General features: G+C 70.1%; 57 protein-coding genes (2 of these 57 running past the window's edge). 35 read left to right on the forward strand and 22 right to left on the reverse strand.

From position 1 onward, the window contains the following. Positions 1–422, reverse strand: the 5' portion of a protein-coding gene (locus tag AC07RM_RS06910) for a M20 aminoacylase family protein (protein ID WP_398497878.1). 760 nt of this gene lie to the left of the window's left edge; only the first 422 of its 1182 coding nucleotides appear in the window; it begins with the start codon at positions 420–422; the stop codon falls past the left edge of the window. Positions 423–519: 97 nt separating this feature from the next. On the opposite strand from AC07RM_RS06910, the gene AC07RM_RS06915 reads away from it, so the two are divergent. From AC07RM_RS06915 to AC07RM_RS06930, 4 genes are all read left to right on the forward strand, one after another. Beyond that, entirely contained in the window at positions 520–1011 is a 492-nt protein-coding gene (locus AC07RM_RS06915; RefSeq protein ID WP_093341484.1) for an Lrp/AsnC family transcriptional regulator, read from the forward strand. Further along, on the forward strand, positions 1008–1535 hold the full coding sequence (locus tag AC07RM_RS06920) for a demethoxyubiquinone hydroxylase family protein (protein ID WP_495333950.1): 528 nt from the start codon (positions 1008–1010) through the stop codon (positions 1533–1535). Before AC07RM_RS06915 ends, AC07RM_RS06920 begins: the two co-directional genes overlap by 4 nt. A 137-nt stretch (positions 1536–1672) precedes the next feature. Further along, positions 1673–2542, forward strand: coding sequence for an alpha/beta hydrolase (locus AC07RM_RS06925; protein ID WP_495333952.1), 870 nt, complete (start codon positions 1673–1675; stop codon positions 2540–2542). A 104-nt stretch (positions 2543–2646) separates the two neighbouring features. Beyond that, complete coding sequence (locus AC07RM_RS06930; RefSeq protein ID WP_495333954.1) at positions 2647–3675, forward strand: aldo/keto reductase; 1029 nt, start codon at positions 2647–2649, stop codon at positions 3673–3675. Positions 3676–3681: 6 nt separating this feature from the next. Here AC07RM_RS06930 and AC07RM_RS06935 read toward each other — a convergent pair whose 3' ends face one another. Further along, a complete protein-coding gene (locus AC07RM_RS06935) occupies positions 3682–4581 on the reverse strand; it encodes a LysR substrate-binding domain-containing protein (protein WP_057596715.1) in 900 nt (299 codons plus the stop codon). Between the two features lie 206 nt (positions 4582–4787). On the opposite strand from AC07RM_RS06935, the gene AC07RM_RS06940 reads away from it, so the two are divergent. The 5 genes from AC07RM_RS06940 to AC07RM_RS06960 are packed head-to-tail and all read left to right on the forward strand — an operon-like array spanning position 4788 to position 10478. Then, positions 4788–5951, forward strand: a complete 1164-nt coding sequence (locus AC07RM_RS06940; protein WP_495333956.1) for a branched-chain amino acid ABC transporter substrate-binding protein — start codon at positions 4788–4790, stop codon at positions 5949–5951. A gap of 10 nt (positions 5952–5961) precedes the next feature. Beyond that, positions 5962–6861 carry a delta(1)-pyrroline-2-carboxylate reductase family protein gene (locus AC07RM_RS06945; protein ID WP_495333958.1) on the forward strand — a complete coding sequence of 300 codons (900 nt, stop codon included), beginning with the start codon at positions 5962–5964 and terminating at the stop codon, positions 6859–6861. Positions 6862–6889: 28 nt separating this feature from the next. Beyond that, positions 6890–8062, forward strand: coding sequence for an NAD(P)/FAD-dependent oxidoreductase (locus tag AC07RM_RS06950; protein ID WP_495333960.1), 1173 nt, complete (start codon positions 6890–6892; stop codon positions 8060–8062). A gap of 46 nt (positions 8063–8108) precedes the next feature. Beyond that, positions 8109–9134 (forward strand): class I fructose-bisphosphate aldolase, encoded by a 1026-nt coding sequence (locus AC07RM_RS06955; RefSeq protein ID WP_495333962.1) that lies wholly within the window; start codon positions 8109–8111, stop codon positions 9132–9134. Positions 9135–9182: 48 nt separating this feature from the next. Further along, positions 9183–10478 carry an acetyl-CoA hydrolase/transferase family protein gene (locus tag AC07RM_RS06960; protein ID WP_495333964.1) on the forward strand — a complete coding sequence of 432 codons (1296 nt, stop codon included), beginning with the start codon at positions 9183–9185 and terminating at the stop codon, positions 10476–10478. A gap of 28 nt (positions 10479–10506) precedes the next feature. Here the strand turns inward: AC07RM_RS06960 and msrA are convergent, their stop codons facing one another. From msrA to AC07RM_RS06980, 4 genes are all read right to left on the reverse strand, one after another. Continuing rightward, positions 10507–11208 (reverse strand): peptide-methionine (S)-S-oxide reductase MsrA, encoded by a 702-nt coding sequence (msrA, locus tag AC07RM_RS06965; RefSeq protein WP_495333966.1) that lies wholly within the window; start codon positions 11206–11208, stop codon positions 10507–10509. A 106-nt stretch (positions 11209–11314) separates the two neighbouring features. Continuing rightward, positions 11315–11566: a pentapeptide MXKDX repeat protein gene (locus AC07RM_RS06970; protein WP_093341501.1), complete on the reverse strand. Its 252-nt coding sequence runs from the start codon at positions 11564–11566 to the stop codon at positions 11315–11317. Between the two features lie 106 nt (positions 11567–11672). Next, positions 11673–12464: a molybdopterin-binding protein gene (locus tag AC07RM_RS06975; RefSeq protein ID WP_495333968.1), complete on the reverse strand. Its 792-nt coding sequence runs from the start codon at positions 12462–12464 to the stop codon at positions 11673–11675. A gap of 301 nt (positions 12465–12765) precedes the next feature. Then, positions 12766–13398, reverse strand: a complete 633-nt coding sequence (locus AC07RM_RS06980) for a cytochrome b/b6 domain-containing protein (RefSeq protein WP_495333970.1) — start codon at positions 13396–13398, stop codon at positions 12766–12768. A 97-nt stretch (positions 13399–13495) separates the two neighbouring features. Here AC07RM_RS06980 and AC07RM_RS06985 point away from each other — a divergent pair, with 97 nt between their 5' ends. The 4 genes from AC07RM_RS06985 to AC07RM_RS07000 all read left to right on the forward strand — a co-directional run bounded on the left by AC07RM_RS06985 (position 13496) and on the right by AC07RM_RS07000 (position 18098). Then, entirely contained in the window at positions 13496–14227 is a 732-nt protein-coding gene (locus AC07RM_RS06985) for a response regulator transcription factor (protein WP_495333972.1), read from the forward strand. Next, complete coding sequence (locus tag AC07RM_RS06990; RefSeq protein WP_495333974.1) at positions 14224–15717, forward strand: sensor histidine kinase; 1494 nt, start codon at positions 14224–14226, stop codon at positions 15715–15717. Before AC07RM_RS06985 ends, AC07RM_RS06990 begins: the two co-directional genes overlap by 4 nt. Positions 15718–15833: 116 nt before the next feature. Then, positions 15834–16757 carry a crotonase/enoyl-CoA hydratase family protein gene (locus tag AC07RM_RS06995; protein WP_490877716.1) on the forward strand — a complete coding sequence of 308 codons (924 nt, stop codon included), beginning with the start codon at positions 15834–15836 and terminating at the stop codon, positions 16755–16757. 138 nt (positions 16758–16895) lie between these two features. After that, positions 16896–18098, forward strand: coding sequence for a glycerophosphodiester phosphodiesterase (locus AC07RM_RS07000; RefSeq protein ID WP_495333976.1), 1203 nt, complete (start codon positions 16896–16898; stop codon positions 18096–18098). A gap of 45 nt (positions 18099–18143) precedes the next feature. Here the strand turns inward: AC07RM_RS07000 and AC07RM_RS07005 are convergent, their stop codons facing one another. Continuing rightward, entirely contained in the window at positions 18144–19640 is a 1497-nt protein-coding gene (locus AC07RM_RS07005) for an alpha/beta hydrolase family protein (protein WP_495333978.1), read from the reverse strand. 181 nt (positions 19641–19821) lie between these two features. Continuing rightward, a complete protein-coding gene (locus AC07RM_RS07010) occupies positions 19822–20724 on the reverse strand; it encodes a transglutaminase family protein (RefSeq protein WP_093341516.1) in 903 nt (300 codons plus the stop codon). Positions 20725–20845: 121 nt separating this feature from the next. Between AC07RM_RS07010 and AC07RM_RS07015 the strand changes: the two genes are divergently transcribed. Continuing rightward, entirely contained in the window at positions 20846–21175 is a 330-nt protein-coding gene (locus AC07RM_RS07015; protein ID WP_093341517.1) for an antibiotic biosynthesis monooxygenase family protein, read from the forward strand. A gap of 6 nt (positions 21176–21181) precedes the next feature. Here the strand turns inward: AC07RM_RS07015 and mnmC are convergent, their stop codons facing one another. Together mnmC and AC07RM_RS07025 are read right to left on the reverse strand one after the other, a co-directional pair. Continuing rightward, positions 21182–23044, reverse strand: coding sequence for a bifunctional tRNA (5-methylaminomethyl-2-thiouridine)(34)-methyltransferase MnmC2/FAD-dependent 5-carboxymethylaminomethyl-2-thiouridine(34) oxidoreductase MnmC1 (mnmC, locus tag AC07RM_RS07020; protein ID WP_495333980.1), 1863 nt, complete (start codon positions 23042–23044; stop codon positions 21182–21184). Positions 23045–23063: 19 nt separating this feature from the next. Continuing rightward, positions 23064–23336 (reverse strand): oxidative damage protection protein, encoded by a 273-nt coding sequence (locus AC07RM_RS07025; protein WP_093341520.1) that lies wholly within the window; start codon positions 23334–23336, stop codon positions 23064–23066. A gap of 144 nt (positions 23337–23480) precedes the next feature. On the opposite strand from AC07RM_RS07025, the gene AC07RM_RS07030 reads away from it, so the two are divergent. From AC07RM_RS07030 to AC07RM_RS07080, 11 genes are all read left to right on the forward strand, one after another. Continuing rightward, entirely contained in the window at positions 23481–24524 is a 1044-nt protein-coding gene (locus AC07RM_RS07030) for a sulfate ABC transporter substrate-binding protein (RefSeq protein WP_495333982.1), read from the forward strand. Positions 24525–24630: 106 nt separating this feature from the next. Further along, complete coding sequence (gene ssuE, locus AC07RM_RS07035; RefSeq protein WP_208513968.1) at positions 24631–25215, forward strand: NADPH-dependent FMN reductase; 585 nt, start codon at positions 24631–24633, stop codon at positions 25213–25215. Positions 25216–25344: 129 nt separating this feature from the next. Further along, the gene (locus AC07RM_RS07040) at positions 25345–26382 is read left to right on the forward strand and encodes a sulfonate ABC transporter substrate-binding protein (RefSeq protein ID WP_495333984.1); all 1038 of its coding nucleotides are present in this window, start codon (positions 25345–25347) and stop codon (positions 26380–26382) included. Positions 26383–26420: 38 nt separating this feature from the next. Beyond that, positions 26421–27377: a sulfonate ABC transporter substrate-binding protein gene (locus tag AC07RM_RS07045; RefSeq protein ID WP_495333986.1), complete on the forward strand. Its 957-nt coding sequence runs from the start codon at positions 26421–26423 to the stop codon at positions 27375–27377. Continuing rightward, positions 27377–28546 (forward strand): FMNH2-dependent alkanesulfonate monooxygenase, encoded by a 1170-nt coding sequence (gene ssuD / locus AC07RM_RS07050; protein ID WP_495333988.1) that lies wholly within the window; start codon positions 27377–27379, stop codon positions 28544–28546. Before AC07RM_RS07045 ends, ssuD begins: the two co-directional genes overlap by 1 nt. A gap of 10 nt (positions 28547–28556) precedes the next feature. Continuing rightward, the gene (ssuC, locus tag AC07RM_RS07055; RefSeq protein WP_495333990.1) at positions 28557–29405 is read left to right on the forward strand and encodes an aliphatic sulfonate ABC transporter permease SsuC; all 849 of its coding nucleotides are present in this window, start codon (positions 28557–28559) and stop codon (positions 29403–29405) included. A gap of 10 nt (positions 29406–29415) precedes the next feature. Then, a complete protein-coding gene (locus AC07RM_RS07060) occupies positions 29416–30402 on the forward strand; it encodes an aliphatic sulfonate ABC transporter substrate-binding protein (protein ID WP_495333992.1) in 987 nt (328 codons plus the stop codon). Between the two features lies 1 nt (position 30403). After that, complete coding sequence (locus AC07RM_RS07065) at positions 30404–31249, forward strand: ATP-binding cassette domain-containing protein (RefSeq protein ID WP_296787648.1); 846 nt, start codon at positions 30404–30406, stop codon at positions 31247–31249. Positions 31250–31280: 31 nt separating this feature from the next. After that, on the forward strand, positions 31281–32570 hold the full coding sequence (locus AC07RM_RS07070; RefSeq protein WP_495333994.1) for an O-acetylhomoserine aminocarboxypropyltransferase/cysteine synthase family protein: 1290 nt from the start codon (positions 31281–31283) through the stop codon (positions 32568–32570). 20 nt (positions 32571–32590) lie between these two features. Next, positions 32591–33187 (forward strand): malonic semialdehyde reductase, encoded by a 597-nt coding sequence (locus AC07RM_RS07075; RefSeq protein WP_093341537.1) that lies wholly within the window; start codon positions 32591–32593, stop codon positions 33185–33187. A gap of 60 nt (positions 33188–33247) precedes the next feature. Beyond that, a complete protein-coding gene (locus tag AC07RM_RS07080) occupies positions 33248–33463 on the forward strand; it encodes a TOBE domain-containing protein (RefSeq protein WP_042579699.1) in 216 nt (71 codons plus the stop codon). Positions 33464–33538: 75 nt separating this feature from the next. On the opposite strand, the gene AC07RM_RS07085 is transcribed toward AC07RM_RS07080, so the two are convergent. The 3 genes from AC07RM_RS07085 to AC07RM_RS07095 are packed head-to-tail and all read right to left on the reverse strand — an operon-like array spanning position 33539 to position 35271. Beyond that, positions 33539–34270: a DUF4261 domain-containing protein gene (locus AC07RM_RS07085; RefSeq protein ID WP_495333997.1), complete on the reverse strand. Its 732-nt coding sequence runs from the start codon at positions 34268–34270 to the stop codon at positions 33539–33541. Positions 34271–34324: 54 nt separating this feature from the next. Then, positions 34325–34672, reverse strand: a complete 348-nt coding sequence (locus AC07RM_RS07090; protein ID WP_431512681.1) for a hypothetical protein — start codon at positions 34670–34672, stop codon at positions 34325–34327. Between the two features lie 26 nt (positions 34673–34698). Further along, positions 34699–35271 carry a hypothetical protein gene (locus AC07RM_RS07095; protein ID WP_495333999.1) on the reverse strand — a complete coding sequence of 191 codons (573 nt, stop codon included), beginning with the start codon at positions 35269–35271 and terminating at the stop codon, positions 34699–34701. A 222-nt stretch (positions 35272–35493) separates the two neighbouring features. Here AC07RM_RS07095 and AC07RM_RS07100 point away from each other — a divergent pair, with 222 nt between their 5' ends. The 5 genes from AC07RM_RS07100 (at position 35494) to AC07RM_RS07120 (ending at position 40204) form a co-directional block, all read left to right on the forward strand. Then, positions 35494–35973 (forward strand): rhodanese-like domain-containing protein, encoded by a 480-nt coding sequence (locus tag AC07RM_RS07100; protein WP_495334001.1) that lies wholly within the window; start codon positions 35494–35496, stop codon positions 35971–35973. A 32-nt stretch (positions 35974–36005) separates the two neighbouring features. After that, positions 36006–36917 carry a serine O-acetyltransferase EpsC gene (gene epsC, locus AC07RM_RS07105; RefSeq protein ID WP_495334002.1) on the forward strand — a complete coding sequence of 304 codons (912 nt, stop codon included), beginning with the start codon at positions 36006–36008 and terminating at the stop codon, positions 36915–36917. 7 nt (positions 36918–36924) lie between these two features. Next, positions 36925–37194: a helix-turn-helix domain-containing protein gene (locus AC07RM_RS07110; RefSeq protein WP_057593379.1), complete on the forward strand. Its 270-nt coding sequence runs from the start codon at positions 36925–36927 to the stop codon at positions 37192–37194. Between the two features lie 133 nt (positions 37195–37327). Next, entirely contained in the window at positions 37328–38260 is a 933-nt protein-coding gene (locus AC07RM_RS07115; RefSeq protein WP_490876913.1) for a family 2A encapsulin nanocompartment shell protein, read from the forward strand. A 63-nt stretch (positions 38261–38323) separates the two neighbouring features. Continuing rightward, positions 38324–40204 carry a family 2A encapsulin nanocompartment cargo protein cysteine desulfurase gene (locus AC07RM_RS07120; protein WP_495334170.1) on the forward strand — a complete coding sequence of 627 codons (1881 nt, stop codon included), beginning with the start codon at positions 38324–38326 and terminating at the stop codon, positions 40202–40204. On the opposite strand, the gene AC07RM_RS07125 is transcribed toward AC07RM_RS07120, so the two are convergent. Together AC07RM_RS07125 and AC07RM_RS07130 are read right to left on the reverse strand one after the other, a co-directional pair. Further along, on the reverse strand, positions 40201–41196 hold the full coding sequence (locus AC07RM_RS07125; protein WP_495334004.1) for an alpha/beta hydrolase family protein: 996 nt from the start codon (positions 41194–41196) through the stop codon (positions 40201–40203). The two genes, AC07RM_RS07120 and AC07RM_RS07125, sit on opposite strands and share 4 nt — an antisense overlap. Before the next feature lie 20 nt (positions 41197–41216). Further along, positions 41217–42071 (reverse strand): AraC family transcriptional regulator, encoded by an 855-nt coding sequence (locus AC07RM_RS07130; protein WP_495334006.1) that lies wholly within the window; start codon positions 42069–42071, stop codon positions 41217–41219. A gap of 107 nt (positions 42072–42178) precedes the next feature. Here AC07RM_RS07130 and AC07RM_RS07135 point away from each other — a divergent pair, with 107 nt between their 5' ends. Then, positions 42179–43537, forward strand: a complete 1359-nt coding sequence (locus AC07RM_RS07135; RefSeq protein ID WP_495334008.1) for an NAD(P)/FAD-dependent oxidoreductase — start codon at positions 42179–42181, stop codon at positions 43535–43537. Positions 43538–43694: 157 nt separating this feature from the next. Here the strand turns inward: AC07RM_RS07135 and AC07RM_RS07140 are convergent, their stop codons facing one another. The 3 genes from AC07RM_RS07140 to AC07RM_RS07150 all read right to left on the reverse strand — a co-directional run bounded on the left by AC07RM_RS07140 (position 43695) and on the right by AC07RM_RS07150 (position 46913). Then, on the reverse strand, positions 43695–44636 hold the full coding sequence (locus tag AC07RM_RS07140) for a ketopantoate reductase family protein (protein ID WP_495334010.1): 942 nt from the start codon (positions 44634–44636) through the stop codon (positions 43695–43697). 65 nt (positions 44637–44701) lie between these two features. Next, the gene (solA, locus tag AC07RM_RS07145; RefSeq protein WP_495334012.1) at positions 44702–45916 is read right to left on the reverse strand and encodes an N-methyl-L-tryptophan oxidase; all 1215 of its coding nucleotides are present in this window, start codon (positions 45914–45916) and stop codon (positions 44702–44704) included. A 13-nt stretch (positions 45917–45929) separates the two neighbouring features. Continuing rightward, positions 45930–46913, reverse strand: a complete 984-nt coding sequence (locus AC07RM_RS07150) for an aliphatic sulfonate ABC transporter substrate-binding protein (protein ID WP_495334014.1) — start codon at positions 46911–46913, stop codon at positions 45930–45932. Positions 46914–47110: 197 nt separating this feature from the next. Between AC07RM_RS07150 and AC07RM_RS07155 the strand changes: the two genes are divergently transcribed. The 4 genes from AC07RM_RS07155 (at position 47111) to AC07RM_RS07170 (ending at position 50006) form a co-directional block, all read left to right on the forward strand. Then, the gene (locus AC07RM_RS07155) at positions 47111–47944 is read left to right on the forward strand and encodes an ABC transporter substrate-binding protein (protein WP_208513939.1); all 834 of its coding nucleotides are present in this window, start codon (positions 47111–47113) and stop codon (positions 47942–47944) included. 13 nt (positions 47945–47957) lie between these two features. Then, positions 47958–48659 (forward strand): amino acid ABC transporter permease, encoded by a 702-nt coding sequence (locus AC07RM_RS07160; protein ID WP_395347598.1) that lies wholly within the window; start codon positions 47958–47960, stop codon positions 48657–48659. Beyond that, complete coding sequence (locus tag AC07RM_RS07165) at positions 48656–49387, forward strand: amino acid ABC transporter permease (RefSeq protein WP_495334017.1); 732 nt, start codon at positions 48656–48658, stop codon at positions 49385–49387. Before AC07RM_RS07160 ends, AC07RM_RS07165 begins: the two co-directional genes overlap by 4 nt. Before the next feature lie 61 nt (positions 49388–49448). After that, positions 49449–50006: an NADPH-dependent FMN reductase gene (locus tag AC07RM_RS07170; protein WP_431512691.1), complete on the forward strand. Its 558-nt coding sequence runs from the start codon at positions 49449–49451 to the stop codon at positions 50004–50006. A 19-nt stretch (positions 50007–50025) separates the two neighbouring features. Here the strand turns inward: AC07RM_RS07170 and AC07RM_RS07175 are convergent, their stop codons facing one another. The 4 genes from AC07RM_RS07175 to AC07RM_RS07190 all read right to left on the reverse strand — a co-directional run. After that, on the reverse strand, positions 50026–51012 hold the full coding sequence (locus tag AC07RM_RS07175) for a hypothetical protein (RefSeq protein ID WP_495334019.1): 987 nt from the start codon (positions 51010–51012) through the stop codon (positions 50026–50028). 22 nt (positions 51013–51034) lie between these two features. Further along, positions 51035–51772: a hypothetical protein gene (locus tag AC07RM_RS07180; RefSeq protein WP_495334021.1), complete on the reverse strand. Its 738-nt coding sequence runs from the start codon at positions 51770–51772 to the stop codon at positions 51035–51037. Further along, positions 51769–53178, reverse strand: a complete 1410-nt coding sequence (locus AC07RM_RS07185; protein WP_495334023.1) for a hypothetical protein — start codon at positions 53176–53178, stop codon at positions 51769–51771. Before AC07RM_RS07185 ends, AC07RM_RS07180 begins: the two co-directional genes overlap by 4 nt. A 134-nt stretch (positions 53179–53312) precedes the next feature. Next, positions 53313–53880: the 3' portion of an FMN-dependent NADH-azoreductase gene (locus AC07RM_RS07190; protein WP_093342420.1), read on the reverse strand. The gene runs 80 nt beyond the window's last position; 568 of the gene's 648 nt are visible here — the last part of the coding sequence; its start codon lies off the right edge, out of view; its stop codon occupies positions 53313–53315.

Raw genomic sequence — 53880 nt, forward strand, 5'->3', positions numbered from 1 at the left:
CCGTGTTCCTCGGCGGGCTGGAAGATGAAGCGCACGGTGCCGTCGAAGTCCTGGCGCTCGCGCAGCAGCCGCGCCGCGCCGAGCACGATCGACATGTGGCCGTCGTGGCCGCAGGCGTGCATCTTGCCCGGCGTGGCCGAGGCATGGGCGCGGCCCGGCGCCGATTCGGCGATGTCGAGCGCATCCATCTCGGCGCGGATGCCGATCGTGCCGCGGCCTTCGCCCACGCGCAGGTTCGCCACCAGCCCGGTGCCGCCGATGCCCTCGTGCACCTCGAGGCCCAGCGCGCGCAGCGTGCGCGCGACGAAGGCCGAGGTGCGGTGCTCGGCGAAGCCGGTCTCGGGAATGGTGTGCAGGTAGCGGCGCCAGCCCGAGAGTTCGGCATCGAGCGGCGCGTCGGGGGCGAGGGTGGCGGTGGTCATGGGCAACAATGCTATTTCGCCGACCCCTGAATTTGCGCGCATTGAAGGGGCTGTCGGCGCAATTTCATTCCACCCGCCACGCCTGCCGGTCCCGCCCATGCCCACGCCCCTCGATGCCTACGACCTCAAGCTGCTGGCGCTGGTGCAGCAGGACGCGCGCCTGCCGCAGGGCGAGCTGGGCCAGCAGGTGCATCTCTCGGCCGCGGCGGTCAACCGGCGCCTGAAGCGCATGGCCGACGAGGGCGTGATCGAGCGCCATGCGGCGATCGTCAACCCCGATGCGGTGGGCTGCGAGCTCACGGTGATCGTCGAGGTCGAGGTGGAGAGCGAGCGCGTCGACCTGCTCGATGCGATGAAGCGCAGCTTCCAGGCCTGCCCGCAGGTGCAGCAGTGCTACTACGTGGCGGGCGAGTGCGACTTCGTGCTGATCTTCGCGGTGCGCAGCATGGCCGACTACACGCGGCTCACGCGCGAACTGTTCTTCGAGAACAACAACGTGAAGCGCTTCAAGACGCTGGTGGCCATGAGCCGGGTGAAGGTGGGGCTGACGGTGCCGGTGGACGAGGCCCTGAAGGAGATCGCCCCTTGAGCTCGCGCGACACCGCGCTCGGCGGCCGCATCCTCAAGGTCGACCATGCGGGCGAGCAGGGCGCGGTGAACATCTACCGTGCGCAGATCCTGGCCGCGCGCTTCACCGCGCCGGCGCTGGTGTCGCAGCTGCGCGAATTCAGGTCGCACGAGGAGCGGCACCGCGCCGTGTTCGCCACCGAGTTGCAACGGCGCGGCGTGCGCCGCTGCCGCAGCTACTGGCTGTGCGGCATCGGCGGCTGGGTGCTGGGCCTGGTCACCGGGCTGCTCGGCCGCCACGCGATCGCGGCCACCACCGTGGCGGTGGAGCGCGTGGTGCTGCGTCATCTCGAAGCCCAGCTGCGCGAGCTGGCGGGCAAGGACGAGGCGGCGGTGGCGGCCATCGCGCAGATCGTCGACGAGGAGCGGCAGCACCACGACCAGTCGGCCGCGCACCTCGAGCCCGGCCGCTTCTGGTCGCGGCTGCTGAGCCCGGTCGTCGCGGCCTCGACCGAATCGGTGATCTGGCTCGGCATGCGGCTGTAGACGCCATCGTGCCGTCGCGAGGCGTGTGGACATGGCGCCACAGCCTGGCCGATCCGACCGGCGAGGTTGACGCTGCCCGGTCCCCGGCGCAGCATCCCGCCCCGGCACGACGTGTGCCGGGGTCGAAGAGGAACCACATGGAACAAGAAAAATGGCGCCGCGCACTCGCGGCTGTGTGCGCTTGCGTGCTCGTCGCGGCGATGGCCGCCTGCGGTGGAGGTGGCGGCGGAGGAGGCGGTGGCCTCCCGATCCTGCCGCCGGGCCCGGCACCCGAGCAGCCCGCGCCGCCGCCGCCATCCACCAGCGGCCGCGTGGTCAGCGAGACCGTCAGCGCCAAGGCCTATGGCGTGGACTACCGCATCGACATCTACATCCCGGCCGGCTATGACGCCAGCACCGATGCCTACGCCACCATCTATGCGCTCGACGGCGATGCCACCAACGGCCTGCCCGACACGCGCTTCACGAACCTCAAGAACATCCTGCAACGGCGTGGCACCAAGGCCATCCTGGTGGGCATCGGCGGCAGCGCGCGGCGGCAGGAGGACTACAACTTTCCGGGCGCCACCGGCTACCACGGCTTCCTCGTGAAGGAGCTGGTTCCCTACCTCGAATCGAAGTACCGCATGGACCCGAAGCGCCGCATGCTCTCGGGCCTGTCGACCAGCGGCAACCTGGCCGCGACCGCGATGTTCCTCGAGGCGCCCGACCAGCTGGTGTTCTCGTACTTCCTGTCGACCGAGGCCGCCTTCTGGCAGCAGAAGGACCTCAACTACGACCTCGAGCAGAAGATGTTCACCGCGCTGGCCGGCAAGTCGCTGCCCGCGACCATGGTGCTGGCGCGCTGCGACGCCAACTGCAACGGGCCGCTGGTGAAGGAGATGTACGACCGGCTCGCGGCCCGCAACTACAAGGACTTCAAGCTGACGCAGACGGTGTTCAACTCGACCCACGTCGGTTCGGACGTGCTGGCGTTCGAAGACGCGATCTCGAAGCTGCTGCCCTAGAAGCCCGACTGCCGGCCGGGGTTCAGTCCCGCGGCCAACAATGGCGGCCATCCGCGGGCCGCCGGCCCGCACCACCCTGGCCCGCGGGCCGAAGGAGCAGCATCTTGGAATACCGTCATCTGGGCCGATCGGGCCTCAAGGTCCCCGTCCTGAGCTTCGGCACCGGCACCTTCGGGGGCAAGGGCGAATTCTTCCAGGCCTGGGGCAGCACCGACGTCGCCGAGGCCCGCAAGCTGATCGACATCTGCCTCGAGGCCGGCGTCAACATGTTCGACAGCGCCGACATCTACTCGGGCGGCGCGGCCGAGTCGGTGCTCGGCGAAGCGATCAAGGGCCGGCCGCGCGACAAGCTGCTGATCTCGACCAAGGCCACCTTCCGCAGCGGCGAGGGCGCCAACGAGGTCGGCTCCTCGCGCTACCACCTGGTCGCCGCGGTCGACGCCGCGCTCCAGCGCCTGGGCACCGACTACATCGACCTGTTCCAGCTGCACGGCTTCGACGCCGCCACGCCGGTGGAAGAGACGCTCTCGACGCTCGACGACCTGGTGCGCGCCGGCAAGCTGCGCTACGTGGGCGCCTCCAACTTCTCGGGCTGGCACCTGATGAAGTCGCTGGGCGTGGCCGATCGCTACGGCTATCCGCGCTACGTGGCGCACCAGGCCTACTACTCGCTGGTGGGCCGCGACTACGAATGGGAGCTGATGCCGCTGGCGCAGGACCAGGGCGTGGGCGCGGTGGTGTGGAGCCCGCTGGGCTGGGGCCGCCTCACGGGCAAGATCCGCCGCGGCCAGCCGCTGCCGGCCAACAGTCGCCTGCATGTCACGGCCGACATGGGCCCGCCGGTGCCCGACGAGCTGCTCTACCGCGTCGTCGATGCGCTCGAGAAGATCGCCGGCGAGACCGGCAAGACGGTGCCGCAGGTGGCGCTGAACTGGCTGCTGCAGCGCCCGACGGTGTCGAGCGTGGTGATCGGCGCGCGCGACGAGCAGCAACTGCGCCAGAACCTCGGCGCGGTGGGCTGGAACCTCACGAAGGAGCAGGTGGCCGAGCTCGACGTGGCCAGCACGACGACGCTGGCCTATCCGTACTGGCACCAGCGCGGCTTCGCGGAGCGCAACCCGGCGCCGGTCTGATCGGGCTCAGCCCTTCTCGGGCGTCAGGCTCAGCACCCAGCGCTTGAAGTGCTCGAGCGCCCCCGAGGCCGGCCGGCCCTCGGGATAGGCGAAGTAGTAGCCCTGGCTCACGTCGAGGCTGCGGTCGATCGGGATCACGAGCTCGCCGGTGCGCAGCTCGTGCTGGATCAGCAGGCGCGGCGCCAGGCCCACGCCCATGCCGGCCGCGGTGGCGGCCGTCACCATGGTGAAGAGCTCGTAGCGCGGCCCGCGCGAGGCATGCACCGTGTAGTCCCAGCCCTGCTGCGCATACCAGTCGCGCCAGGCATGGGCGCGCGTGCTCAGGTGCACGTGGCGGCAGCGCGCGAACGCGGCCTCGTCCCAGGGGCCGTTGGCATCGCGGAAGGCCGGGCTGCACACCGGCACCATCTCGCCCTCGGAGAAGATGCGCCCGCCGCGCGTGTCGGGCCAGAACTGGTCGCCGAAGTAGATCGCGGCGTCGTAGGCGTTCTCCTGGAACGAGAAGGGCTGCGAGCGCGCCGACAGGTTGACCGTGATGTTGGGATGCAGCCGGCTGAAATCGGGCAGGCGCGGAATCAGCCACTGGGTGGCGAAGGTGGGCACCACCGCCACCTCGAGCACGAAGCCCATGTCGTGGCCGGCGGCGATCTCCAGCGTGTCGCGCCGGATCTGGTCGAGGTGGCGGCGGATGCGCGCCGCGTACTCGCGGCCCACGTCGGTCAGGGTGAGCCGGCGCCGCACGCGCGAGAACAGCGCCACGCCGAGCCGCTGCTCGAGCATCGCCACCTGGCGGCCGACCGCGCTCTGCGTGAGCGCCAGTTCGCTCGCGGCGCGCGTGAAGCTGCCCAGCCGCGCCGAGGCCTCGAAGGCCTGCAGCGCGCCGAGGTTGGGTATGTCTTTTCTCATCTCGCCTGCTTGTCCTGGTGGGCCGATTCTGGCGCGGCCCGCTTTCCGTCAACCAAAGCATTCATCGCGTCGCCGATCCGGCGGTCTTCCTTCCGGGATCGCACAACGTCGTGCGCATTGAGCGTTTGTTGCGCCCGCCAGCGCGACTCTATTCTGCGTTCGGGCCTCCAGCGCGGCCCGCACGCACAAACACAAGGAGACTTTCGATGACCGCTTCGCGCGTACCGCCACGGCGCCATGCCGCCGTCTCGGCTTGCTTGCTGACCGGCGTCCTGGCCGGCGCCCTGGCGCTGCCGGCCCGGGCCCAGTCCGAGCAGACGGTGCTGATCGGCCATGCCGGCCCGCTCACGGGCGGCGCCGCCCACTGGGGCAAGGACAACGACAACGGCGCGCGGCTCGCGGTGGAGGATCTCAACAAACAGAACCTGCTGATCGGCGGCAGGAAGATCAAGTTCGTGCTGCAGTCGGAGGACGACCAGGCCGATCCCAAGCAGGCCATGGTGGTCGCCAACAAGCTGGCCGACATGGGCGTGAAGGGCATCCTCGGCCACTTCAATTCGGGCGCCGCCATCCCCGCCTCGGCGGTCTACAGCCGCGCCGGCCTGCCCGACGTGTCGACCGCCACCAACCCGAGCTTCACGAAGCAGGGCTACGACAACGTGTTCCGCATTCTCGCGAGCGACGACGACGTGGGCATGGCGATCGCGAACTACACGGTGAAGGAGCTCAAGGCCACGAAGATCGCCGTGATCGACGACCGCACCGCCTACGGGCAGGGCGCGGCCGAGGTGTTCGCGCGCGGCGTCAAGGCGCTGGGCGGCACCATCGTCGCGCAGGAGTACGGCAGCGACAAGGCGACCGACTTCATGGCGATCCTCACCAGCATCAAGGCGAAGCAGCCCGAGGTCGTGTTCTACGGCGGCATGGACGCGCAGGGCGGGCTGATCGCGCGCCAGATGAAACAGCTCGGCATCACGGCCAAGCTGCTGGGCACCGACGGGCTGTGCACCAACGAGGTCGCCAGGATCAGCGGCGGCGCGGTCGACGGGCTGCTCTACTGCACGCGCGGCGGCAAGGAGGTCGAGAAGACCACCAGGGGCGCCGAGTTCGAGCAGCGCTACAAGGCGCGCTTCGGCGTCGACGTGCTGACCTACGCGCCCTACCTCTACGACGCGATGATGGCGCTGGCCGCCGGCATGCGCGAGGCCAACTCGGTCGAGCCCGCGGCCTACCTGCCGGCGATGCGCAAGGTGAAGTTCGACGGCGTGACCGGCGCCATCGCCTTCGATGCCAAGGGCAACCTGCAGAAGCCCGACTTCACCGTCTTCACCTACAAGGACGGCAAGCGCGTGCGCGTCGCCGGTTCCTGAGGCGGCCCCGGTGCGCACGCTCGATGCGGCCGAGACGGCCGCGGCCTTGCCCTGGGGACCGCTGGTCGAGGCCATGCTGCGGATGTTCGAGCGCGAACGCCGCGGCGAAGCACGGGCCGCGCCGCGCACCGCGGTGCCGCTTGCGGCCGGCGGCACGATGCTGCTGATGCCCGCGGCCGACGCCGAGTTCGCCGCGCTCAAGACCGTGACCGTGCATGCGGGCAATGCGGCGCACGGCCTGCCGGTGGTGCAGGGCGAAGTGGTGCTGCTCGATGCGGCCACCGGCACGCGGCTGCTCGCGCTCGACGGCAATGTGCTGACCGCGCGGCGCACGGCGGCCCTGTCGCTGGCCGGCGCGATGCGGGCCGGGCGCACGGGGGCGGAACGCGTGCTGCTGATCGGCGCGGGCGTGCAGGCGCGCGCGCATGCCGAGGCGCTGGCCGAGCTGTGGGGTGTGCGGCGGCTCGCGATCCATGCGCGCACTGCCGCCCATGCCGAGGAGCTCGCGCGGCACATGCGCTCGCTTGGTGTCGATGCCCAGGCGATCGCCGATCCGGACGCCGCCGCGCGCGAGGCCGACCTCATCGTCGCCGCGACCAATGCGCTCGACCCCGTGGTGCCGCCCGATCTGCGCCCCGATGCCTGCGTGATCGCGATCGGCGCCTACCGCGCCGACATGGCCGAGGTGCCCGCCGCGCTGGTGCGCCGCGGCAGCGTGTTTGTGGATACGCTGGAGGGCGCGCGCCGCGAGGCCGGCGACCTGATCCGCGCCGACGTCGATTGGCGCGCCGTGCAGGACTTTGCGCGTGCGGTGCCCGCGGCAGCCGGCGCGCCGGTGCTGGTCAAGACCGTGGGCCATGCGCTGTGGGATCTGGCGGCGGCGCGGCTGGCGCATGACGAAGGACAGTGACGATGACGAGCGGAGCGAAAGGCATTCCATGCGGCGTGTGGTGATCATCGGCGGCGGGGCCATCGGCTCGGCCATCGCCTATTTCCTGACCCGCGATCCGGCGCAGGAGCCCTTCGAGGTCACGGTGGTCGAGCGCGACTTCTCGTACAGCCAGGCCTCCTCGGCGCTGTCGGCCAGTTCGATCCGCCAGCAGTTCTCGACAGCCATCAACATCGAGATGTCGCGCTACGGCATCGACTTCTTCCGCGGCCTGGGCCAGACGCTGCGCGTGGGCGACGACGAACCCGACATCGGCCTGGTCGAGCCCGGCTACCTCTACCTGGCCTCGGCGGCGGGCGAGGGCGTGCTGCGCGAGAACCATGCGCTGCAGAAGGCACATGCGGTCGACGTGGCGCTGCTCGAGCCCGAGGAGTTGAGGGCGCGCTTTCCGTGGCTCGACACCGAGGGCGTCGCGCTGGGATCGCTGGGCCTGTCGGGCGAGGGCTGGTACGACGGCTACAGCCTGCTGCAGGCCTTTCGCAGGAAGGCCGTGTCGCAGGGCGTGCGCTATGTGCAGGCGCAGGCGACCGGGCTGCAATGCGAAGGGCGCCTCGTTCGCGGCGTGGTGCTCGCCGACGGCCAGGCCCTGCCGGCCGACGTGGTCGTCAATGCCGCGGGCGCCTGGGCCGCGACGGTGGCACGCTGGGCCGGCATCGAGCTGCCGGTGCGCGGCCGTCGGCGCAGCGTGTTCAGCTTCTCGTGTCCCGAGGCCTTGCCCGGCTGCCCGCTGGTGATCGACACCTCGGGCATCTGGCTGCGCCCCGAGGGCCGCCAGTTCATCTGCGGCTTCGCGCCGTCCGAGGACCAGGACCCCGATGACGCCGCGCTCGAGGTCGAGTATGAAGCCTTCGACAGCTTCATCTGGCCCGCGCTGGCCGAACGCGTGCCGGCCTTCGAGGCCATCCGCATGACCGGTGCCTGGGCCGGCTACTACGAGATGAACCTGTTCGACCACAACGCCATCCTCGGCCTGCACCCGGACTGCGACAACCTCTACTTCGCCAACGGCTTCTCGGGCCATGGCCTGCAGCAATGCCCGGCGGCGGGGCGCGGCGTGGCCGAGCTGATCCGCTTCGGCGGCTACCGCAGCCTCGACCTGTCGCCGGTGGGCTTCGAGCGCATCCTGCGCAACGCGCCGCTGCTGGAGCGCAACGTCATCTAGGGGCAAGCCTCGCGGGCGTAGGATGGCCCCCGAAAGGTGTCCCGACATGACCGCCAAGACATTGACCGACACGGCCGCCGCGCTGCTGGCCGCCGACAAGGGCCTGCTCGCGATGGACGAGAGCAACGCCACCTGCAACAAGCGCTTCGCCGCGCTCGGCATCCCGCAGACCGAGGCGGCGCGGCGTGACTGGCGCGAGCTGATCGTCACGGCGCCCGGGCTGTCCGACAGCATCGGCGGCGCGATCCTGTTCGACGAGACGCTGCGCCAGGCCACCAACGACGGCGTGCCCTTCGCGCAGGCCCTGGCCGCCGCGGGCATCGTGCCGGGCATCAAGGTCGACACCGGCGCCAAGCCGCTCGCGGGCCATCCGGGCGAGACCGTGACCGAGGGCCTCGACGGCCTGCGCGAACGGCTGGCCGAGTACGCGGGCCTCGGCGCGCGCTTCGCCAAGTGGCGCGGCGTGATCGCGATCGGCGCGGGCCTGCCGAGCCGCGCCTGCATCCGCGTCAACGCCCATGCGCTCGCACGCTATGCGGCGCTGTGCCAGGAAGCCGGGCTGGTGCCGATCGTCGAACCCGAGGTGCTGATGGACGGCGACCATTCGCTCGCGCGCTGCGCCGAGGTCACGGAAGAAGTGCTGCACCGCACCTTCGCCGAGCTGCGCGCGCAGGGCGTGCTGCTCGAGGGCATGCTGCTCAAGCCGAACATGGTGTTGCCGGCGCAGAACGCCGCCGTGCAGGACGACGTGGCCGCGGTGGCCGATGCCACGGTGCATTGCCTGCTGCGCAGCGTGCCCGCCGCGGTGCCGGGCGTGGCCTTCCTTTCGGGCGGGCAGTCGGCGCAGCTCGCCTCGGCACGGCTCAATGCGATGAATGCCCGCTTCGGCGCGCGGCTGCCGTGGGCGCTGAGCTTCTCGTTCTCGCGTGCGGTGCAGCAGCCCGCGCTCGAGCTCTGGAAGGGCGACCCGGCCCGCGTGGCCGAGGCGCAGAAGGCCTTGGTGTTCCGCGCGCGCTGCAACCGGGCCGCGCGGCGCGGTACCTACGATGCGCGCAACGACGCGCCGCTGTAGGCCGCCCCCTCATTTCCCATCCCTTCAGAAAAAGAGACGAGACGCTTCATGGACTTCCAGGACCAGTACCGCCGCAAGCGCGCCAGCGCCGCCGATGCCGTGCGCCAGGTGCGCAACGGCGACATGATCATCGTGCCCACCGGCGTGGGCGAGCCGCCCGCGCTGCTCGAGGCACTGTCGGAACAGCGGCGCGATTTCCGCGACGTCAAGGTCGCGCAGATCCTCGCGATGCGCAAGTACGCCTACATCGATCCCGAGACGGTGGCGCACGTGCGCCACGTCGCGCTGTTCTTCGGCGGCGCCACGCGCGCGGGCGGGCAGGAGGGCTGGATCGATTTCCTGCCCAACTACTTCTCGGAGATCCCGGCGCAGATCGAGCGCGGCCAGATTCCGGCCGACGTGGTCTTCAGCATGGCCTCGCCGATGGACGCGCACGGCTACTTCGCGCTGAGCCTGGGCGCGGACTACACGATGGCCGCCGTGGCCAAGGCGCGCGCGGTGGTGCTCGAGGTCAACCCGAACGTGCCCTTCGCGCATGGCGCCTGCCATGTGCACGTGTCGCAGGTGGCGGCGCTGGTCGAGAGCGAGGCGCCAGTGCTCGAGGTGGGCCTGCCCAAGATCGGCCCGGTGCAGCAGGCCATCGGCAAGTACGTGGCCGAGCGCATCGACGACGGCTCGACCTTGCAGATCGGCTATGGCGGCATTCCCGACGCGGTGGTGATGCAGCTCACGGCCAAGCGCGACCTCGGCATCCACACCGAGATGATCGGCGACGGCATCCTCACGCTGGTGGAGAGCGGTGCCGTGACCAACCGGCGCAAGAACCACCTGCCGGGCAAGTCGATCGCGACCTTCGCGCTCGGTTCGAGCAAGCTCTACCGCTTCATGGACCGCAACCCGGCGCTCGAGATGCATCCGGTGAACTTCACCAACGACCCCGCGCTCGCCGGCCTCAACGACAACCTGGTCGCGATCAACGCCACCATGCAGATCGACCTGCTGGGCCAGTGCGGCTCCGAGAGCCTGGGCCATGCGCCGTATTCGGGCACGGGCGGGCAGTCGGACTTCGTGCGCGCGGCCAACCGCTCGCGCGGTGGCAAGGCCTTCATCGTGCTGCCCTCGACCGCCAAGGGCGACACCATCTCGCGCATCGTGCCCTCGCTGTCGCCCGGCACGCACGTGAGCACGAGCAAGAACGACATCGACTACGTGGTGACCGAGCATGGCGTGGCGCAACTGCGCGGCAAGTCGGCCAAGCAGCGTGCGCGCGAGCTGATCGCGATCGCGCATCCGGCGTTCCGGGCGGAGCTGGAAGAGCAGGCGGGGCGGCTGAGGCTGCTCTAACGCTGTTGAGGCGCGTGGCCGACTGCCGTCAGCTCGCCTTCGCCGCGCTCACCAGCGCCGGCGCCGAGCGATAGCTCTCGGGAAAGAGCTTCTTCAGGTCGTCGATCTTGGGCCAGTCGTTGACGACGATGTAGCCGTGGTCCGGGTGCTTGGTGAGGAAGTCCTGGTGGTAGTCCTCGGCGGCGTAGAAGGGCTTGCCCGTCTCGATGGTGGTGGCGAGCGGCTTGCCGAAGGTCTTGGCCTGGTTCAGCTGCGCGATGTAGGCCTTAGCGATGCGCGCCTGCTCGGCGTTCTCGGCGAACACGGTGGAGCGGTACTGGGTGCCGGTGTCGGGGCCCTGGCGGTTGAGCTCGGTCGGGTCGTGCGCGACCGAGAAATAGATCTGCAGCAGCTTGCCGTAGCTGATCTGCTTGGGGTCGTAGGTGATGCGCACTGACTCGGCATGGCCGGTGCGGCCCGAGCCGACCTCGTCGTATTTGGCGGTCTTCGCATCGCCGCCCGCATAGCCCGAGACGGCATTGCTCACGCCCTGCACGCGCTGGAACACGCCCTGCACGCCCCAGAAGCAGCCGCCCGCGAAGACGGCGGTTTCGGTCCTGGCGGCGGGTGGCGCCACGAGGTCGGCGGTGGGGGCGGGCACGCGGCGCGCCGGCTCGGCCGAGGAGGGCACGGCATGCCAGACCAGGGCCGCGGCGGCGAGGGTGGCGGCGGTGAATGCGAGGGATTTCATGGGTGGTCCTTGAGGGGAGGTTGCCGCGCGGGCGCGGCCGCCGGAGGCGACATTGCCGCCGATTCCGGCGGCCGTCAATGCCGCGTCCGGTTCGGGCGTCCTTTTCTTACTTCTTCATCTCGTCCTTGCCCATGGCATCCTTCTTCATGCCATCCTTGGACATGGAGTCTTTGGCCATCGAGTCCTTCTTCATGCCGTCTTTCGACATGGAGTCCTTCGCCATCGAATCCTTCTTCATGGCGTCCTTGGACATCGAGTCCTTGGCCATGCCATCCTTGGCCATCTCGTCGGCGGCAAAGGCGGAGGCGCCGGCAAAGGCCAGGCAGGTGGCGAGCAGGGTTGCGCTGAGCTTGTTCATTGGGAAGTCTTTCGGGTTGAGGTTTCACTTTTTCAAGAGAGGCGCGGTTCATCGAGGAACACGGCCTCGCGCTTTCATCGGCAGTCGGGTCGTCGCGGGCGACGACTCAGCTCCCTCCGAACCAGTTGTAGCCCTGGTCTTCCCAGTAGCCACCTGAATAGGTATTGCTGACGAACATCGCCTGGATATGCTTGGGGTTCTTGTAGCCAAGCTTGGTCGGCATCCGCAGCTTCATCGGAAAGCCATACTTCGGCGGCAGCACCTCGCCGTCGTAGGTCAGCGCGAGCAGGGTCTGCGGATGCAGCGCGGTGGCCATGTCGATGCTGGTGTAGTAGTCGTCGGCGCACTTGAAGCCGACGTAGCGCGCGGTGGTGTCGGCGCCGACATGGCGCAGAAAATCGGCGAAGCGCACGCCGCCCCAGCGGCCGATGGCGCTCCAGCCTTCCACGCAGATATGGCGCGTGATCTGTTCGTGCTGCGGCATGGCGCGCAGCTCGGGCAGGCTCCAGCGGCGCTTGTCGGCGACCAGGCCGGTCACCTCGAGCCGGTAGCTCGCTTCGTCGACCTCGCGGACCTCGTCCTCGCCGTAGTAGGCATTGAACGGAAACGGCCGCGTGATCATCGAGGCGGGATAGGTCTCGGCGAGCTGCGTGGGGCTGAAGATCAGGCCCTGCACCTTGTCGTTGATGCGCGAGATCTTCGAGAGCGCGGCTTCGACGTGGCTGTCGTCGCTGATGCTGCAGCCTGTGAGCAGCGACAGGCCACCCAGGGTCAATGAGCGTTGCAGGAAGGCGCGGCGTGCAGGGTGCTCTACCTTCTTCGCGATCAATGCTCGGGCTTCCTGGACCACGGCCTCGCTGTCGACGGTGGTCATCTTTGGGGCTTTGAAGATTCTCATGTCTGGCTTGGGTTGTTTGAGGTCGGGGCGCGTGCACAGGACAGCGGGTACTTCCCTCCGCGAATGTCCCCCGCCTTCGGCTCCTCCTTTATTTCGCTGCGGGAAGCACCCACTGCCCTGTGCACGGGAGGCGCTGCGGTGGTGCCGGCGGCACGACGACCGTCGCGTCCAGGCGCGCGCCGATGGGGTACTCCCCGCAGCGAAATAAAGGAGGAGGCCGCAGGCCGGGGGACATTCGCGGAGGGGAGTACCCCGTCGGCGTGAGCCCACCCCGAACGCAGCACATCAAGAGCCAGGGCGTTCATTTCAGACCCCGAGAAGAACGGCCCCAAACCATGGCGAGCAAGGTCCGAGGAACCAGCGCCACCATCACCAGGTGAAGCACGACAAAGGCAACCAAAGAAGCCATGCCGAAGAAGTGAATGCGCCTTGCGAACTCGTAGCCACCCAGCAGATCACGCAACACAGCGAACTGCACCGACTTCCAGAGCACCAGCCCCGACAGCACGATCAGGACGATGTCGAGCATCACGAACAGGTAGGCCAGCCGCTGCACGTTGTTGTAGCGGCGCGGGTCGGCATGCGAGAGCCGCCCCTTGAGCGCCGACAGCGCGTCGTGCCACACACCGCCCGGCGTGACCGGAAAGAACTTGGTGGCAAGCCGTCCGCTCGCGATGTTGAGCGCCAGGTAGACGAAGCCGTTGAATACCAGCAGCCACATTGCCGCGAAGTGCCATTGCAGCGCGCCGCCGAGCCAGCCGCCGAGCGTGATCCCGGTCGGGATTCGAAACGGCAGGAAGGGCGCCGCGTCGTAGATGCGCCAGCCGCTCGTCACCAGCACCAGCACCGCCAGCGCGTTGAGCCAATGCGTGATGCGCATCCACAGCGGATGGATGGGACGGGTGTCCGGGACGGCGAGGGCGGTGCTGTTCATGGAGCGGATTCTTGAGCCCACCCCCTGGCCGATTCATCACGCAAAGTTCAAAGAATCGTGATAACTCGGGAATCCGTATCGCGGGACAATCGGCGCCATGGACACCCCCAAGCGCGTGCTGCTGGTCGAAGACGACGCCCATATCGCCGAATTGCTGCGCATGCACCTGCGCGACGAAGGCTATGCGGTGGTGCATGCGGCCGATGGGCACGCGGGCCTGCGCGAACTGGAGCGCGGCCAGTGGGACGCGCTGGTGCTCGACCTCATGCTGCCCGGCATCGACGGGCTCGAGATCTGCCGCCGCGCACGCGCCATGGCGCGCTACACCCCGATCATCATCATCAGCGCGCGCTCGAGCGAGGTGCACCGCATCCTCGGCCTCGAGCTCGGCGCCGACGACTACCTCGCCAAGCCCTTCTCGGTGCTCGAGCTGGTGGCGCGCGTGAAGGCGCTGATCCGCCGCACCGATGCGCTGGCGCGCAATGCGCGGCTGGAGTCGGGCAGCCTCGCGCTCGGCAACCTCGAGATCGAGCCGCTCGCACGCGAGGTGCGCGTGGACGGCAAGCCCATCGAGCTCACGCCGCGCGAGTTCGACCTGCTGTATTTCTTCGCGCGCCACCCGGGCAAGGTGTTCTCGCGGCTCGACCTGCTCAACCAGGTCTGGGGCTACCAGCATGATGGCTACGAGCACACCGTCAACACCCACATCAACCGGCTGCGCACCAAGGTCGAGGCCGACCCGGCCGCGCCGCGGCGCATCCTCACCGTGTGGGGCCGCGGCTACAAGCTCTCGGCCACGGCTGACGGCAAGGAAGAGGGCGCTTCATGATGGGCTGGGCCACGCTCTCGCGCCGGCTGTCGCTGGTGTTCGCGCTGCTGCTGCTGGTGTGCTGCGGCGCTTCGGCCTGGCTGCAGGTGCGCGCGAACGGGCGCCACGAGCAGGAGGTGATCCAGCGCCTGTCGGGCGGCCTGGCCGCGCACATCGCCGAGAACGCCGAGCTGATGCGCCCGGGCGGTCTCGACCCGGCTGCGGTCAAGCGGCTGTTCGACCAGCTGATGGCCGTCAACCCCAGCGTCGAGGTCTACCTGCTCGCGCTCGACGGCCGCATCGAGGCCCAGGCCGCGCCCGAGGGGCACCTCAAGCGCGACCGCGTCGACCTCGCGCCCGTGCGGCGCCTGCTGGCCGGCGCGCCGATGCCGATCCTTGGCGACGATCCGCGCAACCTGCAGACGGCCAAGGTCTTCAGCGCCGCGCCGCTGCGCATGGATGGCCGCGACGCGGGCTATGTCTATGTCGTGCTGCAGGGCGAGGACCACGATGCGCTCGCCGCGCACGTGGCGGCCGACAACGCGCTGCGCACCACGCTGTGGTCGATGGGGCTGGTGGCGCTGCTCGGGCTGGTCGCGGGCACGGCCGCGTTCTGGCTCATCACGCGGCCGCTGCGCGAGCTCACGGCCGCGGTGCGGCGCTTCGAGACCGAGGGCATCGATGCGATCGAGGGCCAGGCGCCGACGCTGGAGCGCATCGCGCGCGGCGGCGGCGAGATCGCCTTGCTGGCGCAGGCCTTCGCGCAGATGACGCGGCGCATCGCCGAGCAGTGGCGCGAGCTCACCTTGCAGGACCAGCAGCGGCGCGAGCTGTTCGCCAACGTCTCGCACGACCTGCGCACGCCGCTGACCTCGCTGCACGGCTACCTCGAGACCCTGCGCCTGAAGGCCGGCACGCTCGACGAGGAGGAGCGCCGCCGCTACCTCGACATCGCGCTCGACCAGAGCCGCAAGGTGGGACGGCTCGCGCAGGAGCTGTTCGAGCTGGCGCGGCTCGAGTACGGCGTGGTCAAGCCCGAGAAGGAGAGCTTCGCGCTGGCCGACCTGGTGCAGGACGTGTTCCAGAAGTTCGAGCTCGCGGCCGAGTCGCGGCAGCAGAAGCTGCGTCCCGACATCGCGCCGGGCCTGCCGGTGGTGTCGGCCGACCTCGGGATGATCGAGCGCGTGCTGACCAACCTGCTCGACAACGCGATCCGCCACACGCCGGCCGGCGGCGAGATCGTGGTGCAGCTGCGGGCGGCCACCGGCGACGAGGGCACGGGCGTGGCGGTGCAGGTCAGCGACACCGGGCCCGGCATTCCGCGCGAACTGCAGCCCGGCCTGTTCAAGCGCCCGGCCTTCACAGGCAGCGTGCGCAGCGACGGCTCGGGCGGCGGCGGGCTGGGGCTGGTGTTCGTGCAGCGCATCCTGCAACTGCATGGCAGCGATATCCGGCTGGTGCCGCAGGCGGGGCGCGGCGCGGTGTTCCGCTTCCGGCTCTCGGGCGGCTGAGCACCGGGCGCATCGGTGCAAGCGCCGGTTGCGCGCGCGGCGGCCGATGCTACAAGCGGATGCGGGATGCAGGCACGTCGACCTGCGACCGACGATCCACCCAGGAGACACCGCCCATGCCCGACTTCCGCACCGTCGTCATCGACCAGGACCCGCAGCATCCGCGCATCGCGCGCCTCGTGCTCAACCGCCCCGAGAAGCTCAACGCCATCGCCGAGACCACGCCGACCGACATCCGCCATGCGGTGGAGTGGGCGCAGGCCGAGGACGCGGTGCACGTGATCGTGGTCGAGGGCGCGGGCCGCGCCTTCTGCGCCGGCTACGACCTCGGCGACTATGCCGAGGGCCATGGGCGCGAGGGGCAGGGCGAGCATCCGTGCCGGCAGGAGAAGACGCCCTGGGACCCGATGCTCGACTACGCCGCGATGAAGCGCAACACCGACGACTTCATGGCGCTGTGGCGCTGCACCAAGCCGACCATCGCCAAGGTGCATGGCTACGCGGTGGCCGGCGGCAGCGACATCGCGCTGTGCTGTGACCTGCTGGCCATGGCCGACGATGCGCGCATCGGCTACATGCCGACGCGCGTGTGGGGCTGCCCGACCACGGCCATGTGGACCTACCGGCTCGGCGCGCTGCGCGCCAAGCAGCTGATGTTCACCGGCGACACCATCGACGGCGCGCAGGCGGCCGACTGGGGCCTCGCCAACTTCGCGGTGCCGGCCGATGAGCTCGACGCGGCTACGCTGAAGCTGGCGCTGCGCATCGCGGGCGTGCCGCGCTCGCACCTGATGATGCACAAGCTGGTGGTCAATCAGGTCTGGCACTCGATGGGCCTCGAGCAGAGCCAGATGTTCGCCACCGTGTTCGACGGCATCACGCGCCACAACCCCGAAGGCATGTGGTTCCGCCGCCAGGCCGAGGCCGAGGGCTTCAAGAGCGCGGTGCAGTGGCGCGACAGCGGGCGCGACATCCCCGAAGGCGACGAGGCGAGGGCGCTGATCGCCGCGCTCGAGGCGAAGCTGGCCGCGCGCTCCTGAGCGAGGCGCGGGGTCCGTGCATGTCACGGCGCAGACACATGGCCTCGCAATGATCCGACGCCCGCCAAGAACCCATAACAACGCGCGGCGGGTGGCGACGAATCCGTACCAGCCACACAGCGAGAGAGAGGGTCTCCCATGCAGTCATTTTCCCTGGCCAGGATCGCCCTGGCGGTCAGCGCCTGCGCGCTCATGAGCGCTTGCGGCGGAGGCGGCGGCAACGCCGTCTTTCCGATCCTGCCGCCCGCACCGGCCCCCGCGCCGCCGGCACCGCCGCCGCCCGCGCCGGCCCCCGTGCCCGCCGCGCTCGTGATCGGGCACCGCGGCGAACCGGCCAAGCGGCCCGAACACACGCTGGCCTCGTACCAGCAGGCCATCGACGACGGCGCCGACTTCATCGAACCCGACCTCGTGCCCACCAGGGACGGCGAGCTGGTGGCGCGCCACGAGAACGCGATCGCCATCGTCGACGCCAGCGGCAATGTGCTCGAAGCCACCACCAACGTGATGGACGTGCCGAAGTTCGCGAGCCGCAAGACCACCAAGACCATCGACGGCCGCCAGGTCATCGGCTGGTTCACCGAGGACTTCACGCTGGCCGAGCTCAAGGAGCTGCGCGCGCGCGAGCGCATTCCGGCGCAGCGCCCGGCCAACATCTCGTACAACGACCTGTTCCAGGTGCCCACGCTCGACGAGGTGATCGAACTCGCGAAGGCGCAGTCGCAGGCCAAGGGCCGCACCATCGGCATCTATCCCGAGACCAAGCACCCGACCTACTTCCGCTCGATCGGCCTGCCGCTCGAGAACAAGCTGCTCGACACGCTGCAGAAGCACGGCCTGAACAAGGCCGATGCGCCGGTGTTCGTGCAGTCCTTCGAAACCGGCAACCTCAAGGACGTGCGCCTGCGCAGCACGGTGAGGATCGTCCAGCTGATCGGCGGCTCGGGCGCGCCCTACGACCTGGTGGCGCTCGGCGACAAGCGCACCTATGCCGACCTCGTGAAGCCCGAGGGTCTGGCCGAGATCGCGACCTATGCGCAGGGCATCGGTCCCGACAAGTCGCGCGTGATCCCGGTGGTGGCCGGCAAGCTGGGCACGCCCACCACGCTGGTGAAGGATGCGCACGACAAAAAGCTGTTCGTCCACATCTACACGGTCCGGCCCGAGAACGCCTTCCTGCCCGACAGCCTCAAGAAGGAGCCGAAGACCGACGGCACCGTGCACGGCGACACGGCGGCGGAGATCACCGCTTTCCTCGATGCCGGGATCGATGGGCTGTTCGTCGACAGCGCCGCGACCGCGGTGCCGGTGGTGAAGGCCTACAGCGCGCAGAAGCGCTGAAGGCGGGCGGGAACCGCCGCGCGGGCGGTTCCCGTTCGATGCACGTCAGCAGGGACGCGCGGCGGCGGCGCCGGGCCGCGTCAGCTGGCTGGTGCCGCTTTCGTCGACCGTGCCCAGCGGCCGCGTGAAGGTGCAGCCGTACTTCGGATCGGCCACCGTCGCCGCGGTCACCACGTCATCGCCCGCGGGCTTCACGCCGTCGCGCTCCCACTTGATCATCGCGTCGAAGGCCTCGACCTGCTCGGCCAGCGTGAAGTCGCAGTGCGAGATGCCGCGCACCGCGCGCTGCACCAGCCAGCTGGCGTTGCCCTTGGCCGCGACGCGCTTGTTGTAGATCTGCTCCATGCTGAAGGGCACGTAGAGATCGCCGAGCGTGTGCAGGCTCACCACCGGGATCTTGAACTCGCCGTTGGCCTTGGGGATCCAGCGCAGGCCGTCGCGGCGCAGCCGGTTGGCATCGGCCACGGCGGTGAGCTTGATGACCGAGGCATTGAGCGCGGTCGAACCCGCGGTGTCGCCCTCGATGGTGTAGGTGAAGCGGTTGGTGTCGAGCGTGTTCTTGTTGAGGATGCCGTTGACCGTGCCGTCGCTGCCGAACACGCCCCACACCGCGGCGAAGGAGCCGCCGGCGGTGAAGCCGAGGTCGAACATCGGACGCTTGCCGCCCGTGAGGTTCTCGACCACCGAGGCGAACTTCAGGCCGGTGGCCGTGGGCGCGCCCGGGAAGCTGGTGTAGAGCGTGCCGGTCACCTGCGCGGAGATGTCCGACCAGTTCACCGTCGGGTACTTCGGCAGCCCCGCCAGCGCCTGCGCCGTGACCTGCGCGCCCGCGAAGTAGTCGAACAGCTCGGTGTCGCCGACCACGCCGCACATCGGCACCGCGCCGTTGTAGCGCACCTTGTGGTTGGCCGTGGCATAGGCCTCGTCCTCGATCGCCGCGGCCGTGATGTGGCCGCCCATCGAGTGGCCGGTGATGTAGATCTTCGACGGCGCGGCGAGCTCGCGGCCGTTGGCCTTGGCGATCTTGTTGAACTCCAGCGCCAGCGCGTTGGTGTCCTCCACGCCCACGCGCACGTCGTAGAAATTCTTGCTGTAGCTCGAAGCGGCCCAGGCATAGCCGTTCTGGATCAGGTAGCGGCGGATCGAGGGGTTGGTGACCGCGAGCACGTTGCCTTCGCCGGCATAGCCGTGCGCATACATCACGAGCTTGCCGTTCCAGTTGGACGGCACTTCCACGCGGTAGGCCGCGCCGCCGAGCACGCCGGCCCAGCGGCTGGTGGTGGCGTTGTCGACGGTGTCGCCGGCCGCGGCGACCAGGGCCGTGAAGGTGGTGGCCGCGGCATCGGCCGGCGCGAAGGAATTGCGGTCGTCCTGCGCGCGGCGCTCCTCGGGCGCGGGGGGCGGCGGGGGCGGTGCCGGCGGCGCGGGGGCGGGCGCGGGCGGCACGATCGGGAAGATGGCCCCACCGCCGCCTCCACCGCCGCAGGAAGCGGCGGCGATGCTGGCGGCGATGACGATGAGCTTGAGGCGCGCGGAATGCATGGTTCGTTGTCTCCGTTTTCTGGGGGCGAGGAATGCCGGCCGCCTTCGTCCGGAGGTGCCCATGAGGCTGGCACGACCGTGCTTTTCAGGTGGACCGGCGGCGCAGCGTAGAGGCGCCGCCCCTGCAAACGGTGGGGGCTTTCCCGTAGCCGCTATCGCCTGCGCGACAGCGGCGCCGCGCTCAGTTGCGCCGGCGCGTGACCGTCACCGTAGCCTCGAGGCCTTCATAGGCCTCGGCCGGGCCGTACCAGCTGCCCGAGATCGGCGCGCCCTGGGCCGGGTCGCGCGTCACGCCGACGCGGATCAACTGGCCGCTGCCCATGAGGTTGTTGGTCGGGTCGAACGCGACCCAGCCCGCGCCCGGCAGGTAGGCCTGCAGCCAGGCGTGGGTGGTGCCGGCGCCGGTCATGGCCTCGCCCTTGGCCTGCACCGTGCTGTCGAGCGCGGCGTCGTAGATGTAGCCCGAGACGAAGCGCGTGGCGATGCCCAGGCGGCGCACCGCCTCCATCATCAGCAGCGCGTAGTCGCGGCAGCTGCCGCTGCCCAGCGCCAGCGTCTCGAGCGGCGTCTGCGTGCCTTCCTCGTCGCGCGCCAGGTACTCGAGGCTCTGGCCGATGTGGGCGTTCATGCGCGTGAGCACCTCGCGCGTGCTGTTGGGCTTGTCGGTGTGCAGGAACTGGTGGGCCCAGCGGATCAGCGTGCCGTCGGGATCGTCGTGGTGCGGGCGCAGGTAGTGCTCGAGGTCGAGCCGGTCCTGCACCGAATAGGCGAAGGGCAGGAACTCCGCGGCCGGGTCGATCGCGAGCTGGTCCTGCGTGGCCGCGGGCACGGTCTCGATGGTGAAGGCGCAGACGATGCGCAGCTCGGTCGCTTCGCCCATCGGCTGCACCAGCGCCACCGAGTTGGAGTGCGGATCCTGGATCAGCCGCGTGTGGGCCGACGGGCTCACCTGCAGGTCGGTGGCCAGCACGCGCAGGTCGTGGCTGTCGCGTGGCCGGAACATCACGCGGTGCAGCCCGAAGCTGACCGGCTCGTTGTAGCGGTAGATCGTGGTGTGGCGGATGTCGTACTGGGTGCTGGGCATGGGGCATTCTCCTGCGTTCGTGTGTCGCCGGACATGTCCGCGGTGATGGGCGCAGGCAGGACTGCCGCATAATCCGCGCCCCTTCGGCCCGCGTGGCCGCACCGTTCGCCCATGGAGGACCATGTACGCATCGACTTTCATCTTCGCCACCCGCCAGTTCGACGACGCCTTCCACCGGCTCGACCAGGCGATCGCCGAAGCCGCCCGCGCGCTGCCCGGCTACCTGGGCGAGGAGAGCTGGGAGAACAGCGCCAACGGGCTGGTGTCGAACGTCTACTACTGGCGTTCGCTCGAGGCGCTGCAGGCGCTGATGACGCATCCCTCGCATCTGCAGGCCAAGGCGGCGCAGGCGAACTGGCTCGATGGCTACCGGGTGGTGATCTCGGAGGTGGTGCGCAGCTACGGCGATGGGCGCATCGACCACCTGCTGCCCGCGCTCGACGCCGCGTAGCGGCCCTCAAGCCCGCGCGGTGCGCCGCGTATCGAGGGCCTTGGCCAGCGCCACCGGCAGCGGCAAGGGCTCGCCATGCCACTGCGCGGCCAGCAGTTCGGCGCACAGCGCGGCAAAGCTGAGCCCGCGCGAGCCGAGCGCCGTGCAGGTCCACAGGCCCTTGTCTTCCGGCGCATCGCCGAGCGGCCCGACCAGCGGTCGGCGGTCGCCCGAGGCGCAGCGCACGCCGACCCAGGCGTGGGCCTCGCCGCGTGCGAAGGCCTGGTCGATCGACTCGGCGCTGGCCGGATGCAGCCGGGTGGCCCGTCCGCGCACGGCCTCGGCGTCGCTGTCGCGCGGCGCGAGGTCATGGCTGTCGCGGTCGAAGGTGGCGCCGGCCAGCCACAGCGGCGCGCCGCCATCGGCCTCGGGCACGCCGGCGATCAGGTGGCCGTCGCCGTTCACCGGCGCGACGGGCAACGCGGCCGCGTCGCTGTGGCCCCAAGCCACCTGGCCGCGCACCGGCTGCAGCGGCAGGCGCGGCGCCAGCAGGCCCGAGCCATGGCCCATCGCGACCACCACGCGGTCGGCCTCGGCCAGCACGCGGCCGTCCTCGGCCAGCAGGCGCCAACCGCCGGTGGCCGCATCGCGCTCCAGCCGCTCGACGAGGCAGCCGCCGCGGAACGCGATGCCGGGCTCGCGCAGCCAGGCCTCGACCAGCGCACGCGGCCGCACCCAGGCGGCGCGCGCATGCCACAGCGCGGGCGCGTCGGGCGGCAGGCCCGCGGCCGCGAGCTGCGCGGCGCTCGCGGGCCAGGATTCGTTGGGCCCGTCGGCCTGCCAGCCCGCGGGCACGCGCACATCGCCATCGGGCCGGCGCTCCAGCGTGCCGGTGCCGTGCCAGTCGCGGCCTTCTTCCAGGCGCTGCGCCAGTTCGTTCCAGGTCGCGCGGATGCCGGCGCGCGTGAGGCGCGAGAGCAGGGCGTCGTCGGGCGACACATGCGGCGCGAGCAGGCCCACGGGCAGGCCCGAGGCGCCTTCGGCCGGCCGCGCCGCGGCGTCGAGCACCTCGACCTGCCAGCCGCGCCGCGCGAGGCTGGCCGCCACGGCCGCGCCCGCGAGGCCGGCGCCGATCACGGCGCAGCGGCCGGGCGTGGCGACGGTATCGGGCAGCGGCTCGCGCCGGCGCACGGTCCAGGCCGGTGCGAAGCGCGCGCCCAGGCAATCGCGCTTGGGCGGCAGGCCGGGGCGGCGTTCGAGCTGGAAGCCGTTCTGCGCCAGCGCGTCGCGCACGGCGCGCGCATAGGTCCAGGTGCCGAGCAGGGTGCCCTGGCGCGCGAAGCGCGAGAGCGCCTTCAGCGTCTCGGGCGACCACATCTCGGGATTGCGCTGCGGGCTGAAGCCGTCGAGGTACAGGCTGTCGGCCTCGAAGCGCTGGGCGCGCAGCATAGTCTGCACTGCGCCCACGCAGAGCGTGAGCAGCACCCGGCCGTCGTCGAAGGCCAGCCGATGGAAGCCCGGCAGCAGGCCGTGCCAGCGCGCGGCCAGCTCGCGTGCGAGCGGCGCGAGTTCCTCATAGGCACCGGCGGCGCGCAGCAGGCTCTCCGCCGCCACCGGCCAAGCCTCGATCGAGACGAAGTGAAGCAGCCGCGGGCGTGCCGGATCTGCGCGCCACGCGGCCCAGGTCGCGAGGAAGTTGAGGCCCAGCCCGAAGCCGGTTTCGAGAATGCGCCACTGCGGCTGGCCGGCCCAGGCGGCCGGCAGGCCGCAGCCGCCGAGGAAGACGTGGCGCGACTGCGCGAGCGCACCGGCCTCCGTGTGATAGATGTCGCCGAAGCGCTCGCTGTGCGGTGTGCCGTCCGTGCGCCAGGCGACCGGTTCGGCCGTCACTGCGGGTCGTTGCGCGGCCTCAGGCCGACGGCGGGACGTAGCCCTGGGCGACGTCGGCGCCCTCGCCGAAGAAGTGCTTCTCCATCTGGCGTGCCAGGTACTGGCGGGCGCGCTGGTCGGCGAGGTTCAGGCGGTTCTCGTTCACCAGCATGGTCTGCTGCTTGAGCCAGGCGGCCCAGGCTTCCTTGCTGACGCTCTCCCAGATGCGCTTGCCGAGTTCGCCGGGATAGGGCGGGAAGTCGAGGCCTTCGGCTTCCTTGCCGAGCTTGATGCACTGAATCATGCGTGCCATGTCGATTGCCTTTGGGTGGGGGAGCGCGAAAAAGCTGCTCTTAGTTGATTTAGCTATTTAGAACTGAAAACTTGGTCGTTCCAGTTCCTATATGTCGTATTGAGAATACGCAGCTTCATTGATATGCCATTCGAGAACGACACCATGAGCCTCCGCCGCGACTTTATCAAGCTTTCCCTCGGTGCCGGCGTGGCCGGCGCCATGGCCCTGTCGGCGCTGCCGGCGTTTGCCCAGGGCAACGCCGCCGGCCCGGTGACGCTGCTGAACGTCTCCTATGACCCCACGCGCGAGCTGTACGTGGACTACAACCAGGCCTTCGCCAAGTACTGGAAGGGCAAGACCGGCCAGGACGTGACGATCAAGCAGTCGCACGGCGGCTCGGGCAAGCAGGCCCGCTCGATCATCGACGGCATCGACGCCGACGTGGCCACGCTGGCGCTCGGCGGCGACGTCGACGCGCTGGTCACCCATGGCGGCCTGCTCAAGGCCGACTGGCAGAAGCGCCTGCCGCACAACTCGGCGCCCTACACCTCGACCATCGTGTTCCTGGTGAAGAAGGGCAACCCCAAGGGCCTGAAGGACTGGGACGACCTGGTCAAGCCCGGCGTGCAGGTGATCACCCCCAATCCCAAGACCTCGGGCGGCGCCCGCTGGAACTACCTCGCGGCCTGGGAATTCGCCAAGCGCAAGTACGGCGGCGATGCCAAGGCCAAGGAATACGTGGGCAACCTGTTCAAGAACGTGCCCGTGCTCGACACCGGCGCGCGCGGCTCGACCATCACCTTCGTCCAGCGCGGCGTGGGCGACGTGCTGCTGGCTTGGGAGAACGAAGCCTTCCTGGCGCTGAAGGAATTCGGCCCCGAGAAGTTCGAGATCGTGGTGCCGTCGATCTCCATCCTGGCCGAGCCCACCGTGGCGGTGGTCGACAAGGTGGTCGACAAGAAGGGCACGCGCGCCGTGGCCGAGGAATACCTGAAGTACCTGTATTCCGACGAAGGCCAGGACATCGCGGGCCGCAACTTCTACCGCCCGACCTCGGACAAGGCGAAGGCCAAGTACGAGAAGCAGTTCCCCAAGCTGACGCTGGTGACCATCGACCAGGCCTTCGGCGGCTGGGGCAAGGCCGACAAGGACCACTTCGCCGACGGCGCCTCGTTCGACCAGATCTACACCGCCAAGCAGAAGTAAGCGCGGCATTCGCCCCGCGGCGACCGACCCCGATGGCGCCCGCTGCGGCGGATGCCAGGGACCGGTTCGCTTCGACCCTTCCGATACCGCCACCCGAAAGCCTTCCGTGTCCGTTCTCCTGATTGCCGGCAGCCCCTCGGCGCCCTCGCGCTCCACCGCCTTGCTCGACGCGGTGGCCGAGCGCCTGGCGCGGCGCCATGCGCAGATCGAACGGCTCGCGATCCGCGACCTGCCGGCGCAGGCGCTGCTGCTGGCGGACTGGAACCATCCGGCCATCGTGCAGGCCATCGCCCAGGTGACGCGGGCCCGCGCCATCGTGGTGGCCACGCCGGTCTACAAGGCCGCCTACAGCGGCGTGCTCAAGGTCTTCCTCGACCTGCTGGCGCAGAACGCGCTCAAGGGCAAGACGGTGCTGCCGCTGGCCACCGGCGGCAGCCCGCACCACATGCTCGCGCTCGACTACGCGCTGCGGCCCGTGCTGCAGTCGCTGTCGGCGCGCCACATCCTGCCGGGCGTCTACGCGAGCGATTCGCAGATCGCGCTGACGCCCGAGAACGCCTACCAGGTGCACAACGACCTGGCGGAGCGGCTCAACGAGGCCGTCGAGGTGCTGGCCACCGAGGGGCTGAAGCTGCCGGCGACACACGGCTTCGAGCCGGTGCCGTTCTCGCGCGTGCGATGTAGCGTCTGAAGCCGGCCGGCGCACGACCCGGCCGCCACCACCGCTTCATCCCATTCCCGACCATTCCGAACGCGGCGATTCACGCCGCGCGGGGATGGCTTCGCCTCCAGTTTCGATTCAGTCCAAGGACCACCCCGCATGAACCCCGTTGCCACCGAAGACTCCGTGCTCGACGTGCCGCCGCGCTCGCTCTGGCGCGCGCTGCGCGACCTCGCCGTCAGCATCGTCGTGGTCGCCGCGATCGCATTGATCGTGAGCTTCCTGTCCGCCACTTCCGCGCATGCGCAGGGCAAGGCCGGCGCCGCCAAGGAGCTGCGCATCGGCTACCAGAAGTCGGCCAGCCTGTTCGTGCTGCAGAAGGCGCAGGGCTCGCTCGAGAAGCGCCTCGCGCCGCTGGGCGTGGGCGTGAAATGGGTCGAGTTCCCGGCTGGCCCGCAACTGCTCGAGGGCCTGAACGTCGGCGCCGTCGATGTTGGCTACGTGGGCGAGGCGCCGCCGATCTTCGCGCAGGCCGCGGGCGCCAAGTTCGTCTACTTCGGCTACGACCCGGCCGCGCCGCGTGCCGAGGCGATCCTGGTCACCAGGGATTCGCCGATCCAGTCGGTGGCCGACCTCAAGGGCAGGAAGGTCGCGCTCAACAAGGGCAGCAACGTGCATTACCTGCTCGTGAAGCAGCTCGAGAAGAACGGCCTGAAGTTCAGCGACATCCAGCCGGTGTACCTGGCACCGGCCGATGGCCGCGCCGCCTTCGAGAGCAAGAACGTCGACGCCTGGGTGATCTGGGATCCGTTCCAGGCCGCGGCCGAGAAGGCCACCGGCGCGCGCGTGCTCGCCGACGGCACCCCGGGCGTGGTCAGCAACTACCAGTACTACCTGGGCGAGCGCGGCTTCGTGAAGAACAACCCGAAGGTGATCGAGGCCCTGTTCGAGGACTCGGTGGCCCAGGGCATCTGGCTCAAGAAGAACCTGCGCCAGGCGGCCGAGCTGATCGCGCCGCTGCAGGGCCTGCCGGTCGACGTGGTCGAGCTCGCGCTGCGCCGCTACGAGTTCAACGTGAAGCCGATCACGCCCGAGGTCGCCGCCGACCAGCAGCGCATCGCCGACACCTTCCACGCGCTCAAGCTGATTCCGAAGCCGATCAAGGTCAGCGACGCCGTCGTCGCGGCCCAGCCCTGAGCACCGGTCCCCTTCATCTTTCGCAAGCCACACCAGCCATGACCACCATCTCCCTCCCGCGCCGCCGCCTGCTGCAGGGCGCCGCCGCCGCCATCGCGCTGCCTTCCTCCCTCGGTGCGCTGGCGCAGGCGCCCGCGCGCCAGTTCCGCATCGGCAACCAGAAGGGCCTGCTCAACATCCTCAAGGGCCGCGGCACGCTCGAGAAGCGCCTCGCGCCGCTGGGCGTAAGCCTCAAGTGGACCGAGTTCACGGCCGGCCCGGTGCAGCTCGAGGCGCTGAACGTCGGCTCGATCGACTTCGGCGACGTGGGCGAGGCGCCGCCGATCTTCGCGCAGGCCGCCGGCGCGCCGCTGGCCTACGTGGGCGCCACGGTGCCGCGTCCGCAGTCGGAAGCGGTGCTGGTGCCCAAGGGCTCGGCCATCAAGAGCGTGGCCGAACTCAAGGGCAGGAAGATCGCGCTCAACAAGGGCTCGAACGTCCACTACTTCATCGTCAAGCTGTTCGAGAAGCACGGCCTCTCGTATGCCGACCTGAACCTGGTCTACCTGCCACCGGCCGATGCGCGCGCGGCCTTCGAGAAGGGCTCGATCGACGCCTGGGTGATCTGGGACCCGTTCCTGGCCGCCGCCGAGAAGACGCTCGAGGCGCGCGTGCTGGCCGACGCCACCGGCGTGGTGGGCAACCGCGCCTACTACTTCTCCTCGCTCGACTACGCGGCGAAGAACGCCGACGTGGTGGCGATCGCGATCGAGGAACTCAACAAGGTCGACGCCTGGGGCTCGGCCAACCGTGGCGAGCTCGCGACCGAACTGGCCGCGCTGTGGGGCCTTCCCAAGCCGGTGGCCGACCTCACGGTGGCGCGCACCGCCTACGGCACCACGCCGATCACCAAGGCCATCCTCGGCGAGCAGCAGAAGATCGCCGACACCTTCTTCGAGCTCAAGCTGATCCCGAAGAAGATCAACGTGCTCGAAGCCGCCACGGGGATCGCGTGATGCAGATCTTCTGGTTCCTGCCCACGCACGGCGACAGCCGCTACCTCGGCACCAGTGAAGGCGCGCGCCCGGTCGACCTCGACTACCTGCAGCAGATCGCGGGCGCGGCCGACCATCTCGGCTACGAGGGCGTGCTGATCCCGACCGGTCGCTCATGCGAGGACCCGTGGGTGATCGCCTCGAGCCTGATCGGTGCGACGAAGAAGCTCAAGTTCCTGGTCGCGGTGCGACCCGGCCTGCACCAGCCCAGCCTGGCCGCGCGCATGGCCGCGACCTTCGACCGGCTCTCGAACGGACGCCTGCTGGTGAACCTCGTGACCGGCGGCGACCAGGCCGAGCTCGAGGGCGACGGCGTCTACCTCGACCATGCCGCGCGCTACGAACAGTCGGCCGAGTTCATCCGCATCTGGCGCGAGATCCTCGCGCGCAGCCACGACGGCCAGGCCTTCGACTACGAAGGCAAGCACCTGAGCGTGAAGGGCGCCAAGCTGCTCTATCCGCCGGTGCAGAAACCGCATCCGCCGGTGTGGTTCGGCGGCTCGTCGGCCGCGGCCCACGAGCTCGCGGCCGAGCAGGTCGATGCCTATCTCACGTGGGGCGAACCGCCGGCCGAGGTGGCGAAGAAGCTCGCCGACGTGCGCGCGCGCGCCGAGCGCCAGGGCCGCCAGGTGCAGTTCGGCATCCGGCTGCACGTGATCGTGCGCGAGACCGAAGAGGCCGCCTGGAAGGCCGCCGAGGACCTGATCAGCCGCGTCGACGACGAGACCGTGATCCGTGCCCAGGCCGCCTTCGCGCGCATGGACTCCGAAGGCCAGCGCCGCATGGCCGCGCTGCATGCGGGCGGCGCCAAGCGCACGCGCGCCGAACTCGAGATCGCGCCCAACCTCTGGGCCGGCGTGGGGCTGGTGCGTGGCGGTGCCGGCACGGCGCTGGTCGGCGACGCCAGGACCGTGGCCGCGCGCATCGAGGAATACGCCGCGCTCGGGCTCGATCGCTTCATTCTCTCGGGCTACCCGCACCTCGAGGAGGCCTACCGCTTCGCCGAGCTGGTGTTCCCGCTGCTCTCGCGCAAGGCCAAGGCCCGGCTGGCCGGCGGCTCGCTGAGCGGGCCCTTCGGCGAAGTCGTCGCCAACCTCGACGCGCCTTCGCGCCTCGTCTCGCAAAGCTGAAGGACACGTCATGACGGAACAGGTTCAGGAACTGCCGGCGGTCGCGCCGGCCGAAGGCGCGGGCTCCGCGCTGCGCAGCTTCGGCCTCAATGTGGCCAGGCGGCTGGTGCCGTGGCTGGTGCCCGTGGGGCTGATCGTGGTGTGGCAGATCGCGTCGTCGCTGGGCTGGCTCAGCACGCGCGTGCTGCCGGCGCCGGTCGACGTGGTGAAGGCCGGGTGGAACCTCACGGTGTCGGGCGAGCTGTGGACGCACGTGAAGGTCAGCGCGGGCCGCGCGCTCGCGGGGTTGGCCATCGGCGGCGGCGCCGGGCTGGCGCTGGGCCTGCTCACGGGCTCGGTGAAGTTCTTCGAGACGCTGCTCGACTCCACCATCCAGATGGTGCGCAACATCCCGGCGCTCGCGCTGATCCCGCTGGTGATCCTGTGGTTCGGCATCGACGAGTCGGCCAAGCTGTTCCTGATCTCGGTGTCGGTGTTCTTCCCGATCTACCTCAACACCTTCCACGGCATCCGCAACGTCGATCCGCAGCTGATCGAGATGGGCCGCACCTACGGTCTCACGCGCTGGCAGCTCTACCGCGAGGTGATCCTGCCTGGCGCGCTGTCCTCGATCCTGGTCGGCCTGCGTTTCTCGCTGGGCCTGATGTGGGTGATCCTGATCGTGGCCGAGACCATCTCGGCGCAGGCCGGCATCGGCTACCTGACGATGAACGCGCGCGAGTTCCTGCAGACCGACATCGTGCTGGTGGGCATCCTGCTGTACGCGCTGCTCGGCAAGCTGGCCGACCTGTTCGCGCGCGGCCTCGAGCAGTGGTGGTTGCGCTGGCATCCGGGCTACCAGAAGAAGACGACGAAGTGAGGGCAGGGCAATGACGCACACGACCATCTCCCGCCGCCAGGCGATCGCGACGCTCGGCGCTGCCGGCGTGCTCGGCCTGACGGGCACGCCCGGCGCCTTCGCGCAGGGCACGGCCGCGCGGCCCGCCACCGTGCGCCTGGGCTACCAGAAGTCCTCGACGCTGATCGCGGTGCTCAAGGCGCAGGGCGTGCTCGAGAAGCAGCTCGCGCCGCTCAACGCCACCCTGAGCTGGCACGAGTTCACCAGCGGCCTGCCGCTGCTCGAGGCGCTGAACCTCGACAACCTCGACATCAGCGCCGACGTGGCCGACACCGTGCCGGTGTTCGCGCAGGCGGCCGGTGCCGAGCTGACCTTCATCGCGCAGGAAGCGCCGTCGCCCGCGGCGCAGGCGATCCTGGTGCGCGAGGACTCGCCGCTCAGGACCGTGGCCGACCTCAAGGGCAAGAAGATCGGCTTCGCCAAGGCGGCCGGCGCGCACTACCTGCTGATCGCCGCGCTCGACAAGGCCGGCCTCTCGTTCAAGGACATCGATCCTGCCTACCTGACGCCGGCCGACGGCCGCGCCGCGTTCGAGAAGGGCGCGATCGACGCCTGGGTGGTGTGGGACCCGTTCCTCGCCGCCGCGCAGCGCCAGTCGAAGGTGCGCGTGCTGGCCGACGGCGCGGGCATCGCGTCCTACCAGCGCTACTACCTCGCGAGCACCAAGTTCGCGAAGGCGCGGCCCGACGTGCTGCGCGTGGTCTATGCCGAGCTCGAGAAGACCGGCAGGTGGGTCAAGCAGAACCCCAGGGAGGCGGCCGCGCTGCTGTCGCCCGTGTGGGGCCTCGACGCCGCCACCATCGAGCAGGCCAACGGCCGCCGCAGCTACGCGGTGCGGCCGGTGGTGCCCGAGGTGCTCGGCGAGCAGCAGCGCATCGCCGACGCCTTCCTGGCCGAGAAGCTGCTGCCCAAGAAAATCAATGCGCTCGACGTGGCGCTGTTCAAGCCTGGAGCCTGAGATGAGTGCCGTCCTCGACCGACCGCAGAACGACGCGCCGCTGGCGATTCCCGGCGGCGTGCGCCTGGAAGTGCGCGGCCTGCACAAGCGCTACGGCGAACGCGAGGTGCTGCGCAATACGCAGCTCGCGATCGAGCCGGGCCAGTTCATCGCCATCGTGGGCCGCAGCGGCTGCGGCAAGAGCACGCTGCTGCGCCTGATCGCCGGCCTCGAGGAGGCCTCGTCCGGCGCGCTCTACACCGACGGCAAGCCGGTCAGCGGCCTGCACGACGACACCCGGATCATGTTCCAGGAGGCGCGCCTGCTGCCCTGGCGCCGCGTGCTCGACAACGTGACGCTGGGCCTGTCGAAGGACGCCAGGGCGCGCGGCAAGGAGGTGCTGGCGCACGTCGGCCTGGCCGACCGCGAGAACGAATGGCCGGCGCGCCTGTCGGGCGGCCAGCGCCAGCGCGTGGCCCTGGCGCGCGCGCTGGTGCACCACCCGCGGCTCTTGCTGCTCGACGAGCCGCTGGGCGCGCTCGACGCGCTCACGCGCATCGAGATGCACCGGCTGATCGAGAACCTGTGGCAGCGCCACCGCTTCACCGCGCTGCTGGTCACGCACGACGTGCAGGAAGCCGTGGCGCTGGCCGACCGCGTGATCCTGATCGAAGACGGGCGCATCGCGCTCGACGAGAACATCGCCCTGGCGCGTCCGCGCTCGCAGGGCGACCCGGCCTTCGCGGCCATCGAAAAACGCATCCTCGACAGGGTGCTGCAAAAGCCCGGGGCAACCGAAGAGGCTGAAGGCGGCACCGAAGCAAGCTGGCTCGGCAAGCCCGCGCATGAACTGCGCTGGGCGATCTGAGCGTTCCTTCCTCCCATCTGAAAGGCTTCGCATGTCGCAACACTGGAAATTCGAGACCCTGTCGGTGCACGCCGGCTATTCGCCCGACCCGACCACGCGCGCCGTGGCGCCGCCGATCTACCAGACGGTGGCCTACGCCTTCGACAGCGCGCAGCACGGCGCCGACCTGTTCGACCTCAAGGTGCCGGGCAACATCTACACCCGCATCAACAACCCGACGCAGGACGTGCTCGAGCAGCGCATCGCCGCGCTCGAGGGCGGCATCGCCGCGCTGGCGCTGGCCTCGGGCCAGGCGGCCGTGACCTACGCGATCCAGACCATCGCGGAAGCCGGCGACAACATCATCAGCAGCACGGCGCTCTACGGCGGCACCTACAACCTGTTCGCCCACACGCTGCCGCAGTTCGGCATCACCACGCGCTTCGCCGACCACCGCGATCCGAAGAGCTTCGAGAAGCTGTTCGACGAAAAGACCAAGGCGGTGTTCGTCGAGTCGCTCGGCAACCCGGCCGGCAACGTGACCGACATCGCGGCCATCGCGGAGATCGCCCATCACCACGGCGTGCCGCTGATCGTCGACAACACCGTGCCCTCGCCGTACCTGAGCCGGCCGATCGAGCATGGCGCCGACATCGTCGTGCATTCGCTGACCAAGTACCTCGGCGGCCACGGCACCAGCATCGGCGGCGCGATCGTCGATTCGGGCAAGTTCCCGTGGGCGCAGCACAAGCAGCGCTTCAAGCGCCTGAACGAACCCGACGTGAGCTACCACGGCGTGGTCTACACCGACGCGCTCGGCCCGGCCGCCTACATCGGCCGCGCACGCGTGGTGCCGCTGCGCAACACGGGTGCCGCGATCTCGCCGTTCAATGCCTTCCTGATCCTGCAGGGCATCGAGACGCTGTCGCTGCGTGTGGAGCGCATCAGCGACAACGCGCTGGCCGTGGCACGGCACCTGAAGGCGAACAAGTCGGTGAAGTGGGTCAACTACGCGGCGCTCGAGGACCATCCCGACCATGCGCTGGCGCAGAAGTACCTGGGCGGCAAGGCCAGCGGCGTGCTGACCTTCGGCATCGAGGGCGGCCGCGAGGCGGGCGCGAAGTTCCTCGACGCGCTCAAGCTGTTCACGCGCCTCGTCAACATCGGCGACGTGCGCTCGCTCGCCACCCATCCGGCCTCGACCACGCACCGCCAGCTCTCGCCCGAGGAACTCGCGCGCGCCGGCGTGAGCGAGGAGACCGTGCGCCTGTCGGTCGGCATCGAACACATCGACGACCTGCGCGCCGACCTCGACCAGGCGCTCGCCGCGGCCGCGGCCTGAGGCAGCGCGAAAGCAAAACCATGACAACACTGCAATCCATTCCCGACGCCGCGCTCGACCAGCTGTTCCGCAAGGCGCGCACCGTGCATGCCTTCAAGCCGGTGCCCGTGAGCGACGAGACCATCCGCCAGCTCTACGAGCTGCTGAAGTGGGGCCCGACGGCCTACAACGCCCAGCCCGCGCGCTACGTGTTCGTGCGCAGCGAGGAGGCCAAGGCCAAGCTCAAGCCCGCGCTGTCGTCGGGCAACACCGCGCAGACGCTGGCCGCGGGCGTGACCGTGATCGTGGCGCACGACACGCGCTTCTACGACCAGCTGCCGGTGCTGTTCCCGGCCTACGACGCCAAGCCCTTCTTCGAGAAGAGCGCCGAGGCGGCGCAGGCCACGGCGTTTCGCAACAGCAGCCTGCAGGGCGCCTACCTGATCCTCGCGGCGCGCGCGCTCGGCCTCGATGCCGGGCCGCAATCGGGCTTCAACGCCGAGCTGGTCGACAAGGCCTTCTTCCCCGACGGCCGCTGGCGCGCCAACTTCCTCGTCAACCTCGGCGTGGCCGACCATGCCGGCACCTTCGAGCGCGGGCCCCGGCTCGCGTTCGACGACGTGGCCGAGATCGCCTGAGCGCCACGTCCTTCCTTCACCGATCCATCCATCCACACCATCCAACCAAAGGGAACCATCATGTCCATCCAGGCCATCAACGTGCGCAACCAGTTCAAGGGCAAGGTCCGCGAGATCATCCGCGGCGACGTCGTCTCCGAAGTCGATGTCGAGACCGCCTGGGGCATCGTGACCTCGGTCATCACCACGCGCTCGATCGACGAGCTTCAGCTCAAGGTCGGCTCCGATGTCGTCGCGCTGGTGAAGTCCACCGAAGTGTCGATCGCCAAGCTCTGAATCCCCTGGAGTGCGCGTGGCGCATTCCCCCTCGGCCCGGCGCCAGCGATGGCGCCGGGCTTTTTTTTCATCGGTTCAGAGCGGGACGAGGCGCCAGAAACCGTAGGGGTTGTGGAACAGCGAGTCCGGGCCGTAGGGCTGGTCCTGTGTTTCCTCGATGCGGTAGCCCGGCGCATCGCGCGCGACCGAGAAGGTCTGGCCCGCGCGGATCTCGGGCTCCTCAGCGTAGAGGTAGTGCGTGAACGCGCGCAGCAGCTCGACGGCGGCCGCCATGTCGTCCTGGCCGTCGGTGACCGCGTCGCGCAGGCCGAGGTTGTGCATGCCGCAGGAGCTCACGGGCTCGCCCGTGAGGTAGAGCACCAGTGCCCGGTGCGCGAAGAACAGGTGCAGGTGCTCGCAGTGGTCGAGCCAGGCCGCCGGCGTGTGGGCGAGGCCGGTGCTCTCGACCTTCACGCCCAGCCCGCCCGCGCGCACCAGCGCGGCACCGGCCTCCATCAGCGACGTGGCGTTCTCGTGGCTGCCGCCGGAGCCGACGAGGTAGACCACCGAGCGGTGCCCGTCGACGGCCTCCATCTCGGGCGTGTCGCGCCAGTGCGGCGCCGCGGCGCGGAAGGCATGGGGCATGCGCTCGTCGGGGCCCTCGAAGACCAGCTCGCAACTGAAGCGCGTTTGCGCGCACATCAGGATGCGGCCGGCGAACAGATAGCCGCTGTCGTTCGCGATCAGGTCGCGGATCAGTTCCGTGGTGTCGGCCCAGGGGCCGGGGATGCACAGGACCATCTCGGGGAGGTCGGCGGGCTCGCTCACGTGGGTGCCTTCTCGGTGCTGAAAGCGGTCATTCTGCCGTCGGCCTCCGACATCTCAGTACTTGATCGTGATGCCGGCCTTCACGCCGTTGTTCTGCTTGCCGTCGGATTCGACGCCGGCCGAGAACGAGGTGTTGCCGCCGGTGCTGCCGCCCACCGAGTAGATCGGGCGCGAGCCCGAGGTGTCCATGCCGCCATAGGCCGCGGCGCCGCTGGGGCGCTGCACGCCGATGGTCGCGCCGAGGGTGTCGGCCGATTTCTCGGTGGGCGCGATCTTGGGCGCGACGTAGAGGATGGTGCCGTCGTCGGTCTTCACCGGGAGCTTGGGTTCGTCGGCCCAGGCGAGGGCGGCGGCCGTGCAGCCGGCGGCCAGGACCAGGGAGGTCGAGAGGAATCTGCGCATGCGTCGGGGGAGGATGTCGTCGGGGTTCAGGAGGTGGCCCTGGCGCGCCAGGGCAGGCCCGTCAGGATATCGAAGGCGTGCTCGGTCTCGCCGATCCGGATCACGAAGACGTAATCGTTTGTCAGCCCCTGCTGGCGCGCGCCGAGCACCTTGTAACCGGCGCGTCCCGAGGGCACCTCGTAGGTGGGTCCGAATTCGGCGCCCAGCGCGAGCAACTCGCGCGTGGTCCAGGTCTTCAGCAACCGGCCGCCGAGATAGAAGCCGAACGCGGCCTGTGGGCCCGCGGACGACGGCTCCAGCTCGCGGTCGAGCCGCATCAGCGCGACCTGGCCCGCGATCGGGCTCCACGCCAGCAGCAGGCGGCCCTGGTTGAACCAGGGATAGCGGTCGATGGCTTCGTCGCCGGTCTTGCGCACGCGGTAGACCGTGGTCGTCCCGGCGTCGCCCGTGTCGGAGTCGGGTATGCATCGGGCGTAGAAGACACCATCGGGGCCGGCCACGACGTAGGCGATGTTCGACATCGCGCGCGCGGCGAACACGCTGCCGGGCAGCCCGACGACGCCCGAGAGCAGTGCCAGTGAGAGGGACCTGCGTTGCATGAATGCACTCCCGAAGCGATGGGGCGGGGACTGTAGCGCCGGGCCTGCAGGGTGGCTTCAGCTTCCCTTCAGCCCCTGGAATGACGCTTAGAACGCCCGGTTGTTAAGAATCGACTTTTCAGTCGTTTGAGGATCGCGGACGGGCTCCTACAGTGATGGTCATCGCCACCAACGGCGCATGCATCCATCCCGACAGCAACGCACACCAGGAGCCCGCACACCATGTCCGTGGAAGTTGAAGACCTCGTCCTGCCCGAAGCGCTCGAGAAGGCGCGCGCCCATGCCGCCGAAGCCGGCTGGCCCCATGCCGGCGGGGTGACGCCGCCCGTGGCCTGGCAGCTGGTGCAGGAAGGCAAGGCGGTGCTGGTCGACGTGCGTTCGGGCGAGGAACGCAAGTTCGTCGGCCACGTGCCCGAGAGCGTGCACGTGGCCTGGGCCACCGGTACCGCGCTCACGCGCAATCCGCGCTTCGTGCGCGAGCTCGAGGCCAGGCTCGCGAAGGACGGCGGCAAGGATGCCGTGGTGCTGCTGCTGTGCCGCAGCGGCAAGCGCTCGGCGCTCGCTGCCGAGGCCGCGGCCAAGGCCGGCTTCTCGCAGGTCTACAACGTGCTCGAAGGCTTCGAGGGCGAGATCGACGGGCAGCAGCACCGCGGCGGCTCCGATGGCTGGCGCTTCCATGGCCTGCCGTGGGTGCAGGACTGATTTCTCCCCACGCACGGAAGGAAGAACGGCCCATGGCCCATTTCGAAGTCGCGGAGATCGTTGCCGCGCTGCATGCGGTGCGCAACGAATGGCGCGACCTGCAGCGCCGCTCGCGCGAACCCGGCGCGCGCGAGTTCCCCTCGCGCGATGCACTGGCCCAGACCGTGGAATCGCTCAAGGGCGCGCTGTTTCCGATGCGGCTCGGCCCGCACGACCTGCGCCACGAGAGCGAGGATTTCTATGTCGGCCACACGCTCGACGCCGCCTTGCAGGCGCTGCTGACGCAGGCCCGGCTGGAACTGCATTTCAACGCGCGCCATGTGCCGCGCAGCGCGAGCGAGATCGACGAAGCCGCAACAGCGGCGGTGCGCAGCTTCGCGAACCGTCTGCCCGAGTTGCGCCGGCTGCTCGACAGCGACGTGCTCGCGGCCTATCAGGGCGACCCGGCCGCACGCAGCGTCGACGAGGTGCTGCTGTGCTATCCGGGCGTGCTCGCGATGATCCACCACCGGCTCGCGCACGAGCTCTACAGACTCGACCTGCCGCTGCTGGCGCGCATCGTGGCCGAACTCGCGCACGGGCAGACCGGCATCGACATCCATCCGGGCGCGCGCATCGATGCCGGCTTCTTCATCGACCACGGCACCGGTGTCGTGATCGGCGAGACCGCGGTCATCGGCAAGCGCGTGCGGCTCTACCAGGCCGTGACGCTGGGCGCCAAGCGCTTTCCGACCGACACCGAGGGCAACCTGCAGAAGGGCCTGCCGCGCCATCCGGTGGTGGAGGACGACGTGGTGATCTACGCGGGCGCCACCATCCTCGGGCGCGTCACCCTCGGCAAGGGCGCCGTCATCGGCGGCAATGTCTGGATCACCGACGACGTGCCGCCGGGCGCGAGCGTCACGCAGGCCAGCCTGCAGAAGAACAACGCACCGAGGGGGTGAACACACCATGAATGCATTCGTCGAAGATTTCGGAGTGGCCGTGCGGCAATTGCGCGAGGCCCATGGCTGGTCGCAGGAACAGCTCGCGGAGCGCTCGGACCTCAACCGCTCCTACGTGGGCGAGGTGGAGCGCGGCCGCGTGATTCCCTCGATCGTCACCGCGCACAAGCTCGCCACCGCGCTCGAGATCAACATCGTCCATCTGCTGTCGCGCTGCGAGCAGCTCGGCCAGTCGCGCCTGGCACGCCGGATCAACTTGGCGGCTATAGCCTGTTGAGGGGAAACCCTTGGCGCCGGGACACTCCCGCCGTCAGTCGCGTTCGTCCCTTTTCTTCATTCCCACGGCCTTTCGGAGTCGCCGGCACCGCTCGCGGTGACCCGGTGGGCCTGACCACATCGGAGTTTTCTTCATGACCGCAACCGTCGGTGGAACCACCGCGCTCGGCGACAACGCCGCAAGGCAGTTGGCCAATGCCACCAAGACCGTTCCCCAGCTCGAGACCATCAGCCCGCGCTGGCTGACGCATTTGCTCCAGTGGGTGCCGGTGGAGGCGGGCATCTACCGCGTCAACAAGGTCAAGAATCCCGAGTCGATCAAGGTCACCTGCACCTCGCGCGAGGAAGAGAACCAGCTGCCGCGCACCTTCGTCGACTACGAGGAGAACCCGCGCGAGCACTACCTCAACGCCGTGAGCACCGTGCTCGACGTGCACACCCGCATCTCCGACCTCTACAGCAGCCCGCACGACCAGATCAAGGAACAGCTGCGCCTCACGATCGAGACGATCAAGGAGAACCAGGAGAGCGAGCTCATCAACAACCCCGACTACGGCCTGCTGGCCCAGGTCAGCGAAGAGCAGCGCATCTTCCCGCTGACCGGCGCGCCCACGCCCGACGACCTCGACGAGCTGCTGACCAAGGTCTGGAAGGAACCGGCCTTCTTCCTCACGCATCCGCTGGCGATCGCCGCCTTCGGCCGCGAGGCCACGCGCCGCGGCACGCCGCCGCCGACCGTGAGCCTGTTCGGTTCGCAGTTCATCACCTGGCGCGGCATTCCGCTGATCCCGTCGAACAAGGTGCCGGTGGCCGACGGCAAGAGCAAGATCCTGCTGCTGCGCGTGGGCGACAAGCGCCAGGGCGTGGTCGGCCTGTTCCAGCCGGGCCTCGCGGGCGAACAGAGCCCGGGCCTGTCGGTGCGCTTCATGGGCATCAACAACCATGCGATCGCGTCGTACCTGATCTCGCTGTACTGCTCGCTCGCGGTGCTGACCACCGATGCGCTGGCGGTGCTCGACGACGTCGAGATCGGCAAGTACCACGACTATCCCGACACCTACAAGTAAGCCGCGGTGAACACTCCCACGACTCCGGGCGAGGCGCCGTTCGATCCGGCGATCCTCGCGCGCATGGCGAGCGCGATGTTCGCGGCGCTGCCGGGCACGCCGCCGGCTTCGCTACCGGGTGCCGCCAGCGGGCTGGTGCCGGGCGCGCAGTTCCCCGCCAACATCGCGCCGCCGGGTTCGCCGCTCGTGAGCCCGGCCGGCTTCGGGCCCAGCGTGCCGGGCACGCCGATCCCGCAGGGGCAGGTGCCGGGCACCAACCTGCTGCCGGCCTCGCCCACGCAACTGCCTTCGCTCGCGAACCGCGCGCCCGCGCTGCTGCCGCATGCGGTGGCCGGCAACGGCGTGCCCGACACCCTGCTGTCGGTGGCGCCGGCCTTCGAGCCGCGCTCGGGCGGCCACGTGCTCGGCGTGCCGCCGGTGCAGCCTTCGCAGGCCGCATCGAGCGCCGCCTCGCCGTACTACTTCCTCGGCGGCAACCATGGCCAGCCGGCCGGTGCCGGCGGCTTCGCGGTGCACGATCCCTTCGCCGACCTCGCGGCGCTGGCCGTGTCGCGCGAGCCCGCCGTGGCGCCGTCCGTGCCCTCGGCACCAGCCAATGGCCGCGACGCGCAGTTCTACTTCGTCGACGCGGTGCGGTTGCCCAGCGGCTTCGTCACGCCGGCCAAGGCCGATCCGCGCGGACCCGAGGCGGTGCCGCTGGCCGGCAGCGGCCAGCATCCGCCGTTCGACGTCAACGCCGTGCGGCGCGACTTCCCGATCCTGCAGGAGCGCGTGAAGGGCAGACAGCTCGTGTGGTTCGACAACGCGGCCACCACGCACAAGCCGCAGTCGGTGATCGACCGCATCGCCTACTTCTACGCGCACGAGAACTCGAACATCCACCGCGCGGCGCACGAGCTGGCCGCGCGCGCCACCGACGCCTACGAAGGCGCGCGGGAGCGCGTGCGCAGGTTCATCAACGCGCCCGAGGTGGAGGAAGTGATCTTCGTGCGCGGCACCACCGAGGCCATCAACCTGGTGGCCAAGAGCTGGGGCGGCCAGCACGTGGGCGAGGGCGACGAGATCATCGTCTCGAACCTCGAGCACCACGCCAACATCGTGCCGTGGCAGCAGCTCGCCGCCGCCAAGGGCGCGAAGCTGCGCGTGATCCCGGTCGACGACTCGGGCCAGGTGCTGCTCGACGAGTACCGCAAGCTGCTCAACGACCGCACGAAGATCGTCGCCGTCACCCAGGTCTCGAACGCGCTCGGCACCGTGGTGCCGGTGAAGCAGATCGTGGAACTCGCGCACCGCGCGGGCGCTAGGGCACTGGTCGACGGCGCGCAGTCGGTCTCGCACATGCGCGTGGACGTGCAGGACATCGGCGCCGACTTCTTCGTGTTCTCGGGCCACAAGGTGTTCGGCCCGACCGGCATCGGCGTGGTGTGGGGCAAGCGCGAGGTGCTCGAGGACATGCCCCCGTGGCAGGGCGGCGGCAACATGATCGCCGACGTGACCTTCGAGAAGACCGTGTTCCAGCCGATCCCGAACAAGTTCGAGGCCGGCACCGGCAACATCGCCGACGCGGTGGGCCTGGGCGCGGCGATCGATTACGTCAACAAGGTCGGCATCGAGAACATCGCGCGCTACGAGCACGACCTGCTGGTCTACGGCATGGCGCAGCTCGGCGCGATTCCCGGCGTGCGGCTGATCGGCACCGCGGCCGACAAGGCCAGCGTGATGTCCTTCGTGCTCGACGGCTACAGCACCGAGGAGGTGGGCCAGGCGCTCAACGAGGAAGGCATCGCGGTGCGCACGGGCCACCATTGCGCGCAGCCGATCCTGCGCCGCTTCGGTGTCGAGACCACGGTGCGGCCCTCGCTGGCCTTCTACAACACCTTCGACGAGATCGACCGGCTCGTGGCGGTGGTGAGAAGGCTCGCGGGCCAGCGGCGCGCGGGTTAGTTCGACGACCCGAGGTGCTGTCTGAAGAAGGCCAGCACCTCGGCGTTGAAGGCCGCATGGAAGGCCGTGCGGTCGAAGTCCGGGCCGTCGCGGCAGATCTCCGGATTCGCCGCGAGCTGCGCGGCGGAGCAGGGCGCGAGAAAGCCGAAATGGCCGGCCTTGTCGGCCACGCGCCAGTCCGGGGCCGTCGGCAGGTTGCGCCGCACGGCCGCCACGTTGTCGGGCGTGACGCCATCGCCCCCGTATGCCGAGGCCCAGAGCTGCACCGGCACCTTCACCTGTTTCAGGCTCTCGGCATCGAACAGCATGCTGAGCGGATCGGCGATCACCGCGGCCCGGATGCGTTCGTCGTGCGCCAGCGGTGCCGCGAGCAGCGCGCGAAAGCGCTGCCGCATGGCCGTGCAGGCCGGGCCCTGCGGCGCCGCGCTGCAGGGCGAGCCGGGCAGCGGTGGCAGCTTCTCGAAATCGGGCCGCGCGCCGATCAGCGCCAGGCCCGTGTAGCCGCCGCGCGAGAAGCCGTAGAAGCCGACCTTGCCGGCCGCGAGCTGCGCATGCGCGGGCCAGCGCGCGAGCATGTGGTCGACCAGGCGGCGGATGTCGGTGGTGCGCGTCGCGAGCGCCACGATGCTGTCCTCGGGGCCGCCGCGGATGCGGAAGTTGTCGTCCGAGTGGTTGATCGCGGCGACCACGAAGCCCGCGTTCGCGAGCGCCTCGGCCGTGTCGTGGTGACCGAGGAAGGAGCCGCCGTAGCCATGCGACAGCACCACCAGCGGCAGCCGGTCGCCGGCGATCGGGCAGTCGCGCACGCCGGGCAGCGTGGCGCGCTCGAGCTGGACCTGGCCGTCGGGCGCGGCGCAGGGCGTCCATACCGCGCCGCGCAGCGCCGGGCCATCGGCATCGGCCGGTATCTCGAGGGTGCTGAAGCCCGCGGCCTGGGCGCAGGCCGCCCCCAGGCCGAGCGCGAGGGGAAGAAGGAAGCGAAGCAGGTTCATGGCGGCAGTGAAGACCGGGATCAGCCGGCGGGACGGATCGGAATCAGCAGGTCGGTGCGCAGCGCCGCCGGCGCGACCTGGCGCGGCGAGTTCAGGTAGTGCTCGAGCGTGGGCCGGTCGTCGGGCTCGTAGCCGCTGCCGGGCAGCCAGCGTGCATGAAGCGCGTAGACGGCGGCGTTGATGCGCGAGTAGGGGCCCGCAAGGGTGTGCACCGCGTAGAGGCCGCCCGGCATGTCGAAGGCCTCGATCTCGGTGTCGCCGGCCGGCCAGGGATCGGGCGAGGCCGCCGCCACGTAGTAGCGGAAATCCGGCCGCGCCTCTGGATTGCCGCAGGAGATGCCGAACCAGCCCGATACGCGGCGCGGGCCCAGCCGGGCGCGCAGCCGCCGGTGCGTGTGCGGGATGGTGGAGGCCGGCCCGTGGTGGCGCAGCGCATGCACCGGCTGCGCCGGGCGCTCGACGATCCGCACGGCGGGCGGCGCCTCGTCGCTCCGGTCCCGCGCCACGGGCATCGCGTCGAGCACCACCGCGTGCATCTGCTGCTGGAATTCGCTCGGCGATTGCCCGGTGAACTGGCCGAAGGCGCGCGTGAAGGCCTGCGGGCTCTCGTAGCCCACGGCCAGCGCCACGTCCGTGATGCTCTGGCCGCCGCGCACCAGCAGCCGCGTGGCCATGGCGAGCCGCACGCGCCGCACCGTGGCGGCCACGGTCTCGCCCGCGACGCTCTGGTAGATGCGGTGGAAGTGGAAGGGCGAGAAATGCGCGAGCGCCGCGAGGTCCTCGAGCCGGTGGTTCGCCATCGGGTCGGCCACGATGGCCGCGACGGCGCGCGCCACGCGTTCGCGGTAGTCGTGTTCGGCGCGGGGGGCGGTCATGCCCCGCAGTGTGCCGCCGGGCGGCGGCGGCCGCTTAGCCGACTTTGCGGAGTCCGCGACGCACAGGCTATGCTTTGCGGTCGTCGACAACGTAGCCTGTCCCTCGCATGTCCCAGCCTCCCGTTTCCACTCCCGCATTCTCGGTCACCGACGAATCCTGCGACGTGCTCGTCGTGGGCGGCGGCCCCGCCGGTTCCACCGTGGCCGCGCTGCTCGCCCAGCAGGGCCGCAAGGTGGTGCTGCTCGAGAAGGCGCAGCACCCGCGCTTCCACATCGGCGAATCGCTGCTGCCGGCCAATGTCGAGCTGTTCGACAAGCTCGGCGTGCGCGACCAGGTCGAGAAGATCGGCATGCCGAAGTTCGGCATCGAGTTCGTCTCGCCCGAGCACGAGCACCGCAGCTACGTCGACTTCGCCGAGGGCTGGGACAAGTCGCTCGACTCGGCCTGGCAGGTGCGCCGCTCGGAGCTCGACGAGCTGCTGTTCCGCAACGCCGCGGCGCGCGGTGCCGAGGCGATCGAGGGCTGCCGGGTGCGCGACGTGAGCTTCGACGCCGACGGCGCCACGGTGCGCACGCAGATGGACGACGGCGAGCGCCGCAGCTGGCGCGCGCGCTTCGTGGTCGATGCGACCGGCCGCGACACCCTGCTGGCCAACCAGTTCCGCTGCAAGGAGAAGAACCCCGAGCACAACAGCACCGCGCTGTTCGGCCATTTCCGCAATGCCAAGCGGCTCGAGGGCCGCAAGGAAGGCAACATCAGCATCTGCTGGTTCCCGCACGGCTGGTTCTGGTTCATCCCGCTGGCCGACGGCACCACCAGCGTGGGCGCGGTCTGCTGGCCCTACTACCTGAAGTCGCGCGAGAAGCCGCTCAAGGACTTCTTCTACGACACCATCGCGCTGTGCCCGGTGCTGGTCGAGCGCCTGAAGGACGCCGAGCTGGTCGACGACGCCGTGCACGCCACCGGCAATTTCTCGTACGCCAGCACCCATGCCACCGGCGACCGCTACCTGCTGCTGGGCGATGCCTTCGCCTTCATCGACCCGATGTTCTCCTCGGGCGTCTACCTCGCGATGCACAGCGCCTTCGACGGCGCCGAGGCCGTGGCCAAGGCGCTGGACCGCCCGATGGAGTACGCGGGCGCGCGCGCCGACTTCGAGGCCATGATGCGCAAGGGCCCGCGCGAGTACTCGTGGTTCATCTACCGCGTGACCAATCCGACGATCCGCGAGATGTTCATGTACCCGGGCAATCCCTTCCGCGTGAAGGAGGGCCTGATGTCGCTGCTGGCCGGCGACATCTACCGCGGCACGCCGTTCTGGCGCGCGCTGGGCATGTTCAAGGTGCTGTACTACTTCATCTCGGCGATGCATCCGCGCCGCACCTGGGCCGGGTGGAAGCGGCACCGCGTCAACATCCAGGACATGGGGATGTTGAAGGGGGAGACGATCCTCAAGTCGGATTGACAGGGCGGTCGCGCTCGCCTTTGCCATTCAGCGGGGCGGCCCCGTGAATAGCAAGGTGAATAGATGAATCGCGCGGCTTCACCCGGGTTTTCGCTGGGGAAACCCGGGAAGCTGAATAGATTCGTGAATAGATACTTGGCGTGCGCCGGCCAGAGGCTCAGCTCGCCGCGCCCTGCGCGCGGGCGCGCTGCACCTCGTAGGCCTTGAGGTGCACGTAGGCGATGCGCAGCACCGAGGGCACGGCGGGCGCCGGCTGCGGTGCGCGGCTCAGCAGGTCGCCGAGGATGTGGTCGGCCTCGACGGCGCCGCCGCGCGCGAGGTCCTTGTACATCGAAGCGGTGATCGGCGAGCCGGCCGCGGTCATGAAGGCATGGCCGCGCTCGACGGCGCCGGGGCGCACCGCGAAGCCGTTGTGCGCGGCGATGGCGGCGCATTCGTCGAACAGGGCCAGCGCCACGTCCTGGCCGCCCGCGGCGACCACGTCGCCGATGGCGCCGCGCATCAGGCTGGTGAGGCCGGCGATCGAGGCGATGAAGACCCACTTCTCCCACATGTCCTGCAAGACGTTGTCGCTGGCCTTGGCCTCGAAGCCGGCGCCCTCGAACTGCTGCTGGATCGCCTGGATGCGCGGCGGGATGCCGCCGGCGCGGTCGCCGTAGGTGAGGCCGTGCGAATCGTTGAGGTGCAGCACCCGGCCCTCGTCGTCGAGCGTGGCCGAGATCAGGCACAGGCCGCCAAGCACGCGCGCCTCGCCGAAGCGCTCGACCAGGGCGTCGATGTGCTGCATGCCGTTGAGCAGCGGCAGGATCATCGTCTCGGGGCCGACGGCGGGCGCGAACGAGTCCATGGTCGAGGCCAGGTCGTAGGCCTTGCTGCCGACCACGACCACGTCGTAGGGGCCGCCGATGTTCTCGGCCGACACGTGGGGCGGCGAGGGAATGTGGAGGTTGCCCTGCGGGCTCTGGATCACGAGGCCGGTGGCCGCGATCTGCGCCGCGCGCCGCGCGCGCAGCAGGAAAGTGACGTCGCGTCCCGCCGCCAGCAGGCGGCCACCGAAATAACCACCGAGTGCGCCGGCACCCACCACCAGAAATCTCATCGCGCTTGCTCCTGAATCAGACAAAGAACCGGCGGCGATGATGCCGAAGAACGCGCAAGGCTGCTCTACGCCACCGGCTTCTCCAGCAGCCGCTGGCGGGCAAAGGGCGACAGGTCGAGCGTGCTCGCGCGCCCCAGCACATGATCGGCGATGGCATCGCCGAGCCCGGCCGAGTGCTTGAAGCCATGGCCCGAGCAGGCCGAGACCACCAGCACGCCGGGCAGGCCGTCGAGCGCGTCGATGACGAAGCGGCGGTCGGGCGTCACGGTGTACATGCAGGCGCGGGCCTTGAGGGCGCGGCCCTCGATCTGCGGGAAGCGTCCGGCCACGCGCTCGCGGAACATCGCGGCGCTTTCCTCGGGCCGCACGCTGCGGTCGATGGCGTCGGGCGTGGTGGCTTCCACGTACTGCTCGGTCGCGACCTTGAGCGCGGGCTGCGCGGGGTCGGAGGACGGAAAGCCGTACATGTAGTCCTCGGGCCCGTCGCCGAACATCCAGATGAAGACCGGGAAGCGGCCGGGCGCGAAGTCGGCGGCGGCCGCGCCGGTGTCGAACCAGTGCATGACCTGGCGGTGCACCGAGAAGTCGCGCTGCCAGTCGGCGCGCGCCTGCCGGCCGAGGAATTCGGGCAGCCAGGCGCCGGCCGCGACCACGACGCGCCCGGCCTCGAAGCTCGCTGTTTCGGTGCGCACGCGCACGGTGTCGCCGTTGCCCACGGGCTCGACGGCCAGCACCTTCTCGCCGGTGCGCACCTGCGCGCCCGAGGCGCGCGCCACCGCGAGTTGGACCTCGATCGCCGCCTCGGGCCGCACGAAGCCGGCCTCGCGCTCGTGGTAGCCGATCTCGTCGCCCTGCAGCTGGAATTGAGGAAAGCGCGCGCGGATGCCGGCCGCGTCGAGCACCTCGTGCGCGATGCCGAAGCGCTCGGCGCAGGCGATGGTGCGGCGCACGAAGTCGGGCTTGCCGTGGTGCTCGGCCACGCGGCCCTGGGGTGCCAGCACCAGGCCGCCGGTGGTGGTCATCAGCGAGCGGCCGGTGCGCGCCTCGAGTTCGCGCCAGATGGCGTGCGAGCGCTGCACGAAGGGCACGCACTCGTCGCCTTCGCCGATCGCGAGCCGCGTGATGCGCGAATCGCCGTGCGAGGAGCCGAGCTCGTGCGGTGGCGCGAACTGGTCGATGCCGAGCACGCGCGCGCCGCGTTGCGAGAGCTGGTGGAGCGTGGCGGCACCGAGGGCGCCGAGGCCGATGACGATGACGTCGTGGTGGGAGCTTGAAGTCAAGAGGGCAGCGGTGTCAGACGAGGTTCAGGTCCAGGAAGGCGTCCTTCACCTCGATCGGTTTGGGAATGAGCTTGAGCTGCGCGAACACGTCGGCCAGGCCCTGCTGTTCGCGGGCGATGGCCGGTGTGAGCGCGACCACGCCATATTGACGCCGTTCGGTCGCGAGCGCCAGCACCTTGGGCTCGACCTTGAGCTGCGGCGCGAGCGTGGCCACCACCTCGGCGGGATGGGCCTGGGCCCAGTCGTTGGTCTTGCGCAGCTCGGCGAACACGGTGCGCAGCAGATCGGCATTGGCGCGCGCGAACTCGGGCTGCGCGAAGTGGTAGGTGCGGTTGCCGCTGAGGCCGGTGCCGTCGAACAGCAGGCGCGATTCGGTGGCCTGCTGCGCGCCGGCCAGGAACGGGTCCCACAGGCCGATGGCCGCCACGCTGCCCGACTGGTAGGCCGCCACCGCGTCGGAGGCGGTGACGATGTAGACCGGCTCGATGTCCTCGTAGCGCAGGCCCGCGGCCTCGAGTGCGCGGATCAGCACGTACTGCGTGTTGTAGCCGCGGCCCGTGACCACCTTCTTGCCCTTGAGGTCGCGCACGGAACGGATCGGCGAGTCGCGCGGCACGAGGAAGCCGACGCCGCCGGGGTAGGGGCTCTCGGCCGCGAGGTAAACCAGGCCCTTGCCGCTGGCCTGCTGGAACACGCCGATGCCGTCGGAGGCATGGCCGAAATCGATGGCGCCGGCGGCCAGCGCCTCCGACAGCTGCGCGCCGCCGAGGAACTCGGCCCATTCCACCTTCACGCCCGCGGGCGCGAGCGCCTGCTCGAGCCGGCCCGTGCCCTTGAGGATGTTGAGCGTGTTGAACTTCTGGTAGCCGATGCGCAGGGTCTTGGCACGGGTCTGTGCGAACAACGGCGTGGCGGCCGCGGCGAAGGCGGCACCGGCGCCGGCGCGAAGCACGAGGCGCCGCGAGAGAGCGGATGAGGACAAACGGGGAGTGTTCATGGCGATGCCGCGCGCGGCGCGGTGGGAGAAGTGAGCGTGGAGGCCGGCGACTCTAGGGGCCGCGCGCGCATCGCGCGACGAAGCTTTTCGCATGAGCTCATGCGCAACTCCGCGGGGCATATGCAAGCGGAAATTGCTTCGTTGGACGCGGCGCGCGCGCTGCCTAGAGTCGCGGCTTTTCATTCCGAAGAGCAGGCATGACCCGCAGCACTTTCATTCTCTCGAGCCTGGCGCTGGCCATCGGCTCCTTCACCCTGTCCGGCGCCGCCTGGGCCGACCGGCTCGACGACGTCAGGAAGGCCGGCGTCCTGCGCGTGGCCGCCTTCGACGGCAACCCGCCGTTCGGCTACATCGACCCGGCCAGCAAGAAGCAGGTCGGCCACGACATCGACCTCGCGACCGAGTTCGCCAAGAGCCTGGGCGTGAAGATCGAGCTGGTGCCGACCAACCCGGCCAACCGCATCCCGCTGCTGACCTCGGGCAAGGCCGACGTGGTGTTCGCAAGCTTCACCATCACCGACGAGCGCGCCAAGGCGGTGGACTTCACCACACCGTACTTCCTGGTCGGCCAGCAGTTCCTCGCGAAGAAGGGACTGCTGAAGGACGTGGCGCAGATCAACGAGATCCGCATCGGCACCGAGAAGGGCACGACGATGGAATCGAACCTGCGCAAGAACTACCCCGAGGCCAAGGTCGTGCTCTACGACGACTCGCCGTTCGCGCTGGCCGCGCTGCGCAACGGCAACGTGCAGGCCATCACCAACGACGGCGTGAAGCTCACGGCGCAGTGGAATGCGCTGCCCGACAAGGAGAAGTACGAGATCCCCGCGATCACGGTCTCGAAGGAGTACCTGGGCGCGGCCGTGCCCAAGGGCGAGACCCGGCTGCTCGAGGCGCTCAACACCTGGCTGGCCGAGAGCGAGAAGAACGGCCGCGCGCTGGCGATCTACGACACCTGGTTCGGCCCGAACAGCAAGGCGCCGCTGCCGCGCCTGCTGAAGATCGGCGACCAGCGCGTGGCGGCGCGCTGAAGGCGCCACGGCCTTGATCGATCTCCTGCGCGAGCAGCTGCTCGCGCCGCGCTACCTGGGCTGGCTGCTCGACGGCTGGCTGACGACGATGTGGAGCTCGCTGCTGGTGGTGGCCGGGGCCACGGTGCTGGGCGTGGCGGTCGCGGCCGGCCGTTCCTCGGACCGGCCCGCGCTGCGGCGCGCCACCGCGGCCTACGTCTCGCTGTTTCGCAACACGCCGCTGCTGGTGCAGCTCTTCTTCTGGTACTTCGGCGCGCCCTCGGTGTTGCCCGAGGCCGCGCGCGAATGGCTCTACGCGGGCCACGTGCTGTCCTTCGAGCTGCTGTCGGCGCTGGTCGGGCTCACGCTCTACGCGGCCGCCTACGTGGGCGAGGACATCCGCTCGGGCATCCGCGGCGTGCCCGTGGGCCAGACGCTGGCCGCGTCGGCGCTGGGCTTCACGCGCGCCCAGGTACTGGCGCAGGTGGTGCTGCCGCAGGCGCTGCGCATCGCGCTGCCGCCGCTGCTGGGGCAGTACATGAACATCGTCAAGAACACCTCGCTCGCGATGGCGGTCGGGCTGGTCGAGCTGTCCTATGCCTCGCGGCAGGTGGAGGCCGAGACCTTCAAGACCTTCCAGGCCTTCGGCATCGCGACCTTGCTCTACATCGCGACCATCGGCGCGATCGAGCTGCTGGCGGCCTGGGCCGCGCGGCGGCAGGCGAGGGCGGCATGACGGTGTTCGAGACGCTGTGGGACAGCCTGCCGTACCTGCTGTGGGGCGCCTTTCCACAGGGGCCGCCGGGCGGCGCCGCGCTCACGCTGCTGCTGAGCGCCGGCTCGGCCGTCGCCTCGGCGCTGCTGGGGCTGGCCGGGGGCATCGGGCTCGCCACGGCGCGCGGCGGCCTCAAGGCGCTGCTGGTGCTGGTGCTGGGCTTCCTGCGCGCGATCCCGGTGCTGATGCTGATCTTCTGGACCTACTTCCTGCTGCCCTTCGCCTTCGGCGTCAGCGTGCCGGGCGTGCTGTCGGTGATGTGCGCGCTGTCGCTGGTGGGCGGCGCCTACCTCGCGCACGCGGTGCACGCGGGCATCCGCGGCGTGGGGGCCGGGCAATGGGCGGCGGGCCTGTCGCTCGGGCTCACGCGCTGGGGCACGCTGCGTGTCATCGTGCTGCCGCAGGCGCTGCGCATGATGCTGCCCTCGTTCGTCAACCAGTGGGTCACGCTGGTGAAGGACAGCTCGCTGGCCTACATCGTCGGCGTGGGCGAGCTGTCGTTCGTGGCCGCGCAGGTGAATGCGCGCACCATGGTCTATCCGGCCGAGATCTTCATGCTGGTGGGCGCGATCTACTGGCTGCTGTGCAGCGGGCTCGACCGGCTGGCGAACGCGTGGCTGCGGCGGGCGCGTGCCGATGGCGCCGAGGCCAAGAACTTTTCCGGAAAAGGTCTTGAACGCTTCGCATAATCGCCAGCGTCATTTCGACGCCCTTCTTCACTACGACTCTCTCATCCAAGGAGCTTCACCCATGGCCCAGACCCGGATCGCCGTCATCGTCGGCAGCCTGCGCAAGGACTCGTTCAACCAGAAACTGGCGCTCGCGCTGGCCAAGCTGGCGCCCGAGGACTTCACCTTCGAGCACGTGCGCATCGACGACCTGCCGCTGTACAACCAGGACGACGACGGCAACCAGGCGGCGTCGGTCAAGCGCCTGAAGACCGAGATCGCGGCGGCCGACGGCCTGCTGTTCGTCACGCCCGAATACAACCGCTCGGTGCCCGGCGTGCTGAAGAACGCGATCGACCATGCCTCGCGCCCCTACGGCCAGAGCGCCTGGGCCGGCAAGCCGGCCGGCGTGGTCGGCATCTCGGTCGGCGCCATCGGCACCGCGCTGGCGCAGCAGCACCTGCGCAACGTGCTGGCCTACCTCGACGTGCCCACGCTCGGCGCGCCCGAGGTGTTCCTGCAGACCAAGGACGACCTGTTCGACGACAAGGGCCACATCGGCAACGAAGCCTCGAAGAAGTTCCTGCAGGGCTGGATGGACAAGTACGTGGGCTGGATCAAGAGCCACAAGGCGGCCTGAGCACGGTCCGCACGCGGGTTCAATAGAGGATCACCAGCACGGTCTCGCCGCCGAAGGCCTCGTCGCGGGCCACGGCGGCCGTGACCGGCCGGGTGGCGACCTTGCCCGCCTTGCCGTCCTTGTCGATCCTCGGCGGCAAGGGCGCGTTCAACTGCACGTAGCGCACCTGCGCCGGCGCGGCGGCGAACTCGGCCACCGCGCGCAGCGAGGCCGCGCCGGGCGGCGGCGCCACCGCCTGCATCTGCTGGTTCACGCGCTGCGAGAGTTCCTGCAGCGCCTTGAGGTCGCCGCGTGCCGCCGCGGCCTGCAGCTCCTGCCGCATCGAATCCATCGACTTCATCGCCGCGTCCTGCTGCTTGCGGCCCGGCACCTGCGAGCCGTCGAAGGTCTTCTGGCCCTTGGCCACCAGCTGCAGCACCTGCTCGGGCGACAGCCGCGTGGTGAAGACCGCGCGGCCTTCGCGCGCGTCGCTCGCGAACGGGCGCCAGCGCAGCGTGGCCGCGTCCTTCGCGCCGACGGCGCTGGCCAGGCCCAGCCGCGTGGCATCGGGCTGCTCGTCGGGCACCAGCGCGCCGAAGCCGTTGCGCTGGCCGGCGCGCATCCACGGTGCCAGGCCCTTGCGGAAGCGGTCGTCCTGCACCTCGAGCATCTGGCGCGCGATCGCCCGCACGCCGGGCGAGGTGTGGTCGAGCGCGGCCAGCACCGCCTCGCGGTCCTCGGGCGAGCCGATCTTGCCCAGCCTGCGCAGGCCCATCTCGGCCAGCATGGGGAAGCGGGCGCGCGCGGCGCTGCGCAGCACCTCGCGGTCGATCTCGCCGCGCGACTGCAGCATCTGCAGTTCGCCGTAGAGCGAGAGTTCGAGTTCGGTGCGCAGGCCGGGGCAGGCGGCGTTCCAGCGGCCGTCGACGCACTGGGCCTCGAAGCGCGGCAGCACCTGCTCGGGCGGGATCTCGGTGCGCGGGCCGCCGATCAGCAGCGCGGCGCTCAGCAACAGGGCTTCGTTCATGGCGATGACTCCGGATGGGGGCTCACTGGGTGGCGCGGCGCATCGCGTTGCCCTTGGCCTTGACGTTCTTCGTCAGGGTGACGATCTCCTCGGGTGTCGGCACCACCATGCTGTTGTCGGGCTTGCGCAGGTTGGTCGAGCCGGCCCACTGGCACTTGCGCGCCAGCGCGGCGATGTAGTCGCGCAGCACCCGCACACCGGCGTCGTAGGCCTTGGCGTCGCTCTGCACGAACCATTCGACCGACTCGACCGACTTGTCGCCGGCCTTGTAGGCGGCCGCGCAGGCCTTGATGTGCGTGTTCTCGTGCTCGATGGTGAATTCGGCCAGCGGCTTGCACAGCTTCTGCCGGATCTGCTGCTCGGTCACCGGCCGCGTGGTCGGCGACTGGCCTGGGCGCGGAACGTACTCCACCAGCTGGCAGCTGCCGCCGCTGATCACCGTGCCGAAGGAGGGCGCCGCGGCCCCGGCCGTGCCGGCGTCGCTGGCCGGCGGCGCGAGCACGCCGTAAAGGTTGCCTTGCATGGCCGCGGTGAGCGCGCTGGTGGCCTGTGTCTGCATCGCATCGATGCTCAGGGGGTAATAGGCCTGGGAGATCCAGGTCTGGAATTTGGCGCGCAGGAACTCCTGCTCGAGCATTTCGCGGTACAGCCGTGGCAGGTCCTGGCAGCGGTCGCAGTCGGGCGCGGCCTGGGCGGCGGCGCAGCCGAGCGCGAGCGCCAGCGCGGCCAGCGCGCGCGGGGGGCGTGGAAGCAGCTTCACGGTGAGGGGCTCCTGGAGGGAAGGGAGGGGGACGGCGCTTCGTCGTCGGCCGCCAGCGAGATCGCGAGCGCCAGTGCCTGGGTGCGCGGCGCGTCGGCATCGAGCGCAAGGGCCATGTCGATGCTTCGACGCGCATCGGCATCGCGGCCCGCGGCGGATTCGGCCAGCGCGCGGTTGTGCCAGGCGCGGGCCGACAGCGGCGCGCGTTCGGTGGCCTCGCGCCAGAGTGCGGCCGGGTCGGCCCAGGTGGCGGCGCGCCAGGCGCAGGTGGTCGCGAGTGCCGCCAGCAGGACGAGTCCCGGAACTGCGCGGCCGGGCCGGCGCAGCCAGGCCGCGAGCAGGGCGCCCAGCGCCAGTGCGGGACCGATCCACGCGGGGTACAGCGGCTTTTCCACGATCCAGTCGAGCCGCGCGATCAGCGTGTGCGTCGGCGCGAGCATGGCCAGCGGCCACAGCAGTCCGAGCGTCGCCAGCGGCCAGCGCCGGCGCAGAGCGAGCGCGGCGAGCAGCAGGCCCACGAGCGCGAGCGCGCCCGGCAGCACCGCGTTCGCGCCAGGCGCCGGGTGCTCGACCGACAGCGCCCAGGGCCGCAGCCACAGCGCGAGCGACAGCGGCAGCGCGGCGGCATGCCGGGCCAGGGCCTCGAGCGGATCGGCCAGCGCGAGCGAGTAGCCGGCCAGTTCGCGCAGCCGGGGGCCGAAGGTCCAGAGCAGCGCGGCGCCGGCGAGCGCGGCGAACGCGGGCCCGGCCACGCGCCGCGCGATGCGGCCGGCCGTGGCGCCGGGTCGGGTGGACTCCCACACCACCAGCAGCAGCGGATAGACCAGCGCCACTTCCTTGGCCGACACCGCGAGCGCGAAGGCGACGAGCGACAGCGCCTCGAAGACGGCGCGGCGCACGCGGACCAGGCCCTCGCGCCACGCATGTTCATGGGCCAGCAGCGCCAGCACCAGCCCCAGCGTCATCAGCCCGGTGGAGCGCCCGCTCGCGAAGCTCACCACCGCCGCGTGCGCGGGCTGCAGCGCGAACAGCGCGGCGGCCAGGAAGGCCGCCAGCGGATCGGCCAGCCGGCCGAGGGCCAGTCGCCACACGGCCAGCACGGTGGCCGCATGCAGCGCGAGGTTGGTCGCCAGGAAGCCGGTGCCGTCGAAGCCCCACAGCGCATGGTCGGCGACGTAGCTCAGCCGCAGCAGCGGCCGGAAGCCGTTGGCCAGCCGCTCGCGCAGGGCCTCGCCGCCGGCCGTGGCCGGGTCGAGCACGATGTTGGGCAGGTCGTCGTACTGGAAGCCGCCGGCCAGCCCGGCGGCCCAGGCGGCGAGGCACAGCGCCAGCAGCGCGACCGCCGCCATGGGTTCGGTCGCGGGAAGAAGAGGGATGCGGGAAGCCGGAAGGCGGGCTGCGGGCATGCGGCGATTCTGGCGAGCGCGCCGCGCGCCAGCCATTGGCCGAAGCGCCTATGTCAGCCGGGGTGTCGCCCATGAAAAAAGCCGGCACGTCGGCCGGCTTGTCGTCGGGGTGCGCCGCGAACGGCGCGCCGTCATCAGGCCGCGAGGGCCGCGACGCTCTGGTTGGCGGCTTCGGCGGTCGCCGTGCCGATGTCGCTCCGGGCCGAAGCCAGCGCGGCGTTCTTGACCGCGTCGCCCATGCCGAGGCCTTCGGCGCGCACGAAGCGCACGTCGGTGATGCCGAAGAAGCCGAAGATCACCTTCAGGTAGCTCTCCTGGTGCTCGGTGGCCTGGCCGCCTTCGGTGGTCGAGTAGATGCCGCCGCGGCTCGAGGCCACGATCACGGTCTTGCCGCCGGCGAGGCCGACCGGGCCCTTGTCGGTGTACTTGAAGGTGCGGCCGGCCTGCGCGAGGCGGTCGATCCAGGCCTTGAGCTGGCTCGGAATGGTGAAGTTGTAGAGCGGGGCGCCCACGACCACGACGTCGGCGGCGAGGAACTGGCTCACCAGCTTCTCGGACAGCGCGTTCTCGCGTTGCTGGGCTTCGGTCGGCTGGGCCTGCACGCCGGTCTTGATGCCGAGCGCGTCGGCGCTGAAGTGGGAGGGGGTGTCGACCGCGAGGTCGAGGTACTCGACCGTGGTGTCGGGATGGGCGGCGCGCCAG

Source organism: Variovorax sp. GW821-FHT09B05, assembly GCF_059418265.1.

Bases quoted from the DNA above. Each gene is read 5' to 3' on its own strand.
- AC07RM_RS06915 (WP_093341484.1), top strand. From the start codon at position 520: ATGCCCACGCCCCTCGATGCCTACGACCTCAAGCTGCTGGCGCTGGTG.
- AC07RM_RS06925 (WP_495333952.1), top strand. From the start codon at position 1,673: ATGGAACAAGAAAAATGGCGCCGCGCACTCGCGGCTGTGTGCGCTTGC.
- AC07RM_RS06935 (WP_057596715.1), bottom strand. From the start codon at position 4,581: ATGAGAAAAGACATACCCAACCTCGGCGCGCTGCAGGCCTTCGAGGCC.
- AC07RM_RS06940 (WP_495333956.1), top strand. From the start codon at position 4,788: ATGACCGCTTCGCGCGTACCGCCACGGCGCCATGCCGCCGTCTCGGCT.
- AC07RM_RS06950 (WP_495333960.1), top strand. From the start codon at position 6,890: ATGCGGCGTGTGGTGATCATCGGCGGCGGGGCCATCGGCTCGGCCATC.
- AC07RM_RS06955 (WP_495333962.1), top strand. From the start codon at position 8,109: ATGACCGCCAAGACATTGACCGACACGGCCGCCGCGCTGCTGGCCGCC.
- AC07RM_RS06960 (WP_495333964.1), top strand. From the start codon at position 9,183: ATGGACTTCCAGGACCAGTACCGCCGCAAGCGCGCCAGCGCCGCCGAT.
- msrA (WP_495333966.1), bottom strand. From the start codon at position 11,208: ATGAAATCCCTCGCATTCACCGCCGCCACCCTCGCCGCCGCGGCCCTG.
- AC07RM_RS06970 (WP_093341501.1), bottom strand. From the start codon at position 11,566: ATGAACAAGCTCAGCGCAACCCTGCTCGCCACCTGCCTGGCCTTTGCC.
- AC07RM_RS06975 (WP_495333968.1), bottom strand. From the start codon at position 12,464: ATGAGAATCTTCAAAGCCCCAAAGATGACCACCGTCGACAGCGAGGCC.
- AC07RM_RS06980 (WP_495333970.1), bottom strand. From the start codon at position 13,398: ATGAACAGCACCGCCCTCGCCGTCCCGGACACCCGTCCCATCCATCCG.
- AC07RM_RS06985 (WP_495333972.1), top strand. From the start codon at position 13,496: ATGGACACCCCCAAGCGCGTGCTGCTGGTCGAAGACGACGCCCATATC.
- AC07RM_RS06990 (WP_495333974.1), top strand. From the start codon at position 14,224: ATGATGGGCTGGGCCACGCTCTCGCGCCGGCTGTCGCTGGTGTTCGCG.
- AC07RM_RS06995 (WP_490877716.1), top strand. From the start codon at position 15,834: ATGCCCGACTTCCGCACCGTCGTCATCGACCAGGACCCGCAGCATCCG.
- AC07RM_RS07000 (WP_495333976.1), top strand. From the start codon at position 16,896: ATGCAGTCATTTTCCCTGGCCAGGATCGCCCTGGCGGTCAGCGCCTGC.
- AC07RM_RS07005 (WP_495333978.1), bottom strand. From the start codon at position 19,640: ATGCATTCCGCGCGCCTCAAGCTCATCGTCATCGCCGCCAGCATCGCC.
- AC07RM_RS07010 (WP_093341516.1), bottom strand. From the start codon at position 20,724: ATGCCCAGCACCCAGTACGACATCCGCCACACCACGATCTACCGCTAC.
- AC07RM_RS07015 (WP_093341517.1), top strand. From the start codon at position 20,846: ATGTACGCATCGACTTTCATCTTCGCCACCCGCCAGTTCGACGACGCC.
- AC07RM_RS07025 (WP_093341520.1), bottom strand. From the start codon at position 23,336: ATGGCACGCATGATTCAGTGCATCAAGCTCGGCAAGGAAGCCGAAGGC.
- AC07RM_RS07030 (WP_495333982.1), top strand. From the start codon at position 23,481: ATGAGCCTCCGCCGCGACTTTATCAAGCTTTCCCTCGGTGCCGGCGTG.
- AC07RM_RS07040 (WP_495333984.1), top strand. From the start codon at position 25,345: ATGAACCCCGTTGCCACCGAAGACTCCGTGCTCGACGTGCCGCCGCGC.
- AC07RM_RS07045 (WP_495333986.1), top strand. From the start codon at position 26,421: ATGACCACCATCTCCCTCCCGCGCCGCCGCCTGCTGCAGGGCGCCGCC.
- ssuD (WP_495333988.1), top strand. From the start codon at position 27,377: ATGCAGATCTTCTGGTTCCTGCCCACGCACGGCGACAGCCGCTACCTC.
- ssuC (WP_495333990.1), top strand. From the start codon at position 28,557: ATGACGGAACAGGTTCAGGAACTGCCGGCGGTCGCGCCGGCCGAAGGC.
- AC07RM_RS07060 (WP_495333992.1), top strand. From the start codon at position 29,416: ATGACGCACACGACCATCTCCCGCCGCCAGGCGATCGCGACGCTCGGC.
- AC07RM_RS07065 (WP_296787648.1), top strand. From the start codon at position 30,404: ATGAGTGCCGTCCTCGACCGACCGCAGAACGACGCGCCGCTGGCGATT.
- AC07RM_RS07070 (WP_495333994.1), top strand. From the start codon at position 31,281: ATGTCGCAACACTGGAAATTCGAGACCCTGTCGGTGCACGCCGGCTAT.
- AC07RM_RS07075 (WP_093341537.1), top strand. From the start codon at position 32,591: ATGACAACACTGCAATCCATTCCCGACGCCGCGCTCGACCAGCTGTTC.
- AC07RM_RS07080 (WP_042579699.1), top strand. From the start codon at position 33,248: ATGTCCATCCAGGCCATCAACGTGCGCAACCAGTTCAAGGGCAAGGTC.
- AC07RM_RS07090 (WP_431512681.1), bottom strand. From the start codon at position 34,672: ATGCGCAGATTCCTCTCGACCTCCCTGGTCCTGGCCGCCGGCTGCACG.
- AC07RM_RS07095 (WP_495333999.1), bottom strand. From the start codon at position 35,271: ATGCAACGCAGGTCCCTCTCACTGGCACTGCTCTCGGGCGTCGTCGGG.
- AC07RM_RS07100 (WP_495334001.1), top strand. From the start codon at position 35,494: ATGTCCGTGGAAGTTGAAGACCTCGTCCTGCCCGAAGCGCTCGAGAAG.
- epsC (WP_495334002.1), top strand. From the start codon at position 36,006: ATGGCCCATTTCGAAGTCGCGGAGATCGTTGCCGCGCTGCATGCGGTG.
- AC07RM_RS07110 (WP_057593379.1), top strand. From the start codon at position 36,925: ATGAATGCATTCGTCGAAGATTTCGGAGTGGCCGTGCGGCAATTGCGC.
- AC07RM_RS07115 (WP_490876913.1), top strand. From the start codon at position 37,328: ATGACCGCAACCGTCGGTGGAACCACCGCGCTCGGCGACAACGCCGCA.
- AC07RM_RS07120 (WP_495334170.1), top strand. From the start codon at position 38,324: ATGGCGAGCGCGATGTTCGCGGCGCTGCCGGGCACGCCGCCGGCTTCG.
- AC07RM_RS07125 (WP_495334004.1), bottom strand. From the start codon at position 41,196: ATGAACCTGCTTCGCTTCCTTCTTCCCCTCGCGCTCGGCCTGGGGGCG.
- AC07RM_RS07130 (WP_495334006.1), bottom strand. From the start codon at position 42,071: ATGACCGCCCCCCGCGCCGAACACGACTACCGCGAACGCGTGGCGCGC.
- AC07RM_RS07135 (WP_495334008.1), top strand. From the start codon at position 42,179: ATGTCCCAGCCTCCCGTTTCCACTCCCGCATTCTCGGTCACCGACGAA.
- AC07RM_RS07140 (WP_495334010.1), bottom strand. From the start codon at position 44,636: ATGAGATTTCTGGTGGTGGGTGCCGGCGCACTCGGTGGTTATTTCGGT.
- AC07RM_RS07150 (WP_495334014.1), bottom strand. From the start codon at position 46,913: ATGAACACTCCCCGTTTGTCCTCATCCGCTCTCTCGCGGCGCCTCGTG.
- AC07RM_RS07155 (WP_208513939.1), top strand. From the start codon at position 47,111: ATGACCCGCAGCACTTTCATTCTCTCGAGCCTGGCGCTGGCCATCGGC.
- AC07RM_RS07165 (WP_495334017.1), top strand. From the start codon at position 48,656: ATGACGGTGTTCGAGACGCTGTGGGACAGCCTGCCGTACCTGCTGTGG.
- AC07RM_RS07170 (WP_431512691.1), top strand. From the start codon at position 49,449: ATGGCCCAGACCCGGATCGCCGTCATCGTCGGCAGCCTGCGCAAGGAC.
- AC07RM_RS07175 (WP_495334019.1), bottom strand. From the start codon at position 51,012: ATGAACGAAGCCCTGTTGCTGAGCGCCGCGCTGCTGATCGGCGGCCCG.
- AC07RM_RS07185 (WP_495334023.1), bottom strand. From the start codon at position 53,178: ATGCCCGCAGCCCGCCTTCCGGCTTCCCGCATCCCTCTTCTTCCCGCG.